At 69.2% G+C, this 56,231-nt stretch carries 52 protein-coding genes and 3 tRNA genes (2 of these 55 running past the window's edge); 34 read left to right on the top strand and 21 right to left on the bottom strand.

Going from position 1 to position 56,231, the window contains the following annotated elements; genetic code table 11:
- Window positions 1-59, bottom strand: partial view of an ABC transporter ATP-binding protein gene (locus tag ABD736_RS03400; protein ID WP_344790327.1) — the 5' portion only. Its footprint begins 853 nt before the window's first position; the window shows 59 of its 912 coding nt (coding positions 1-59); its start codon is at window positions 57-59; its stop codon lies beyond the left edge, outside the window.
- A gap of 95 nt (window positions 60-154) precedes the next feature.
- Window positions 155-2,716, bottom strand: a complete 2,562-nt coding sequence (pepN, locus tag ABD736_RS03395) for an aminopeptidase N (protein ID WP_344790326.1) — start codon at window positions 2,714-2,716, stop codon at window positions 155-157.
- Window positions 2,717-2,786: 70 nt separating this feature from the next.
- Between pepN and ABD736_RS03390 the strand changes: the two genes are divergently transcribed.
- The 6 genes from ABD736_RS03390 (at window position 2,787) to ABD736_RS03365 (ending at window position 8,560) form a co-directional block, all read left to right on the top strand.
- Complete coding sequence (locus tag ABD736_RS03390; RefSeq protein ID WP_344790324.1) at window positions 2,787-3,389, top strand: mycothiol-dependent nitroreductase Rv2466c family protein; 603 nt, start codon at window positions 2,787-2,789, stop codon at window positions 3,387-3,389.
- Between the two features lie 87 nt (window positions 3,390-3,476).
- The gene (locus ABD736_RS03385; RefSeq protein WP_344790323.1) at window positions 3,477-4,190 is read left to right on the top strand and encodes an ABC transporter ATP-binding protein; all 714 of its coding nucleotides are present in this window, start codon (window positions 3,477-3,479) and stop codon (window positions 4,188-4,190) included.
- A complete protein-coding gene (locus tag ABD736_RS03380; RefSeq protein ID WP_344790322.1) occupies window positions 4,187-5,533 on the top strand; it encodes an FtsX-like permease family protein in 1,347 nt (448 codons plus the stop codon). The genes ABD736_RS03385 and ABD736_RS03380 overlap by 4 nt, the downstream gene beginning before the upstream one ends.
- Before the next feature lie 9 nt (window positions 5,534-5,542).
- Window positions 5,543-6,031: a ribose-5-phosphate isomerase gene (locus ABD736_RS03375; RefSeq protein WP_344790321.1), complete on the top strand. Its 489-nt coding sequence runs from the start codon at window positions 5,543-5,545 to the stop codon at window positions 6,029-6,031.
- Window positions 6,032-6,046: 15 nt separating this feature from the next.
- Window positions 6,047-7,066, top strand: coding sequence for an Fpg/Nei family DNA glycosylase (locus ABD736_RS03370; protein ID WP_344790320.1), 1,020 nt, complete (start codon window positions 6,047-6,049; stop codon window positions 7,064-7,066).
- A gap of 15 nt (window positions 7,067-7,081) precedes the next feature.
- Window positions 7,082-8,560, top strand: coding sequence for an amidohydrolase (locus ABD736_RS03365; protein ID WP_344790319.1), 1,479 nt, complete (start codon window positions 7,082-7,084; stop codon window positions 8,558-8,560).
- Here ABD736_RS03365 and ABD736_RS03360 read toward each other — a convergent pair.
- Window positions 8,495-9,169, bottom strand: coding sequence for a Pr6Pr family membrane protein (locus tag ABD736_RS03360; protein WP_344790318.1), 675 nt, complete (start codon window positions 9,167-9,169; stop codon window positions 8,495-8,497). The genes ABD736_RS03365 and ABD736_RS03360 overlap by 66 nt on opposite strands.
- An 89-nt stretch (window positions 9,170-9,258) precedes the next feature.
- Here ABD736_RS03360 and ABD736_RS03355 point away from each other — a divergent pair.
- The 7 genes from ABD736_RS03355 (at window position 9,259) to ABD736_RS03325 (ending at window position 14,265) form a co-directional block, all read left to right on the top strand.
- Window positions 9,259-9,329, top strand: a tRNA-Gly gene (locus ABD736_RS03355).
- Window positions 9,330-9,359: 30 nt separating this feature from the next.
- Window positions 9,360-9,437 (top strand) — tRNA-Pro (locus ABD736_RS03350).
- A gap of 38 nt (window positions 9,438-9,475) precedes the next feature.
- Window positions 9,476-10,921, top strand: a complete 1,446-nt coding sequence (gene tig / locus ABD736_RS03345) for a trigger factor (protein ID WP_344790317.1) — start codon at window positions 9,476-9,478, stop codon at window positions 10,919-10,921.
- Between the two features lie 176 nt (window positions 10,922-11,097).
- Window positions 11,098-11,688, top strand: a complete 591-nt coding sequence (locus tag ABD736_RS03340; protein WP_344790316.1) for an ATP-dependent Clp protease proteolytic subunit — start codon at window positions 11,098-11,100, stop codon at window positions 11,686-11,688.
- A 30-nt stretch (window positions 11,689-11,718) separates the two neighbouring features.
- Window positions 11,719-12,387 (top strand): ATP-dependent Clp protease proteolytic subunit, encoded by a 669-nt coding sequence (locus ABD736_RS03335; protein ID WP_344790315.1) that lies wholly within the window; start codon window positions 11,719-11,721, stop codon window positions 12,385-12,387.
- A 127-nt stretch (window positions 12,388-12,514) separates the two neighbouring features.
- Window positions 12,515-13,795 carry an ATP-dependent Clp protease ATP-binding subunit ClpX gene (gene clpX / locus ABD736_RS03330; RefSeq protein WP_344790314.1) on the top strand — a complete coding sequence of 427 codons (1,281 nt, stop codon included), beginning with the start codon at window positions 12,515-12,517 and terminating at the stop codon, window positions 13,793-13,795.
- A 68-nt stretch (window positions 13,796-13,863) separates the two neighbouring features.
- Window positions 13,864-14,265 carry a GNAT family N-acetyltransferase gene (locus tag ABD736_RS03325; protein WP_344790313.1) on the top strand — a complete coding sequence of 134 codons (402 nt, stop codon included), beginning with the start codon at window positions 13,864-13,866 and terminating at the stop codon, window positions 14,263-14,265.
- 71 nt (window positions 14,266-14,336) lie between these two features.
- Here the strand turns inward: ABD736_RS03325 and ABD736_RS03320 are convergent, their stop codons facing one another.
- From ABD736_RS03320 to valS, 4 genes are read right to left on the bottom strand one after another with little or no spacing between them, the layout of a single operon-like run.
- Entirely contained in the window at window positions 14,337-16,382 is a 2,046-nt protein-coding gene (locus ABD736_RS03320) for a M3 family metallopeptidase (RefSeq protein WP_344790312.1), read from the bottom strand.
- Window positions 16,383-16,403: 21 nt separating this feature from the next.
- Window positions 16,404-16,673, bottom strand: a complete 270-nt coding sequence (locus ABD736_RS03315; protein ID WP_344790311.1) for a hypothetical protein — start codon at window positions 16,671-16,673, stop codon at window positions 16,404-16,406.
- Window positions 16,674-16,683: 10 nt separating this feature from the next.
- Complete coding sequence (locus ABD736_RS03310; protein ID WP_344790310.1) at window positions 16,684-17,133, bottom strand: GNAT family N-acetyltransferase; 450 nt, start codon at window positions 17,131-17,133, stop codon at window positions 16,684-16,686.
- A gap of 40 nt (window positions 17,134-17,173) precedes the next feature.
- Window positions 17,174-19,768 (bottom strand): valine--tRNA ligase, encoded by a 2,595-nt coding sequence (gene valS, locus ABD736_RS03305; protein WP_344790309.1) that lies wholly within the window; start codon window positions 19,766-19,768, stop codon window positions 17,174-17,176.
- A gap of 278 nt (window positions 19,769-20,046) precedes the next feature.
- Between valS and ileS the strand changes: the two genes are divergently transcribed.
- From ileS to ndk, 4 genes are read left to right on the top strand one after another with little or no spacing between them, the layout of a single operon-like run.
- Window positions 20,047-23,262 (top strand): isoleucine--tRNA ligase, encoded by a 3,216-nt coding sequence (gene ileS, locus ABD736_RS03300; RefSeq protein ID WP_344790308.1) that lies wholly within the window; start codon window positions 20,047-20,049, stop codon window positions 23,260-23,262.
- Window positions 23,259-24,629, top strand: coding sequence for a bifunctional folylpolyglutamate synthase/dihydrofolate synthase (locus ABD736_RS03295; protein ID WP_344790307.1), 1,371 nt, complete (start codon window positions 23,259-23,261; stop codon window positions 24,627-24,629). The genes ileS and ABD736_RS03295 overlap by 4 nt, the downstream gene beginning before the upstream one ends.
- Complete coding sequence (locus tag ABD736_RS03290) at window positions 24,626-25,009, top strand: DUF4233 domain-containing protein (RefSeq protein WP_344790306.1); 384 nt, start codon at window positions 24,626-24,628, stop codon at window positions 25,007-25,009. Before ABD736_RS03295 ends, ABD736_RS03290 begins: the two co-directional genes overlap by 4 nt.
- Complete coding sequence (gene ndk, locus ABD736_RS03285) at window positions 25,006-25,428, top strand: nucleoside-diphosphate kinase (protein ID WP_344790305.1); 423 nt, start codon at window positions 25,006-25,008, stop codon at window positions 25,426-25,428. The genes ABD736_RS03290 and ndk overlap by 4 nt, the downstream gene beginning before the upstream one ends.
- Window positions 25,429-25,440: 12 nt before the next feature.
- On the opposite strand, the gene ABD736_RS03280 is transcribed toward ndk, so the two are convergent.
- The 3 genes from ABD736_RS03280 to ABD736_RS03270 are packed head-to-tail and all read right to left on the bottom strand — an operon-like array spanning window position 25,441 to window position 27,622.
- On the bottom strand, window positions 25,441-25,806 hold the full coding sequence (locus ABD736_RS03280) for a VOC family protein (protein WP_344790304.1): 366 nt from the start codon (window positions 25,804-25,806) through the stop codon (window positions 25,441-25,443).
- A gap of 45 nt (window positions 25,807-25,851) precedes the next feature.
- Window positions 25,852-26,418, bottom strand: a complete 567-nt coding sequence (mobA, locus tag ABD736_RS03275) for a molybdenum cofactor guanylyltransferase (protein WP_344790303.1) — start codon at window positions 26,416-26,418, stop codon at window positions 25,852-25,854.
- Window positions 26,411-27,622 carry a molybdopterin molybdotransferase MoeA gene (locus ABD736_RS03270; protein WP_344790301.1) on the bottom strand — a complete coding sequence of 404 codons (1,212 nt, stop codon included), beginning with the start codon at window positions 27,620-27,622 and terminating at the stop codon, window positions 26,411-26,413. Before ABD736_RS03270 ends, mobA begins: the two co-directional genes overlap by 8 nt.
- A 24-nt stretch (window positions 27,623-27,646) precedes the next feature.
- Here ABD736_RS03270 and ABD736_RS03265 point away from each other — a divergent pair, with 24 nt between their 5' ends.
- Window positions 27,647-29,962, top strand: a complete 2,316-nt coding sequence (locus tag ABD736_RS03265; protein WP_344790300.1) for an FdhF/YdeP family oxidoreductase — start codon at window positions 27,647-27,649, stop codon at window positions 29,960-29,962.
- On the opposite strand, the gene ABD736_RS03260 is transcribed toward ABD736_RS03265, so the two are convergent.
- Window positions 29,959-30,237, bottom strand: coding sequence for a DUF6457 domain-containing protein (locus tag ABD736_RS03260; protein ID WP_344790299.1), 279 nt, complete (start codon window positions 30,235-30,237; stop codon window positions 29,959-29,961). The genes ABD736_RS03265 and ABD736_RS03260 overlap by 4 nt on opposite strands.
- Window positions 30,238-30,284: 47 nt before the next feature.
- Between ABD736_RS03260 and fdhD the strand changes: the two genes are divergently transcribed.
- Entirely contained in the window at window positions 30,285-31,142 is an 858-nt protein-coding gene (gene fdhD / locus ABD736_RS03255) for a formate dehydrogenase accessory sulfurtransferase FdhD (RefSeq protein ID WP_344790298.1), read from the top strand.
- Here fdhD and ABD736_RS03250 read toward each other — a convergent pair.
- Entirely contained in the window at window positions 31,123-31,734 is a 612-nt protein-coding gene (locus ABD736_RS03250; protein ID WP_344790297.1) for a vitamin K epoxide reductase family protein, read from the bottom strand. The genes fdhD and ABD736_RS03250 overlap by 20 nt on opposite strands.
- Before the next feature lie 259 nt (window positions 31,735-31,993).
- Here ABD736_RS03250 and ABD736_RS03245 point away from each other — a divergent pair, with 259 nt between their 5' ends.
- The gene (locus ABD736_RS03245) at window positions 31,994-34,444 is read left to right on the top strand and encodes an Rne/Rng family ribonuclease (protein WP_344790296.1); all 2,451 of its coding nucleotides are present in this window, start codon (window positions 31,994-31,996) and stop codon (window positions 34,442-34,444) included.
- On the opposite strand, the gene ABD736_RS03240 is transcribed toward ABD736_RS03245, so the two are convergent.
- On the bottom strand, window positions 34,415-34,681 hold the full coding sequence (locus ABD736_RS03240) for a DUF4031 domain-containing protein (protein ID WP_344790295.1): 267 nt from the start codon (window positions 34,679-34,681) through the stop codon (window positions 34,415-34,417). The two genes, ABD736_RS03245 and ABD736_RS03240, sit on opposite strands and share 30 nt — an antisense overlap.
- Before the next feature lie 203 nt (window positions 34,682-34,884).
- Here ABD736_RS03240 and rplU point away from each other — a divergent pair, with 203 nt between their 5' ends.
- The 11 genes from rplU (at window position 34,885) to ABD736_RS03185 (ending at window position 44,653) form a co-directional block, all read left to right on the top strand.
- Complete coding sequence (rplU, locus tag ABD736_RS03235) at window positions 34,885-35,193, top strand: 50S ribosomal protein L21 (protein WP_344790294.1); 309 nt, start codon at window positions 34,885-34,887, stop codon at window positions 35,191-35,193.
- Between the two features lie 33 nt (window positions 35,194-35,226).
- Window positions 35,227-35,484 (top strand): 50S ribosomal protein L27, encoded by a 258-nt coding sequence (gene rpmA / locus ABD736_RS03230; protein ID WP_344790293.1) that lies wholly within the window; start codon window positions 35,227-35,229, stop codon window positions 35,482-35,484.
- An 89-nt stretch (window positions 35,485-35,573) separates the two neighbouring features.
- Entirely contained in the window at window positions 35,574-37,106 is a 1,533-nt protein-coding gene (obgE, locus tag ABD736_RS03225; protein WP_344790292.1) for a GTPase ObgE, read from the top strand.
- Window positions 37,084-37,884: a glutamate 5-kinase gene (proB, locus tag ABD736_RS03220; protein WP_344790291.1), complete on the top strand. Its 801-nt coding sequence runs from the start codon at window positions 37,084-37,086 to the stop codon at window positions 37,882-37,884. The genes obgE and proB overlap by 23 nt, the downstream gene beginning before the upstream one ends.
- A gap of 10 nt (window positions 37,885-37,894) precedes the next feature.
- Window positions 37,895-39,190, top strand: coding sequence for a glutamate-5-semialdehyde dehydrogenase (locus ABD736_RS03215; protein ID WP_344790290.1), 1,296 nt, complete (start codon window positions 37,895-37,897; stop codon window positions 39,188-39,190).
- A gap of 40 nt (window positions 39,191-39,230) precedes the next feature.
- Complete coding sequence (locus tag ABD736_RS03210) at window positions 39,231-39,464, top strand: hypothetical protein (RefSeq protein ID WP_344790289.1); 234 nt, start codon at window positions 39,231-39,233, stop codon at window positions 39,462-39,464.
- A 25-nt stretch (window positions 39,465-39,489) separates the two neighbouring features.
- Window positions 39,490-40,092, top strand: coding sequence for a nicotinate-nucleotide adenylyltransferase (gene nadD / locus ABD736_RS03205; protein WP_344790288.1), 603 nt, complete (start codon window positions 39,490-39,492; stop codon window positions 40,090-40,092).
- Complete coding sequence (locus ABD736_RS03200; RefSeq protein ID WP_344790287.1) at window positions 40,089-41,099, top strand: hypothetical protein; 1,011 nt, start codon at window positions 40,089-40,091, stop codon at window positions 41,097-41,099. Before nadD ends, ABD736_RS03200 begins: the two co-directional genes overlap by 4 nt.
- A 17-nt stretch (window positions 41,100-41,116) precedes the next feature.
- The gene (gene rsfS, locus ABD736_RS03195) at window positions 41,117-41,500 is read left to right on the top strand and encodes a ribosome silencing factor (RefSeq protein ID WP_344790286.1); all 384 of its coding nucleotides are present in this window, start codon (window positions 41,117-41,119) and stop codon (window positions 41,498-41,500) included.
- Window positions 41,501-41,612: 112 nt separating this feature from the next.
- Window positions 41,613-41,685, top strand: a tRNA-Ala gene (locus ABD736_RS03190).
- Between the two features lie 232 nt (window positions 41,686-41,917).
- On the top strand, window positions 41,918-44,653 hold the full coding sequence (locus tag ABD736_RS03185; protein WP_344790285.1) for an ATP-binding protein: 2,736 nt from the start codon (window positions 41,918-41,920) through the stop codon (window positions 44,651-44,653).
- On the opposite strand, the gene ABD736_RS03180 is transcribed toward ABD736_RS03185, so the two are convergent.
- From ABD736_RS03180 to ABD736_RS03160, 5 genes are all read right to left on the bottom strand, one after another.
- Window positions 44,650-46,056, bottom strand: coding sequence for a glycoside-pentoside-hexuronide (GPH):cation symporter (locus ABD736_RS03180; RefSeq protein ID WP_344790284.1), 1,407 nt, complete (start codon window positions 46,054-46,056; stop codon window positions 44,650-44,652). The genes ABD736_RS03185 and ABD736_RS03180 overlap by 4 nt on opposite strands.
- Window positions 46,057-46,126: 70 nt before the next feature.
- Window positions 46,127-47,422: a sugar ABC transporter permease gene (locus ABD736_RS03175; protein ID WP_344790283.1), complete on the bottom strand. Its 1,296-nt coding sequence runs from the start codon at window positions 47,420-47,422 to the stop codon at window positions 46,127-46,129.
- The gene (locus ABD736_RS03170; protein ID WP_344790282.1) at window positions 47,419-48,177 is read right to left on the bottom strand and encodes an ATP-binding cassette domain-containing protein; all 759 of its coding nucleotides are present in this window, start codon (window positions 48,175-48,177) and stop codon (window positions 47,419-47,421) included. The genes ABD736_RS03175 and ABD736_RS03170 overlap by 4 nt, the downstream gene beginning before the upstream one ends.
- A gap of 101 nt (window positions 48,178-48,278) precedes the next feature.
- The gene (locus tag ABD736_RS03165; protein ID WP_344790281.1) at window positions 48,279-49,346 is read right to left on the bottom strand and encodes a sugar ABC transporter substrate-binding protein; all 1,068 of its coding nucleotides are present in this window, start codon (window positions 49,344-49,346) and stop codon (window positions 48,279-48,281) included.
- Window positions 49,347-49,470: 124 nt separating this feature from the next.
- Window positions 49,471-50,589 (bottom strand): coiled-coil domain-containing protein, encoded by a 1,119-nt coding sequence (locus ABD736_RS03160; RefSeq protein ID WP_344790280.1) that lies wholly within the window; start codon window positions 50,587-50,589, stop codon window positions 49,471-49,473.
- A 148-nt stretch (window positions 50,590-50,737) separates the two neighbouring features.
- On the opposite strand from ABD736_RS03160, the gene ABD736_RS03155 reads away from it, so the two are divergent.
- Window positions 50,738-52,102 (top strand): MFS transporter, encoded by a 1,365-nt coding sequence (locus tag ABD736_RS03155; RefSeq protein WP_344790279.1) that lies wholly within the window; start codon window positions 50,738-50,740, stop codon window positions 52,100-52,102.
- On the opposite strand, the gene ABD736_RS03150 is transcribed toward ABD736_RS03155, so the two are convergent.
- The 3 genes from ABD736_RS03150 to ABD736_RS03140 are packed head-to-tail and all read right to left on the bottom strand — an operon-like array spanning window position 52,080 to window position 55,239.
- Window positions 52,080-53,126, bottom strand: coding sequence for an FUSC family protein (locus tag ABD736_RS03150; protein WP_344790278.1), 1,047 nt, complete (start codon window positions 53,124-53,126; stop codon window positions 52,080-52,082). The genes ABD736_RS03155 and ABD736_RS03150 overlap by 23 nt on opposite strands.
- Window positions 53,127-53,135: 9 nt before the next feature.
- Window positions 53,136-54,191: a winged helix DNA-binding domain-containing protein gene (locus tag ABD736_RS03145; RefSeq protein ID WP_344790277.1), complete on the bottom strand. Its 1,056-nt coding sequence runs from the start codon at window positions 54,189-54,191 to the stop codon at window positions 53,136-53,138.
- Complete coding sequence (locus ABD736_RS03140; RefSeq protein ID WP_344790276.1) at window positions 54,169-55,239, bottom strand: App1 family protein phosphatidate phosphatase; 1,071 nt, start codon at window positions 55,237-55,239, stop codon at window positions 54,169-54,171. Before ABD736_RS03140 ends, ABD736_RS03145 begins: the two co-directional genes overlap by 23 nt.
- A 120-nt stretch (window positions 55,240-55,359) precedes the next feature.
- On the opposite strand from ABD736_RS03140, the gene ABD736_RS03135 reads away from it, so the two are divergent.
- Window positions 55,360-56,010: a TetR/AcrR family transcriptional regulator gene (locus ABD736_RS03135; protein WP_344790275.1), complete on the top strand. Its 651-nt coding sequence runs from the start codon at window positions 55,360-55,362 to the stop codon at window positions 56,008-56,010.
- A 73-nt stretch (window positions 56,011-56,083) separates the two neighbouring features.
- On the top strand, window positions 56,084-56,231 hold the 5' end (the start) of the coding sequence (locus ABD736_RS03130) for an ABC transporter ATP-binding protein (RefSeq protein WP_344790274.1). Its footprint extends 596 nt past the window's final position; only the first 148 of its 744 coding nucleotides appear in the window; its start codon is at window positions 56,084-56,086; its stop codon lies beyond the right edge, outside the window.

Below are 56,231 nucleotides of genomic sequence, written 5' to 3'. Positions count from 1 at the left end.
ATGTCGTCCACCGCAAGCTTGTCTCCGTACCTCTTGCTGAGGTTCTGGATTTCGATCATGGGCCAACCGTAATGAGCACGGGCCCCGCGGCACGTCAGCCGCGGGGCCCGTTTCGAGGCACGGATGCCTCAGACTCCGGTACTACGCAGGTCGCCTACGCGTCGGCCGCCTGCACCTTGAGCGCCCGCTCGACGCGGGCCAGGTTCTCGACCACGAGGCGGCGCAGAGCCGCAGGCTCCGGGTTCGCGTCGAGCCACGCACGGGTCGCGTCAGCGAGCTCCTGGTTCGCGAGCGTGAAGGGGTAGAGCCCGTTGATCAGCCCCGCTGCGATGGCGTAGCTGCGGGAATCCCAGATGCCGCGCAGGCTGTCGAAGTACTTCCCGACGAACGGCGCGAGCAGCTCGTGGTCGTGCGCGCGCTGGAACCCTGCGCCCGTCGCGCGGACGATCAGGTTGGGCGCGCCGTCCTGGTCGACGACGGATGCCCACGCCGCGGCCTTCCCCTCAGCGGTCGGCAGCGCCGCGCGGGCGTGCGCGGCCGACTGGCTGCCGCTGGCGGTATTGTCGCCGGCGAGCGCCGCGTCGATCTCGTCCGAGCCGGCCTTGCCGCCCACGACGAGCGACTGCAGCAGCTCCCACCCGAGGTCGGTGTCGACCTCGAGGCCGGGCAGGGTCACCGAGCCATCGCGCAGCCCGGCCACGGTGGCCAGCTGCTCGTCGGTGCTCGCGAGCTGCGCGAAGACCTTGACGAACTGGAACTGCGCGTCGCTGCCGGGCTCAGCCTGCTGCGCGAGCGCCCAGATGCCGTCGGCCGCAGCGATCGTCGCTGCCTCCCGCTTCGCGGGCGCGACATAGGCGCCCACCGAGAGCACCAGCTGGTTCAGCGCGGTGCGCATGGTGGTCGAACCGGTCTCGGCACCGACGTTGTTCAGCACCAGCTGCACGAAGTCGCTCGCCTTCGCCTCGGCGTCGCGCGTGGCATCCCACACAGCGCCCCAGACAATCGAGCGCGCGAGCTCGCTGTCGATCTTGCCGAGGTGTGCGACGGCGGTCTGCAGCGAGCGCTCGTCGAGGCGGATCTTCGCGTAGGCGAGGTCGTCGTCGTTCAGCAGAATCAGGTCGGGCTGCTCGAGGCCGACGAGCTCGGCGACCTCGGTGCGCTCACCGTCGACGTCGAGCTCGACGCGGTGGGTACGGCTCAGACGGTCGCCCTCGAGCGTGTAGAAGCCGATCGCGAGGCGGTGCGGGCGGATCGTCGGGTAGTCGGCCTCGGCGGTCTGCAGCACCGCGAACGAGGTGATCTTGCCCTCGGCATCCGTCTCGAACTCGGGGCGCAGCGTGTTGACGCCCGCGGTCTCGAGCCACTTCGCCGACCAGTCGGCGAGGTCGCGACCGCTCGTCTTCTCGAGCTCGACGAGCAGGTCGCGCAACTCGGTGTTGGAGTACTCATGCTTCACGAAGTACTCGTGCACTCCGGCGAGGAAGGCGTCCTGGCCGACCCACGCGACGAGCTGCTTGAGCACCGAGGCGCCCTTGGCGTACGTGATGCCGTCGAAGTTGACCTGCACGTCTTCCAGGTCGCGGATCGCGGCGACGATGGGGTGCGTCGACGGCAGCTGGTCCTGGTTGTAGGCCCACGACTTCTCGGTCGACGCGAAGGTCGCCCACGCCTCGGTCCACTCGGTGGCCTCTGCAGTCGCGAGCGTCGAGGCGTACTCGGCGAACGACTCGTTGAGCCACAGGTCGTTCCACCATTTCATGGTGACGAGGTCGCCGAACCACATGTGGGCGAGCTCGTGCAGCACGGTCACGACGCGGCGCTCGCGCACGGCATCCGTCACCTTCGAGCGGAAGACGTACGCCTCCGTGTGCGTGACGGCGCCCGCGTTCTCCATCGCCCCCGCGTTGAACTCGGGCACGAACACCTGGTCGTACTTCGCGAACGGGTAGGGGTAGCCGAATTTGGACTCGAAGAAGGCGAAGCCCTGCTTGGTCTTCTCGAAGATGTAGTCGGCGTCGAGGTAGGGCACGAGCGACTTGCGCGCGTAGACGCCGAGGGGGATCGTGCGGCCGTCCGCGCTCGTCAACTCGCTCGTCTCGCCCTGGTAGGGGCCGGCGATGATCGCCGTGATGTAGGAGGACAGCACGGGGGTCGGCTCGAAGACGTAGGTCACCGAGTCCTTCAAGGATTCACCGTCGATCGGCCCCGAGAAGATGGGCTCCGGAGTGGGGGAGTTGCTGATCACGATCCAATCGGACGGCGTCGTCACCGTGAACTGGAACGTGGCCTTGAGGTCGGGCTGCTCGAACACGGCGAACACGCGCCGCGAGTCGGGCACCTCGAACTGCGAGTAGAGGTAGACCTCGCCGTCGACCGGGTCGACGAAGCGGTGCAGCCCTTCGCCGGTGTTGGTGTAGAGCGCGTCGGCGACCACGACGAGCGTGTTCGACGCCTGCAGCTCGGGCAGCTGGATGCGCACCCCGTCGTTCACCGCCGCGACGTCGAGTTCGACGCCGTTGAGCTTCACCGAGTGCACCGTCTTCGAGATGAAGTCGATGAAGGTCGAGGCGCCGGGCGTCGCGGCGAAGGTCACCTTCGTCTCACTGCGGAACGTCTCCGGCCCCTGCGTGAGGTCGAGCTTGACCTCGTAGGCGTGGGTCTGAACGACCGCCTTGCGCTCGGCGGCTTCGATTCTGGTGAGGTTCTCTCCGGGCAACGGTGCTCCTTCGTCGGTGGGCGGCGGGACTCGTGGCCCCGACAAAACCCTATTGAGTAGAACTGGTGTCATGACGACGTCAGTTGATTTCTGGTTCGACCCCTCGTGCCCGTGGGCCTGGATGACCTCGCGCTGGGTCGACGAGGTGAGCGCGGCGCGCGACCTCGACGTGACCTGGCACATCATGAGCCTCGCGATCCTCAATGAGGACAAGGACGTGCCGGAGAGCTACCGGAAGAACTTCCCGCGGCTGCTGCGCTACGCCCGCCTCGTCACCGCCGTCGGCGAACTCGAGGGTCAGGCCAGCGTGAAACCTCTGTACGACGCGCTCGGGACCCGCATCCACCCCGGTGGCTCGAAAGACGCCGACGCGGTGATCGCCGGTGCCCTGGCTGACACCGGCCTTCCGGCCGACTACGCGCGCTTCGCCGACAGCGACGAGTACGACGCCCAGCTGCGAGCGAGCCACAACGACGGCATCGAGCGCGTCGGGCAGGAGGTCGGCACGCCGATCATCGCCGTGAACGGCACGGCGTTCTTCGGCCCGGTCATCTCGCCGACCCCGCGCGGCGAGCAGGCGCTCACGCTCTGGGACGGCATCGTCGCCGCCGCCTCGTACGACGGCTTCTTCGAGCTGAAGCGCACCCGCACGAGGGAACCGCAGTTCGACTGAGGTGGGCCCGCGGTATGACGGATGCCGCGCGCAGAACCCGCCTCGCGGGCGATGTGCGAGGCATCCGTCGCCCGAAAACATGGGGGCATGCACAACCTCATCGAGGCTCGCAGCCTCTTCAAGGACTTCGGGCCCACCCGCGCGCTGCGCGGCGTCGACCTCGCGGTCGCACCCGGCGAATCCGTCGCGATCATGGGCCCATCCGGCAGCGGCAAGACCACCCTGCTGCACTGCCTCGCCGGTATCGAGCGGCCGGGCGCCGGTGAGGTGCTGCTGCGCACCACCGCCGGCGTGGTCGAGGTCGCGGCACTCAGCGATCGCCGCCGCAGCGAGCTGCGCCGCACCACGTTCGGCTTCGTGTTCCAGCAGGGACTGCTGCTTCCCGAGCTGACGGCGGGCGAGAACGTCGCGCTTCCTTTGCTGCTGCTCGGGCAGGGGCGATCGGATGCCGAGGCGGAGGCGCTTCGTCTGCTGCAGCTCCTCGGCATCAGCGACAAGGCCACGGCTCGCATCGGCGAGCTCTCCGGTGGCCAGCAGCAGCGCGTCGCCATCGCCCGCGCCCAGGCGGCGCAACCTGCGGTCGTGTTCGCCGACGAGCCGACGGGCGCCCTCGACTCTGTGACTTCGACCGAGGTCATGACCGCGCTGCTCGCCTCGACGGTCGGGTCGGGGCGAGCGCTCATCGTCGTCACGCACGACGCCGGCGTCGCCGCGCGGTGCGATCGCACGCTGCACATGGCCGACGGTGTGATCGTCGAGACGAGTGGCGTCGCCGAACGCGCCCAGGCGGAGGCATCGTGACCACGCTCGCGCTCGCCCGGCTGTTCGCGCGCCGCGCCGGTGGCGACGCCTCTACCGTGGTGCTTCCGGCCGTCGCCTTCGCCGTCGTGACGCTCTGCACGACCGTCGTCACCGGTGGCGTGTTCGCTTTCTTCACCTTCGCCGGGCAGAACGGGTCGACGTATCGGATGCTGGCGCTGCTCGCCCTCGTGCTGCTCGTCATTCCGCTGGCGTCGCTCGGCGGCGCCGCAGCACGTCTCGCCGCTCGCCGGCGCGACGAGCGGCTCTCTAGCCTGCGCCTCCTCGGCGCGTCCACCGGGCTCGTCTCGGCGCTCACGGTGCTCGAATCGACGGTGGTCGCACTCGCCGGCGCGGTCATCGGGGCCATCGCCTCACTGGGCGCCCTGCCGTTGTTCGGCCTTCTGCACTTCGACGGGCGTGCTCTCGGTGGCGCGATCTGGCCGCCCGCGTGGGTGTTCTTCGCGGTGATCGGCGGCGTCGCGCTGCTCAGCGCAGTCAGCGCCGCGATCGGCCTGCGTGCCGTCGTCCTCACCCCGCTCGGCGTGCGCACCCGGGTCGTGAGCGCCGGGGTGAAGTGGCTGCGGGCCGGAATCGCCGCCGGGGTTCTCGTCATCGCGGTCGCCATCTCGAGCTCGCTCAATGCGTTCGCGCAGATCGGCGGGCTGATCCTCGTCATCGCCGTGCTGCTGTGCGGGTTCGGGGCGGTGCTGTCCATGCTCGGCCTGGTCGGCCCGCTGGTGCTGCGCGGCTTCGGCCGTCGCTGGCTGAAGCGCGCGAGCGGCCCTGCGCAGCTGATCGCGGCGCGCACCGTGCTCCACGACGTCAAGGGCGCGTGGCGGCAGGTCGGGGCGCTTGCCCTGGTCAGCTTCGTCGCCGTCTTCACCGGCATCGGCGTCGCTTTCACGCACGTGATGGGGTCAGAGGACGCCGCTTCGAGACTGCTCGCAGCAGACATCCGCACCGGTGTGATCTTGACCCTCGTGATGTCGTTCGCGATGGTCGCCTGCGCGATCGGCGTGAACCAGGCAGCAGGCATCCTCGATCGCCGCTCGCTCTATGTGAGCCTCGACCGCATCGGCATGCCGTTCACGGTGATGGACTCCGCGCGCCGCCGCGCCGTGCTCGCGCCTCTGCTCGTCGTCACCGTCGGCTCGGCCACCGCGGCGGCGCTCGTCCTGTTCCCGCTCACCGGGTACACGCTGCTGCTGCAGCCGCTCGGGCTCGCGGTCATCGCGGGCTGTCTCGCGCTCGGCATCGGGCTCGTCTGGGCGGGTCTCGCCGCGACGCGCCCGGTGCTGCGGCGGGTCGTCGGGGAGGCATCCGCGACCTTGCCTGATCGGTAATCTGAATCCATGCGCATCCACATCGCCACGGACCACGCCGGACTCGACCTCAGCCAGAAGATCCAGGCGCATCTGCGCGAGCAGGGTCACGAGGTCGTCGACCACGGCCCCACGGCGTACGACGCGCTCGACGACTACCCCGCGTTCTGCATCAACGCCGCCCAGGCGGTCGTGAACGACCAGCAGGCCGGCACCGAGTCGCTCGGCGTCGTGTTCGGCGGGTCGGGCAACGGCGAGCAGATCGCCGCGAACAAGGTGAAGGGCATCCGCGCAGCGCTGGTCTGGAACGACTCGACCGCGCTGCTGGCCCGCCAGCACAACGACGCGAACGTCATCTCGATCGGGGCCCGACAGCACACGGAAGACGAGGCGATCCGCTTCATCGACCTGTTCGTCGCCGAGCCGTTCAGTAATGAGGAGCGTCACGCGCGCCGCATCGCGCAGCTCGCGGAGTACGAGGCCACGGGCGACATCGCCGGCAAGGGCGTCGACCACTGATGCGGGTGTCGACCGATGCCTGAGGGGCATTCCGTCCACCGCATCGCCCGGCAGTTCGCCCGCAACTTCGTGGGGCACCGGGTGGCCGTCTCGAGCCCGCAGGGCCGCTTCGCCGCGGGCGCGAAGATGCTCGACGGCGCGACCATGACGCGTGCGACCGCGGTCGGCAAGCAGATGTTCCTCGAGTTCGACAACGGGCTCTGGCTGCGCGTGCACCTCGGCCTGTACGGCGCGTGGGATTTCGCCGGCGAGATCACGACGGATGCCACGATCAGGTCGGCCGGCGGCCGCATGGGTCAGACGAACCAGCGCGGCACGGACTTCGCGGAGGGCGAGCCCCTCGAGACCGACCGCGACTATCTGAACGACGCCGACGGCGAGGACTCGATCCACTCCATCGGTGCGCCGCGGAAGGCGCGGCTGCACATGGCCGAGTCCGAGAAGGAGAACGACGACGCCGACTTCGAGTTCCCGCCGCCGCCCGTCGGCCAGGTGCGCGTCCGCATTCTGACCGAGACGGCCTGCGCCGATCTGCGCGGGCCCACGGCGTGCGAGGCGATCAGCGCGTTCGAGGTGCAGCAGCACATCGACCGGCTCGGCCCCGACCCGCTCAACGACGATTCGCAGGAGGCCGAAGACCGCGTCGTCGCCGCCATCCGGAAGTCGAACCAGCCGATCGGGCAGCTGCTCATGGACCAGTCCGTCGTCAGCGGCATCGGCAACGTCTACCGCGCCGAACTGCTGTTCCGCGCCCGGCTCAACCCGTTCACACCGGGCAAGCAGGTTCCCGAGCAGACGGCACGTGAGCTGTGGCGCGACTGGGTGCACCTGCTCGACGTCGGCGTGCGCACCGGCCAGATGATGACGATGGACGGACTCACCGGCGAGGCCTATCGCCGCGCCATGGCCAAACGCGATGATCGGCACTGGGTGTACCACCGCACCGGCCTGCCGTGCCGCGTGTGCGGTACGCCGATCGCCATGCAGGACATGGCGAATCGCAAGCTCTACTGGTGCCCCAAGGACCAGGCCTAGGCGAAGGAGCCCGAAGTGACCGTCACCTTCAGCAACGCTCGGCTGCTCGACGGCCGGCTCGTGGACGTGACGGTGACCGGTGGGGTGATCTCGGCCGTCACCCCCGCCGGCGAGGTGCCGGCTCGCGGCGAGCACATCCAACTCGACGGGCACCTGCTGATCCCCGGCCTCTGGGACCAGCACACGCACTTCACCCAGTGGGCCCAGTCCTCGAGGCGCGTTCAGCTGGGCGAGGCGCAGTCGGCGGCGGATGCCGCGGCGATGCTGGCGTCGTATGCCGACGCGCACCCCGACGGCGACCTGGTCGGCGTCGGGTTCCGCGACGCTCTCTGGCCGGACGTTCCGCACTTCGAGCTGCTCGACGAAGCACTGAGCCACGGTGACATCGGCGACGACGGCCCCGAGCGCCGCGTCGTCGCGGTCAGCGCCGACCTGCACACGGTGTGGCTGAACTCGGCCGCGCTCAAGGCGCACGGCTTCCGCGAGCACCCGAGCGGCGTGCTGCGCGAGCAGGACGCCTTCGCCGTCATCGACGCGCTCGACGAGGTCTCCGTCGAAACCGTCGACCGCTGGGTGCACGAGGCGGCCGAGGCCGCCGCCGCCCGCGGCGTGGTCGGCATCGTCGACTTCGAGTGGGGCTATGCCCCCGGCGACTGGCTGCGCCGCTTCGCGGCGGGCTTCGACGAGCTGCGCGTCAGCGCCGCGTTCTACCCCGACCGCTTCGACGACGCGCTCTCGCTCGGCGTCGGCGGGGGAGAGCCGCTCGAGGAATCCGGCCTGCTCACCCTCGGCCCGCTCAAGGTGATCACCGACGGCTCGCTCAACACGCGAACGGCCTATCTGCGCGAGCCGTACCACGGCCACACCGGCGACGGTGCGCGCGGCCAGCTGACGGTGCCGCCCGACGAGCTCGTCGCGCTGCTGCGGCGCGCCGTGCGCGCAGACCTCGGCGCCGCCGTGCACGCGATCGGCGACCACGCGATCTCGCACGCGCTCGACGCCTTCGCGATCACCGGCGCGCGCGGCTCGATCGAGCACGCGCAGCTCGTGCTGCCCGAGGACCTGCCCCGCTTCGCGGCGCTCAGGGTGACCGCCAGCGTGCAGCCGGAGCACGCACTGGACGACCGCGACATCGCCGAGCGCTACTGGGGCGCTCGCTGTGCACACGCCTTTCCGCTGCGGGCGCTGACGGATGCCGGCGCCGAACTCGCCCTCGGGTCGGACGCCCCCGTCGCCCCGCTCGACCCGTGGGTCGCGATCGCGGCGGCGGTCTTCCGCACGCGAGGCGACCGCCCGGCCTGGCACGGGGAGCAGACTGTCTCCGTCGAGCGCGCGGTGCAGGCATCCGTGCGCTCATCGATCGCCGTCGGCCAGCCGGCCGACCTCGTCGTGCTCGGCGCGGACCCGCGCGAGGCGGACGTCGCGGCGCTACGCAGCCAGCCCGTCGTCGCGACGATGCTCGCGGGCCGGTTCAGCTTCGACGTGATCCGCTGAGTCGCGCAGCAGGATGCCTCTGAAGCGGCTCGCCGCCCAGAAGACGAGCGCCACGACGACCGCGATCACGACGATAGCTCCGCAGTACAGCGAGACGCTGCCGTAGCCGGTCGCCGGATCCATGAACGGATACGGCACCCAGTGGTCGGTCGCACCGCGGGTGAGCGTGACGCCGAGCCAGACCACGGCATAGGGGAAGATCACCCACAGCTTCCAGAAGCGCAGCGGCGCGCGGTCGCCGATGAGCAGCCAGTCGAGCAGGCAGTAGGCCGGTATCACGCCGTGGACGACGTTGTTGGTCCACGGGATCTCCGGCGGCATGCTCGCGGCGAGCAGCGTCCAGTAGACGGTGCCGACGATGAAGATGTAGACGGTGACGGCGCCGCGCGCGTATTCGAGCCAGCGCAGGCGCCGACCGGTGAGCAGCAGAATGCCCGCGAGGCTCAGCACGAAGCCCGCGGCGAGGTTGTTCTGATTGGTGAAGTAGCCGAACCAGTCCCACGGCCAGACGTCGCCGCCGTGGGTCGCGTCGTAGACGAACGAGCGGGTGACAGCGGCGAGCATGAGCGCGCTGAACGCGAATCGCAGCGCTGCGACGGTGAACTTCACGTCGCGAGCGTAATGCCCATGCTCGGAAACGCCCCCGGGCCATGCCGTATGCTGAACAGGCTGCCTTCGGGCGGCGAAGAAACCCTTCCGGGGGCGTAGCTCAATGGTAGAGCCTCAGTCTTCCAAACTGATTACGCGGGTTCGATTCCCGTCGCCCCCTCGCGGTACCACCGTGCGGATCGCATGCATCCGGGGCGTAGCTCAGCTTGGCTAGAGCGCCCGCTTTGGGGGCGGGAAGTCGCAGGTTCGAATCCTGTCGCCCCGACCACTACCGCAGATGTCCATCACCTCCTAGGAGAACCACCAGTGCCCACCACGGTCGAACAGCTGAGCCCGACGCGCGTCAAGCTCACCACCACGGTCACGCCGGAGCAGCTGAAGCCCAGCATCACGCACGCTTACGAGCACATCGCCGCCGACGTCACCATTCCCGGTTTCCGCAAGGGCAAGGTGCCGCCCGCCATCATCGACACGCGGGTCGGCAAGGGCGCCGTCCTCGAGCACGCGATCAACGACTCGCTCGACGGCGCGTACCGCGAGGCCGTCACCGAGACCAAGCTGCGCCCGCTCGGCCGCCCCGAGGCCGACATCGTGACGGTGCCCGACGTCAACACGTTCGAGGGCGACCTCGTGGTGACGTTCGAGGTCGACGTGCGCCCGCAGATCACGGTCCCGAACTACGACAAGCTCGCCGTCACCGTCGAGTCCTCCGCGGTCACCGACGCCGACGTCGAGGCCGAGCTCGACCGCCTGCGCAGCCGTTTCGGCACGCTCATCACGGTCGACCGCCCCGCCAAGAGCGGCGACTTCGTGCAGATCGACCTCGAGGCGAAGATCGGCGACGAGGTCGTCGACAGCGCCGAGAACATCTCCTACGAGCTCGGCTCCGGCGACCTGCTCGACGGTCTCGACGACGCGCTCGACTCGCTCACCGCCGGTGAGGCGACGACGTTCAAGTCGAACCTGCTCGGTGGCGACCACGAGGGCGAAGAGGCTGAGATCAGCGTCAAGGTCAACTCCGTCAAGGAGCGCGAGCTGCCCGAGGCCGACGACGACTTCGCTCAGATCTCGAGCGAGTACGACACCATCGCCGAGCTGCGCGAGGGCCTCAAGTCCGAGGCCGCCAAGTCGAAGACCTTCGCCCAGGGCAACGAGGCGCGCAACAAGCTCGTCGAGCTGCTGCTCGAGCAGGCCGAGATCCCCGTGCCCGAGGCCGTCATCGAGGACGAGGTGCACCGCCACCTCGAGGCCGAGAACCGCCTCGAAGACGACGAGCACCGTGCAGAGGTCAAGGAGGCGAGCGAGAAGGCTCTGCGCACGCAGATCCTGTTCGACGAGATCGCCGAGTCCGAGAAGGTCACGGTGAGCCAGAACGAGCTCACCTCGTACCTGGTGCAGGCCTCCGCCCAGTACGGCATGGACCCCAACGAGTTCATCAAGATCCTGGCTGACAACGGCCAGATCCCGCAGATGGTCGGCGAGGTCGCCCGTAGCAAGGCGATCTCGATCGTCCTCGGCAAGGCCGTCGTGACCGACGAGGACGGCAACGCGGTCGACCTCGGCGAGTTCGCCGCCGTGCAGAACGACGACGACGATTCCGACATCATCCTGCAGGCCGAGCCGCAGAGCGACGAAGAGGCGGCCGAGAGCGCCGGCGAGGCCATCGCCGAGGCGAACAAGCCCGCCAAGAAGGCGAAGAAGTCGACCAAGAAGGCAGACGCCGACGCCGAGGCCGAGGGCGACGCCGAGTAGGCGACACGCGAAGTACTGATACGGATGCCGGGGCCGATGCGCCCCGGCATCCGTCGTTAATGCGCGCATCGCCCCGCGAGGGCGACACGCATGCGCCGTGGGCGAACAGCCCCGGCCCCGTGCGTTGCCCACCGATAGATTCGATGCAGTTCTACTTCAGAAACGGAGCATCACACATGGCCGAACCGACACTGACTCCCAGTGTTTTCGATCGACTGCTGAGGGACCGGATCGTCTGGCTCGGCGAAGAGGTCCGCGATGACAACGCAAACGAGATCGCCGCGAAGCTCCTCCTCCTCGCCGCAGAGGACCCCAAGAAGGACATCTACCTCTACATCAACTCGCCCGGCGGCTCGATCACGGCCGGCATGGCGATCTACGACACCATGCAGTTCGTGCCGAACGACATCGTCACGGTCGGCATCGGCATGGCCGCCTCGATGGGTCAGCTGCTGCTGACCGCGGGCACCAAGGGCAAGCGCTACATCACGCCGAACGCCCGCGTGCTGCTGCACCAGCCGCACGGCGGCTTCGGCGGCACCGCGAGTGACATCCAGACCCAGGCCCAGCTGATCTCCGACATGAAGAAGCGCCTGTTCCAGATCACGGCAGAGGCCACCGGCAAGACCTTCGAGCAGGTCACCGCCGACGGTGACCGCGACCACTGGTTCAACGCGCAGGAGGCGCTGGAGTACGGCTTCGTCGACCACATCCGCGACACCGCGACCGACGTCACCGGTGGCGGCGGCACGGATCAGCAGGCGTAGGCGCGAGCGAGAAGAAGAGGAACGTCAATAATGGAGACCCCCACGTTCATGGCAGGCGGCAAGAGCCTGCAGATGCCGAGTTCGCGCTACATCCTGCCGAGCTTCGAAGAGCGCACGGCCTACGGCTACAAGCGCCAGGACCCGTACGCGAAGCTGTTCGAAGACCGCATCATCTTCCTCGGCGTGCAGGTCGACGACGCGAGCGCCGACGACATCATGGCCCAGCTGCTCGTGCTCGAGAGCCAGGACCCCGACCGCGACATCGTCATGTACATCAACTCGCCCGGCGGCTCCTTCACGGCCATGACGGCGATCTACGACACGATGCAGTACATCCGCCCGGAGATCATGACGGTCGTGTTGGGCCAGGCGGCTTCTGCGGCTGCCGTGCTGACGGCGGCCGGCACGCCGGGCAAGCGCCTCGCGCTTCCGAACGCCCGCATCCTGATCCACCAGCCGGCGATCGGCGAGGCAGGCCACGGCCAGGCATCCGACATCGAGATCCAGGCTGCTGAGATTCTGCGCATGCGCACCTGGCTGGAGGAGACGCTGGCGAAGCACTCGAACCGCAGCCAGGAAGAGGTCAACAAGGACATCGACCGCGACAAGATCCTGTCCGCGGCCGAGGCCCTCGACTACGGCCTCATCGACCAGGTCCTGACCAGCCGCAAGCAGGTTCAGGCCGCGCTCACCAAGTAGGGCGCCGAGTAACACTCCGGGGCCGACATCGCGCAGATCCCTGCCGATGTCGGCCCCTCGCGTTAGGCTCGACGCAAGGCAGCCCGCCCTGATCTGACGGGGCTGTGTTTCATGAAGGGGATTTCGAATGGCACGCATCGGAGAGAGCGCCGACCTGCTGAAGTGCTCCTTCTGTGGAAAGAGCCAGAAGCAGGTCGTGCAGCTGATCGCCGGTCCCGGCGTGTACATCTGCGATGAGTGCGTCGAGCTCTGCAACGAGATCATCGAAGAGCGCATGGCCGACGCCGAGGCGGGCAGCTCCGGCGAGTTCGAGCTTCCGAAGCCCAAAGAGATCTACAGCTTCCTCGAGGAATACGTCATCGGCCAAGACGCCGCGAAGAAGGCTCTCGCCGTCGCCGTCTACAACCACTACAAGCGTGTGCGCGCACGCAACGCCATCGGGCCGGCCGACGTCAAGGCCGACGAGGTCGAGATCGCGAAGTCCAACATCCTGCTGATCGGGCCCACCGGCTGCGGCAAGACGTATCTGGCGCAGACGCTCGCGAAGCGGCTGAACGTGCCGTTCGCGGTCGCCGACGCTACCGCGCTCACCGAGGCGGGCTACGTCGGCGAAGACGTCGAGAACATCCTCCTCAAGCTGATCCAGGCCGCCGACTACGACGTCAAGCGCGCAGAGACCGGCATCATCTACATCGACGAGGTCGACAAGATCGCGCGCAAGGCCGAGAACCCGTCGATCACGAGGGATGTCTCGGGCGAAGGCGTGCAGCAGGCGCTCCTGAAGATCCTCGAGGGCACGGTGGCTTCCGTTCCGCCGCAGGGCGGCCGCAAGCATCCGCACCAGGAATTCATCCAGATCGACACGACGAACGTGCTGTTCATCGTGGCCGGCGCGTTCGCCGGGCTCGAAGAGATCATCTCGGCCCGCGCGGGCAAGAAGGGCATCGGCTTCGGCGCCCCGCTGCACTCGAAGGGCGACGACCTCAACCTCTTCAGCGAGGTCCTTCCCGAAGACCTGCATAAGTTCGGCCTCATCCCCGAATTCATCGGGCGCCTTCCGGTCGTCACCACCGTGACGCCGCTCGACCGCGAGGCGCTGATCCAGATCCTCACCGTGCCGAAGAACGCGCTCGTCAAGCAGTACCAGCGCATGTTCGAGCTCGACGGCGTCGAGCTGGCCTTCGAGCAGGGCGCACTCGAGGCGATCGCCGATCTGGCCGTGCTGCGGCAGACGGGTGCTCGCGGCCTGCGCGCCATCATGGAAGAGGTGCTCGGGCCGGTCATGTTCGAGGTGCCGTCGACCGACGAGGTCGCGCGGGTCGTCATCACCCGAGAGGCCGTCGAGTCCAACGCGGCCCCGACGATCGTCCCTCACCGCAGTTCGCGGCGCGAAGAGAAGACCGCCTGAGCGCGGTCTCTCCTCAGCTCGTCGTGCGCCGCCGGCGCGCGGCGGACTGCCCAGTGATCGTCAGCTGGGTGCCCGACGCGCACGCGCTGTATCTCTTCGCCGGTCCGCAGCCGACGTGGCCGTTCACCGTCGAGCAGCTGCGCGCCTACGAACAGCGCGACGGCCACGGTGCCTGGGTGGTCGTCGACGACGGCGGCCGCGTGATCGGCCAGTTCGAGCTGACCATCACCGGCACGTCGGCGTGGCTCAGTCGCGTCATCATCGATCCGGCGCAGCGGCGCAGAGGTCTCGCGCGCGTCCTTGTTGGCCGCGCGATCGAGGGGGCGCGCTCGCGCGGCGCGACGGAAATCGGCCTTAAGGTGATCGCCGGCAACGACGCGGCCATCCGAAGCTACGTCGCTGCCGGGTTCCACGACACCGGGGACGCCGAGCGCCTGGACGTGGTCGCCATGCGCCTTCAACTGCGCTGAACGGTCACCACTGCGCTGCGCGCCATGCCGCCTGGAGCAGCAGTGACCGTTCGAAGCAGATGCGAAGCGGGTCAGTCAAGGAGGCCGCGGCGCTTCAGCAGCGGCTCGAGCTCAGCAGGGCGGCCGCGAAAGTCGACGTAAGCCTCGATCGGGTCCTTCGTTCCGCCGACGCCGAGCAGGCGCGCGCGGAAGCGATCGCCGTTCTCGCGGGTGAGGCCGCCGTTCTCTTTGAACCACTCGACCGTGTCGGCGTCGAGCACCTCGCTCCAGATGTACGAGTAGTACTGCGCGTCGTAGCCGCCCGAGAAGGTGTGGGCGAAATACGTGCTCTGATAGCGCGGAGGAACCGGCGCGAAGTCGAGCCCGACGCCGGCGAGGGCGGATGCCTCGAACGACGCGACGTCGATGACGGCATCCGCCTGCTCGGGCGTCAGCACGTGCCAGGCCTGGTCGAGCAGCGCGGCGCCGAGGTACTCGCTCGTCGCGAAGCCCTCGTTGAAGGTCTCTGAGGCGGTGATGCGGTCGACGACGTCCTGGGGGATGGGCTCGCCGGTCTGGTAGTGCTTGGCGTAGTTGGCCAGCACCTCAGGCCACAGCATCCACATCTCGTTCACCTGCGACGGGAACTCGACGAAGTCGCGGTGCACGCTCGTGCCTGCGAAGCGCGGGTAGACGGCGTGGCCGAACAGCCCGTGCAGCGCGTGCCCGAACTCGTGGAACAGCGTGTGCACCTCGTCGAAGGTCAGCAGCGTCGGCTCGCCGGGGGCCGGCTTCGGCACATTGTGGTTGTTCACGACGACGGTGGTCGGCTCGCCCAGCAGCTCTGACTGGTCGACGAGGCTGTTCATCCATGCCCCACCGCGCTTCGAGTCGCGCGTGTAGAGGTCGTAGAGGAACAGGCCGAGCTTCGACCCGTCTTCGTTGAAGACCTCGAAGACGCGCACGTCGGGGTGGTAGCCGACCAGGTCCGGGCGCTCGGTGAAGCTCAGGCCGTAGAGCTTGTTCGCGGCAAAGAACACGCCGTCATGCAGCACGCGCTCCGCCTCGAAGTACGGGCGCAGTGCGGTCGTGTCGACGTCGTACTCGGCGACACGCACCTTCTCGGTCCAGAAGTCCCAGTCGGCGGCCGCGACCGGCGCACCCGCGGTCGCCTCGAGCGCTTCGTGCTCGCGCCGCGCGTTGCGGGCGGCGGCGGGCGCGAGCTTGCCGAGCATCTCGGCGACGTTGGCAGCGCTGCCGGCGGTCTGGGCGGCCGTGACGAAGTCCGCGTGGCTGGCGAAACCGAGCAGCTGCGCGCGGCGCGCACGCAGGCGCACGAGCTCGAGGATGAGCGGCCGGTTGTCGTTCGCGCCGTCACGCGCGCCCCGCGAGCGCGAGGCCGTCATGATGCGGTCGCGCACCTCGGGCCGCGTGAGCGAGGCGAGCCAGGGATGCCCGGTCGGCAGCACCAGCGTGACGAGGTACTTCCCCTCGAGCCCGCGCTCCTTGGCGGCTTCCGCGGCGGCAGACAGCTCGCCGTCACCGAGCCCCTCAAGCTCGGCGGCATCGTCGAAGACGACCGCGAGCTCATTGGTGTCGGCGAGCAGCTGCTTCTCGAACTTGGCCTGGAGGCCGGAGATGCGCTGGTTGAGCTTCGAGAGCTCCGCCTTGGCCTCGTCGTCGAGGCCGGCGCCGGCCAGGGTGAAGTCGGTGTAGTAGCGCTCGACGAGATAGCGCGCCTCCGCGTCGAGATCCGTTCGCGCGTCGAGCCCGTCGCGAACGGCTCGGATGCGCTCGTACAGCGCGGAGTTCAGCTTGATGGCGTCCTCGTGCGCGGCGAGCTCTGGCGCGAGCTCCTCATCGAGGGCGTTGGTGGCGTCCGTCGAGTCGGCGGACGACTTGTTGAAGAAGACGTAGGCGACGCGGCGCAGCGTCTGCCCCGAGCGCTCCAGCGCAACCAGCGTGTTCTCGAACGTCGGCTCGTCGGGGTTCGACGTGATCGCCTCGATCTCGGCGAGCTGCTCGGCGAAGCCGGCGTCGAACGCGGGGCGATAGTGCTCATCGGTGATCTGCGCGAACGGCGGAAGCCGGTAGTCGAGCGTGCTTGCGGTCAGGAGCGGGTTCGAGGCATCCGTCATGTCTCTCACCCTATCCAGGCGCTAGGCCTCGGCCCCGCCATCCGCCCGTGCTTCGAAATCGTTCGAGCTGATCGTGGCGGTCTCGCTGCCCGCGTTGTAGCGGATCACGGTGCCGTCGTCGAGCTCGACGACGGGTTTGCCCTCAAGCCAGGTCAGCGTCCAGCGCCAGGTCGAAGCGTCCACGCCGTCGGCGTCCAGTTCCTCTTCGACGGCCTTGATCGCCCCGAGGACGACTTCGGGCAGAGATGTCGGCGCAGAGGCGCCGACCGGCCAGCGGGTTCCGAGCTGCACTGCGGCCCGCTCAGGCCGGCTGCGGGGTGGTCTGCAACTCGACGTAGGCCGACGACGCTGCCGCACCACCGGCTTCGGCGAGCACGCGGGGCAGTGTCTCACCGTCGGCCTGCGTCCACCTGATCACCGCGGCTCCCTGAGCCGCCGCGGTGTCGCGCACCGCGCGGAAGAGCTCCTGCGCGACCGTGTCCTCTCTCGCGTGAATGGCGTCGATGAACACGCCGGTCTCGCCGAGCAGAGGCCGCGGGAAGGTGTGGAAGTGCACAAGTCCTGTCACGTCGCCGTCCTCATCGAGGGCGATGAGCGACGTCTCAGGGTGGTGCGGATCCGAAAGCCACGTCCACAGCTGCAGGGCTCGCTGCTCCGTCAGCTCGACACCGCGCTCCGACGCGTACCCCTCATACAGACTGAGCCAAGGGAAGAAATCGCTGTCGCGAGCTTCCCGGATTGAAACGGTCATAGCACCCCTCCCGTGGTGACCATAGCGCGAATAGTCCTGATCAGGACAGGTCTCCGAGCTCGGCATCGCGCACGGCGACGGCCTCGCCCTCCGCGTACTCGATGACGCCGATGCGCCCGACCGCCTTCAGGTCGTCCTCGGCCAGACGCAGTGCGGCGAGCTGCTCAGCGGTGCCGGTCAGCGTCACGCGTGTGATCGGCGTCTTCTGCGACACCTTCGCGTCGGTCTTCGTCCGGCGGATTCCGACGAGCGCCTGGCTCGCGACGGCGAGCACCGCAGGGCCGGATTCCGAAACGCCGAGCTCTGCGCTCTTCGGCCACGCGGCGGTGTGCACCGAGCCCTCGTTGAACCAGCTCCAGGTCTCTTCCGTCGCGAACGGGATGAACGGCGCGAACAAGCGGATGAGAGCGCTCAGAGCGAGGCGCAGCGCCGCGACGGCGGATGCCCGGCCTGCAGCGTCCCCGGCACCGTGCGCGCGCTCCTTGACCAGCTCGAGGTAGTCGTCGCAGAACGTCCAGAAGAACGTCTCGGTGACCTCGAGCGCGCGGGCGTGGTCGTATGCCTCGAACGCGGCGGTCGCGTCGGCGATGACCTTGGCGAGTTCGCGCAGCATCGCGGCGTCGAGGTCTGCGGTCACTTCGGCGCCGGTCGTCGCCTCGAAGCCGAGCACGAACTTGGCCGCGTTCAGCACCTTGATCGCGAGCCGGCGGCCGATCTTGATCTGCGTCGGGTTGTTGATGTCGAACGCGGCGTCGGCGCCGAGGCGGCTCGACGCGGCCCAGTAGCGCGTGGCATCCGACCCGTGCTGCTCGAGGATCGCCGCGGGCGTGACCACGTTGCCCTTCGACTTCGACATCTTCTTGCGGTCGGGATCGACGATGAAGCCGGAGATGGCGGCGTGGCGCCACGGCAGCGAGTCGTGCTGCTGCACCGAGCGCAGCAGCGTCGAGAACAGCCAGGTGCGGATGATGTCCTGACCCTGCGGGCGCAGGTCGAACGGGAAGAGCGCCTCGAACAGCTCGGGGTCGCGCTCCCACCCGGCGGCGATCTGCGGGGTCAGCGACGACGTCATCCAGGTGTCCATGATGTCGACCTCGCCGACGAAGCCGCCGGGCACGCCGCGCTGCGACTCGTCGAAGCCGGTGGGCGCGTCGGACGAGGGGTCGACGGGCAGCTGCTCGGCCTCGGGCAGGATCACCTGGTCGAACTGCGTCTCGCCGCTCTCGTCGACGCGGTACCAGACGGGGATCGGCACGCCGAAGAAGCGCTGGCGCGAGATCAGCCAGTCGCCGGCGAGTCCGTTCACCCAGTTCTCGTAGCGCACGCGCATGAAGTCGGGGTGCCAGTCGAGGCTCTTCCCGGCCTCGAGCAGGCGGGCGCGCAGAGCGTCGTCCTTCCCGCCGTTCTTCACGTACCACTGGCGCGTCGAGACGATCTCGAGCGGGCGGTCGCCCTTCTCGTAAAACTTCACCGGGTGCTGGATCGGCTTCACGTCGCCGATCAGCTCGCCCGACTCGGTGAGCAGCTCGACCATGGTCTTCTTCGCGCTGAACACAGTCAGCCCGGCGAGCTTGGCGAACGCCTCGCGGCCCGCATCAGAGGTGATCGCCTCCGGCGCGTCGGCCACGATGCGGCCGTCGAAGCCGATGATCGCGCGGGTCGGCAGCTGCAGCTCGCGCCACCACGTGACGTCGGTGATGTCGCCGAAGGTACAGACCATCGCGATGCCCGTGCCCTTGTCGGGCTGCGCGAGGTGGTGGGCGACGACGGGCACCTCGACGTCGAAGATCGGGGTGCGCACGGTCTTGCCGAAGAGCGGCTGATAGCGCGCGTCGTCGGGGTGCGCCACGAGCGCGACACACGCGGCCAGCAGCTCGGGGCGCGTCGTCTCGATGAACACGTCGCCGCCATTGCCGTCGAGGTCGGGGCCGTGGAAGGCGAGCCGGTGGTAGGCGCCCGGCTGGTCGCGGTCTTCGAGTTCGGCCTGCGCGACGGCCGAGCGGAACGTCACGTCCCACAGCGTGGGCGCCCAGTCCTGATAGGCCTCGCCGCGCTCGACGTTCTTCAGGAAGGCGAGCTGCGAGGCGCGGATCGACTCCGCACCGATGGTGCGGTAGGTCTGCGCCCAGTCGACCGACAGACCCAGCATCCGCCACAGCGCCTCGAACTGCTTCTCGTCCTCTTCGGTGAGGCGCTCGCACAGCTCGATGAAGTCGCGGCGAGAGATCGGCACCTGGTCTGCTGCCTTGCTCGACTTGTTGTCGCCGCCCTCGAACGGCGGCTGGAAGTCGGGCTGGTAGGGCAGCGACGGGTCGCAGCGCACGCCGTAGTAGTTCTGCACGCGGCGCTCGGTCGGCAGGCCGTTGTCGTCCCACCCGATCGGGTAGAAGACGGTCTTGCCCTGCATGCGCTGGTATCGGGCGACGACGTCGGTGTGCGTGTAGCTGAACACGTGGCCGATGTGCAGCGAGCCCGACGCGGTCGGAGGCGGCGTGTCGATCGAGTAGATGCAGGTGCGATCGGATGCCTCAAGCGCGGCCTTGCGGTCGAAGGAGTACGTGCCCGACCGCTGCCAGATCTCACCCCACTTGGACTCGAGGCCTTCCAGGGCGGGCTTGTCAGGGATCGCAGTCATGTCAGGGCCTCGTTCGTCGGTATGTGCGGCACCGCGTCAGAGGGTGCCTGAGTGTGGGATGTAACCGGCAGTCTATCGGTAGACTTGGGGCATCGACTTTGATCCGGCCATCACCGGGGAGTCTTCGGAAGAACGGCTGCACGCCAAGTAGAACCGAACGGGTCGGGCCCGTCATCGCCTAAGAACGAGTGGTTGAGACATCCGTTCTCAACAATCGAGGTGGTACCGCGCGACGTGAGCCGCGTCCTCGTCTGCAGAAGAGACATCGAGGAGCCCCGTTGCCGTACCCCAAGTCCGATGAGCCGGAAGTCGTCTCGAGCCCGCGCTTTCCGGAGATCGAGCAGAAGGTGCTTGCGTTCTGGAAGCAGGACGAGACCTTCAAGGCATCCGTCGATCGGCGCGAGGGCTGCGACGAGTGGGTCTTCTACGACGGCCCGCCCTTCGCCAACGGCCTGCCGCACTATGGCCACCTGCTGACCGGCTACGCCAAGGACCTGTTCCCGCGGTACCAGACGATGCGCGGCAAGCAGGTCAAGCGCGTCTTCGGCTGGGACACGCACGGGCTTCCCGCCGAGCTCGAGGCCGAGCGCCAGCTCGGCATCAACGGCAAGGCCGACATCGAGAAGATGGGCCTCGCCGCGTTCAACCGCGCGGCGCGCGAGTCCGTGCTGCGCTACACCGAGGAGTGGCAGGACTACGTCACCCGCCAGGCGCGCTGGGTCGACTTCGACGGCGGCTACAAGACCCTCGACCTCACCTTCATGGAGAGCGTGCTGTGGGCGTTCAAGCAGCTGCACGAGAAGGGCCTCGCCTATGAGGGCTACCGTGTGCTGCCGTACTGCTGGCGCGACGAGACTCCGCTGTCGAACCACGAGCTGCGCATGGACGACGACGTCTACAAGATGCGCCAGGACCAGACGGTGACGGTCACCTTCCCGCTCGTCGGTGAGAAGGCCGAGTCGCTCGGCCTGACCGCGGTGCGTGCACTCGCCTGGACGACGACGCCGTGGACGCTGCCGACCAACATGGCGCTCGCCGTCGGCCCCGACATCGAGTACGCCGTCGTGCCGGCCGGCCCGAACGGCGCGGCCGACACGCCGGAGGAGGCGGGGGAGTACCTGCTCGCCCGCGAGCTCGTCGGGAACTACGCGAAGGACCTCGGCTACGACGACGCAGCCGCCGCGCTGGCATCCGTCACCCGCACGATCGCGGGCGCACAGCTGGCGGGCGTCCAGTACGACCGGCTGTGGGACTTCTACGCGGATGCCGAGACGTGGGGCACCGGGAACGCGTGGCGCATCCTCGTCGACGACTACGTGACGACCGCCGACGGCACCGGCATCGTGCATCAGGCGCCCGCCTACGGTGAAGACGACCAGCGCGTCTGCGAGGCGAACGGCATCCCCGTCATCGTCTCGGTCGACGACGGCGGCAAGTTCCTCGCCAACGTGACGCCCGTCGCGGGCCTTCAGGTGTTCGATGCCAACAAGCCGCTCACCCAGCTGCTGCGCAGCGAGAACCGCCTGCTGCGCCAGGCCAGCTACGAGCACTCGTACCCGCACTGCTGGCGCTGCCGGAACCCGCTGATCTACAAGGCGGTCTCGAGCTGGTTCGTGAGCGTCACCGAGTTCAAGGACCGGATGATCGAGCTCAACCAGGAGATCACCTGGGTGCCCGAGAACGTGAAAGACGGCCAGTTCGGCAAGTGGCTCGAGGGTGCGCGCGACTGGTCGATCAGCCGCAACCGCTACTGGGGCTCGCCGATCCCCGTGTGGAAGAGCGACGACGCGAACTACCCGCGCATCGACGTCTACGGGTCTCTCGAGGAACTCGAGCGCGACTTCGGCACGCTGCCGCGCAACACCGAGGGCCAGGTCGATCTGCACCGCCCGTTCATCGACGAGCTCACCCGGCCGAACCCCGACGACCCGACCGGCAAGTCGACAATGCGACGCATCAGCGACGTGTTCGACGTGTGGTTCGACTCCGGCTCGATGCCGTTCGCGCAGGTGCACTACCCGTTCGAGAACCGCGACTGGTTCGACACGCACAACCCGGCCGACTACATCGTCGAGTACATCGGGCAGACGCGCGGCTGGTTCTACGTGCAGCACGTGCTGGCGACGGCGCTGTTCGACCGTCCCGCCTTCCGCGCGGCGCTCAGCCACGGCATCGTGCTCGGCTCCGATGGCCAGAAGATGTCGAAGAGCCTGCGCAACTATCCCGACGTCGCTGAGGTGTTCGACCGAGACGGCTCGGACGCGATGCGGTGGTTCCTGATGTCGTCGTCGGTGATCCGCGGCGGCAACCTGATCGTGACGGAAGAGGGGATCCGCTCGGGCGTGCGCGAGCTGCTGCTGCCGCTGTGGAGCTCGTACTACTTCTTCACGATCTACGCGAACGCGAGCGGCTACGAGGCGAAGCGGTCGACGGCGTCGACGAACGAGCTCGACCGCTACATCCTCGCCAAGCTGCGTGAGACGGTCGAGGCCGTCACCGAGCACTTCGACGACCTCGACAGCCCCTTCGCCGCGGCGGCCCTGCGTGACTTCGCCGACGTGCTCACGAACTGGTACGTGCGCCGCTCGCGCGACCGCTTCTGGGAAGGCGGCGCCGAGAACGAGAGCGCATTCGACACGCTGTTCACCGTGCTGGAGACGCTCTGCCGCCTCGCCGCGCCGCTGCTGCCGCTCGTCACCGAGCACGTCTGGCAGGGGCTCACCGGTGGCCGCAGCGTGCACCTCGAGGACTGGCCGAGCGCCGCCGAGTTCCCGGCCGACCACGAGCTGGTCGCAGCCATGGATTCCGTCCGCCAGATCGCCTCGACGGGCCTGTCGCTGCGCAAGGCCAACGGACTGCGCGTGCGGCTTCCGCTTGCGAAGCTCACCGTGGTGGTGCCGGATGCCTCGTCCCTCGGCGCCTTCGAGGGAATCCTGCGTGACGAGCTGAACGTGAAGTCGGTCGAGCTGATCGCCGAGACGGCCACGAGCGCCGACGACTACGGCATCACCCGCCGCCTGTCGGTGAACGCCCGCGCCGCCGGCCCGCGTCTCGGCAAGCAGGTGCAGGAGGCCATCAAGGCCGCCCGCTCCGGCGACTGGAGCGAGCACGACGGCGTCGTGACCGCGGGCGGCATCGCGCTCGAGGCGGGGGAGTACGACCTCGTGCTCGAAGTCGCCCAGAAGGACGACGCCTCGGAAGCGCTCGCGCTGCTTCCCGGCGGCGGCTTCGTGCTGCTCGACACCCACGTGACGCCGGAGCTCGCCGCCGAGGGCACCGCCCGCGACCTGATCCGCAGTGTGCAGGACGCTCGCAAGGCGGCCGGCCTCGAGGTGAGCGACCGCATCAGCCTTCGGCTCGTTCTCGACCGCGAGACGGCCGGCGCCGCTCGCACCCACGCCGAGCTGATCGCCGCCGAGACGCTGGCCGTGCAGTACACGGTCACCGAGGGCGAGCAGGCCATCGAAGTCGAGAAGGTCGAGGTGCCGGCATGACCGACTCCTATCGAGAGGCCGCAGACGCGGCGTACGCCGAACTGCTCGAGCGCGTCGGCGAGGCGAAGCCCGAGCGCCGCCTCGACGCGACCCGGCGCGCCGTCGAGGTGCTCGGCGACCCGCAGAAGGCCTACCCGATCATCCACATCACCGGCACGAACGGGAAGACCTCGACGAGCCGCATCGCCGAGAGCATCCTGCGCGCCTACGGTCTGCGCACCGGCCTGCTCACGAGCCCCCACCTCGAGCGCTTCAACGAGCGCATCCTGATCGACGGCGAGCCGATCAGCGATGAGGCGCTCGCCCGCAACTGGAGCGAGATCAAGCCGTATCTCGAACTGGTCGACCAAGAGCTCGAGGCAGCCGGCCGCCCGCGCCTCACCTTCTTCGAGGCGGTCACCGCGCTCGGCTTCGCCTGCTTCGCCGACGCCCCGGTGGACGTCGCGGTCGTCGAAGTCGGCATGGGCGGCGAATGGGATTCCACGAACGTCGGCGACGGCACCGTGGCGGTCTTCACGCCGATCTCGCTCGACCACATGGCGCAGCTCGGCGGCACGATCGCCGAGATCGCGCACACGAAGGCCGGAATCATCAAGGACGGCGCCACAGTCGTAACCGCGCGGCAGACACCAGAGGCCATGCGCGAGATCGAGGCGGCGGCGGCGAAGCACGGGGCATCCGTCATCGCTCAACCGGCCGAGTTCGATGTGACCGCGACCTCCGTGGCGGTCGGCGGGCAGCTCATCGACGTGCGCGGAACGGCGGGCGCCTACGACGGGCTCACGCTGCCGCTCTACGGCGATCACCAGGCGCAGAACGCGGCGGTCGCGATCGCGGCGGTCGAGGCGTTCATCGGCGGCGGCGAGCACCGGCTCACCTACGAGCTCGTCGAAGAGGGCATCGCGGGGGCGAGCTCGCCCGGCCGCCTGCAGCTCATCGGCACCGAGCCGACCGTGATCGTCGACGCCGCGCACAACCCCGCGGGCGCCGTCACGCTGCGCGCCGCGCTCGAGCGCTACTTCGACTTCGACGAGATCGCCTTCGTGCTCGGGGTGCTCAAAGACAAGGACGCGCACGGCATCGTCGACGCGCTCGGCCCGGTGGCGACCACGGTCATCGTGACGCAGTCGCACTCCGACCGAGCCCGCTCAAGCGAGGACCTCGCCGAGGACATCTACGAGTGGACGCACGAGCACGTCGACGAGGTCGAGGACCTCGGCGAGGCGATCGAGGCCGCCCGTGCCTGGGCGCTCGAGGGCGAGAAGCGCGCGGTCGTCGTCACCGGTTCGATCACGCTCGTCGGCGAGGCGATGGTGCTCGCGGAGCAGCGCGGCTGGAAGGCGGCGCGGCCGGAGGACGTCGAATGAGGCGCGAGCGCGGCATCCGCGAATCGCTCGGCTCGATCGTGCTCGGCTTCGAGCTCATCGTGCTGTTCCTCGGCACGCTCGTCGCCTGGGGCCTGCACAGCGCACCGGCGGCGATCGTCATCGGCGGTGGCGCGTTCCTCATCGTGCTCGCCATCATCGCGATGCTGACGCTGCGCTACCGCTACGGCACCTGGATCGGCTTCGCGGTGCAGGTGCTCGCGATCGTCGCCGGCATCTGGGTGCACATGATGTTCATCGTCGGCGCCCTCTTCCTCGCCATCTGGATCTACGCCATGTACTCGGCCGATAAGGTCGAGCGACTGAAGGCGTCCCGCGCCCAGAACGACCCGCAGCTCAACGAAACGGAGAACCCGCAGTGACCACCCCTGTCGAAGAGACCCTCGTCCTCGTCAAGCCCGACGGCGTCGCCCGCAACCTGACCGGCGAGATCCTGCGCCGCATCGAGGCGAAGGGCTACCAGCTGGTCGACATCCGCCTGGTCGAGGCGGACCTCGAGCTGCTCACCGAGCACTACGCGGAGCACCAGGGGAAGCCGTTCTTCGAGCCGCTGCTCGAGTTCATGCAGTCGGGGCCGATCGTCGCGATCCGCATCGCTGGGCACCGCGTCATCGAGGGCTTCCGTGCGCTCGCCGGCACCACCGACCCGACGACCGCGGCGCCCGGCACCATCCGCGGCGACCTCGGCCGCGATTGGGGCCTCAAGGTGCAGCAGAACCTCGTGCACGGCTCGGACTCGCCCGAGTCGGCCGCGCGCGAGCTCGCGCTCTGGTTCAAGTAACGGGGCCGCGGCTCACCACTCGCTGAGCACGCAGAACTCGTTTCCCTCGACGTCGGCCAGCACGACGAACGATCGACCGTCGCCCTGGCCGACGTCGACGCGTCTTGCGCCGAGGGTCTCGAGTCGCGTCACCTCGGCCCCCTGATCGTCGGCGTACAGATCGAGGTGCACACGGTTCTTGACGCTCTTCGGCTCGGGAACCGGCTGGAACACGATGCTCGGCGGCCCATACCGTGTCTCGCCCTCGGCGGGCTCGATGATCACCTCGCCTCGCTCGCCCGATGAACGCCCTGACCAGCCGAGCGCGGCTGCCCAGAAGTCGGCGACCCGCGCCGGGTCAGCGCTGTCGACGACAACGCCTGTGAATGTCAATGCCATGCGCACATGCTGGCCCAGACCGCCGACATCGGTAAGCGGCACCGGTCAGTCGGGCAGCTCAATACCGGCGTCGTCGACGTCGGCCGGCGTATCGATGTCCCCGACGACCTCAGAGCCGACCGGATGCCTCGCGAGCCGCAACCCGCCGAGCAGCGCCCTCATCGACGCGCCGACCGGGTCGCCGAGCGCGGCCAGCGCCTCACTCAGCGCGGCCGTGCGGTAGATGCCGCAGAGCCACTGCGGGCGGCCATCGGGGTCGACGAGCAGACATCCGTCATCGCCTGAATCGGCCGTGATGAGCACGGCCACGACAGCGTCGGGCGAGCGCAGATCGGCGGCGAGCACGAGCACCCATTCGGCATCGATGCGGGGGAGCGCGGCTGCGATTGCGGCCACCGGGCCGCCGAACGGCGGCTCCTCCCGCACCCATTCGACGCCGAACCCCGGTCGCTCGGGCCCCACGACGACGGAGCGGGCGCCCACCGCGTGGGCTGCCGCCACGGCGCGGCTGAGCAAGGGCACACCGTCAAGCTCAAGCGCAGCCTTGTCCACGCCGCCGAGCCGCGTGGCGCGGCCGCCCGCCAGCACGATCGCGCCCAGACCCTCAGCCATCGCCGGTCGCCTTCAGCACGGTCACCGCGTCGCCGGCTCGCACGTCGCCGATCCCGGGCGGCACGACGGCATAGGCATCGGCCTGAGCGAGCCGCGCCACGAAGTGCGACCGCCCCGCACCGGCAGGCCGCACGAGGCGGCCGTCGACGATCACGGGAAGATACTGCTGCCGATCCGCACGGACCCGCCAGCCCTCCGCCGCCGTCGCCGTGAACGTGCGCGTTTCGCCCGTCAGGCCCCGCAGGCGCGCGATCGCCGGCCTCACGAACACCTCGAACGACACGGCGGCCGCCACCGGGTTCCCCGGCAGCCCGAACATCGGCGGACCGCCGCCGACGCGCCCGAACGCCTGGGGCCTGCCGGGCTGCATCGCCACCTCGCGGAAGTCGAGCACGTCGCCGAACGCCTGCCGCACGACGTCGTACGCGCCGGCGCCGACGCCGCCCGTGATCACGATGAGGTCGACGGATGCCTGAACCGTCGCGACCCGCGCGCGCAGGGCCTCGCGCTCGTCTCTCGCGAGTTCGACGTGCGTGACGGAACCGCCGGCAGCCGTGACCAGCTCGGTGAGCAGCAGCGAATTGGACTCCCACAGCTGCCCACGCGCGAGCGGAGCGCCCGGCGTGACCAGCTCGTCACCGGTGGCGAACACGGCGACTCGCGGCGCCGGGTGAACAGTGACCTCGCTGCTCCCGGCCGCCGCCGCTGCCGCCAGCTGCCGCGGCCCGAGCGGCACTCCGGCGTCGAGCACGACCGCGCCGGCCTGCGCTTCCTCGCCCGCGCGCCGCACATGGGCACCTTCGCGCGCCGCTCGCATGACGTCGACACAGCCCCTCGCCGGGAAGGCGGAGCCCGAGGTCGTCTCTTCGAGGGGAACGACGGTGTCGGCATCCGTCGGCATCGGCGCGCCCGTCATGATGCGCGCCGCCTCACCGGGCGCAAGCGGCGGGTCGGCTGCGCTGCCGGCCGCAACGTCCGCGACCACCTGCACACTCACCGCCGCATCAGGCGCAGCCGACGCGACGTCCGCGAAGCGCAGCGCGTAGCCGTCCATGGCGGCGTTGTCGAACGGCGGCAGTGCGTGCGCCGCCACGACAGGCGAAGCAAGAACCAGCCCCCTGGCGGCCGTCAACGGCGCTGTCACGGGCGCGAGCGGAGCGCACTGCGCGAGAACGAGATCGAGGTGCTGCGCGACCGAGAACATAAGGATGCGACTTAGCATACGGTCATGGCGAAGAAGGCCCCGAAGACCGGAATCGACGAGTCGGAACTGCGCACGGGGCATCGGAAGCGGGTGGCCGTCGGCGTCCCCGCCATCGTCAGGTCGATGCGCATGTCGGTCGATCAGATGGGCGTGGTGCGCAGCGCAGAGACGCTGCTGCGGGTCAATCAGAAGGACGGCTTCGACTGCCCGGGCTGCGCGTGGCCAGAGAATGAGCGCCGCCACATCGCCGAGTTCTGCGAGAACGGCGCGAAGGCCGTCGCCGAAGAGGCGACGCTGCGCCGGGTCGGCCCCGCGTTCTTCGCGCAGCACTCGGTCGCAGAGCTGCTCGAGCGGGACAACTACTGGCTGGGCCAGCAGGGGCGGCTCACGCATCCGATGATCCTCGACGAGGGCGCGACCCACTACCGCCCGATCTCGTGGGACGACGCGCTGAGCGAGGTCGCCACAGCGCTGCGCACGCTGCCCGATCCGAACGAGGCGGTGTTCTACACCTCGGGTCGCACCTCGAACGAGGCGGCCTTCCTCTATCAGCTGCTGGTGCGCGGGCTCGGCACGAACAACCTGCCCGATTGCTCCAACATGTGCCACGAATCCAGCGGCACGGCGCTGACCGAGACGCTCGGCGTCGGCAAGGGCACGGTGTCGATCGTCGACGTGCAGAACGCCGAGCTGCTCATCGTCGCCGGTCAGAACCCGGGCACGAATCACCCGCGCATGCTGAGTGCCCTTGAGAAGGCCAAGCAGAACGGCGCGACGATCATCGCGATCAACCCGCTGCCCGAGGCCGGACTGTTGCGATTCGAGAACCCCCAGACCCCGCGCGGGGTGCTGCTCGGCGGCACCAAGCTCGCCGACCGCTACCTGCAGATCAAGCTCGGCGGCGACCAGGCGCTGTTCCAGGCGGTCGGCAAGCGGCTGCTCGAGCTCGAGGCGCAGCGCGGCGACGTGCTCGACCACGAGTTCATCGCGCAGTGCACGAGCGGATTCGACGACTACCGCGCCGCGCTCGAGGCGGCCGACTGGGCTGAGCTCGTCGAGGCGAGCGGCATCCCCGAAAGCGAGATCAGGGCGGTCGCCGACGCGATCGCACGGTCGAACTCGACGATCGTGTGCTGGGCCATGGGCCTCACGCAGCACGCGCACGCGGTGCCGACGCTGCGCGACATCGTCAACGTGCTGCTCCTGACCGGCAACATCGGGAAGCCGGGCGCCGGCGTCTGCCCGGTGCGCGGCCACTCGAACGTGCAGGGCGACCGCACCATGGGCATCTGGGAGAAGCCGGGCGAGGCGTTCCTGGCCGCACTCGACCGCGAGTTCGCCTTCACCGCGCCGCGCGAGCACGGCTACGACACCGTGGCCGCGATCGAGGCGATGCGCGATGGCAAGGTGAAGGTCTTCATGGCCGTCGGCGGCAACTTCGCCTCGGCGACGCCCGACACCGAGGTCACCGAGGCCGCCCTGCGCACTACCGAGCTCACGGTGCAGGTGTCGACGAAGCTCAACCGCTCGCACCTGGTCACGGGGCGACGCGCGATCATCCTGCCGACCCTCGGCCGCACCGACCGCGATCGGCGCGACGCCGGTCTGCAGAAGGTCACCGTCGAGGACTCGATGAGCGCCGTGCACGGGTCGCACGGCCGCCTCGCGCCGCCCGCCGAGGACCTGCTCAGCGAAGTCGCGATCCTCGCGCGTCTGGGCGCACTCATTTTCACGGGGCCGGATGCCCGGTCGAATGCACCCCAGGCGGATTGGCGCGCGCTCGAGGGCGATTATCGACGCATCCGCGCGCACATCTCGCGCGTCGTTCCGGGCTTCGACGATTTCGAGACCCGCATCGACGGCGGCCGCAGCTTCGTGCTGCCGAACGGGGCGCGCGACTCGCGCACCTTCGCCACGGCGACCGGCAAGGCGATGTTCACGGCGAACGAGCTGCAGTACCCGCGCATCCCGAAGGGCCGGCTGCTGCTCCAGACGATCCGCTCGCACGATCAGTACAACACGACGATCTACGGCTCGGACGACCGCTATCGCGGCATCTACAACGGCCGCCGCGTCGTGCTCGTCAACGCGCACGACCTGCGTGAGCTGGGCTTCGAGAACGGCGAGCTCGTCGACCTCGTCTCAGAGTGGCGCGACGGCGTCAAGCGCAGGGCGGAGAAGTTCCGACTGGTGACCTACAGCACGCCGCGCGGCAACGCGGCCGCGTACTACCCGGAGACGAACGTCCTCGTGCCGCTCGACTCCTACGCGCAGGGCAGCCGCACGCCCACGTCGAAGTCGATCATCGTCCGTCTCGAGAAGCGGGCGGACGAGGCCTAGTGTTCCGGCGCCCAGCCGGCCGCCAATTCTGTGACGGATGCCACCGCCGCGGCGATGTCGTCGGGAGTGGCGCCTGCGCGCCCCGCCACGAGCCCCGCGGCGAAGGCGCTGAAGGGCGCTGCGGGCCGGGCGACGCTTCGCGCGACATCGCCCGCGAGGTCCAGAATCAGGGCGATCGGCAACTGCTCGGCGTCAAGGCCGAAGCGCTCGCGCAGCGCAGCAGCCCACTCGTCGAGGGCTTCGGGCGGAAGCGAACGGGACGAGCTCTCTGACATGGGTTCCTCCTCGATCAGCGCAGGCCGGGGCGACTTAGCATGGCCGCATGGGACGCATCACGGCGCATCGGCCCGTCACCAGGATCACGCTAGGCCACGAGCCGCACCGGCGGCCAGACACGCTCGTGGTCGAGGAGCCGCTCGAGATCAGGGTCGGCGGCCTGCCGCTCGCCGTGACGATGCGCACACCGGGCAACGACGTCGAGCTGGCCGCCGGGTTCCTCGTCTCGGAAGGCGTGATCGCCCACGCGGCGCAGTTCGGCTCGGCGATCCACTGCGGCGGGCCGGGAACCGGGGGCGTCGAGAATACGTACAACGTGCTCGACGTGACTCTCGCGCCGGGCGTTCCCGCCCCGACCCCCGACCTCGCGCGCTCGGTGTACACCAGCAGCTCGTGCGGGCTGTGCGGCAAGGCATCCATCGAAGCGGTCGAAACCGTGTCGAACTACGACGTGGCCGCCGACGCGGCCGCGCTCGACGCGACGCTCCTCGCGACGTTTCCCGACCGGCTGCGCGCAGCGCAGGCGGTCTTCCAGAAGACCGGAGGCCTGCACGCCGCAGGCCTCTTCGATGCGGGCACGGGCGAGCTGCTCGTCGTGCGCGAGGACGTCGGTCGGCACAACGCCGTCGACAAAGTGGTCGGCTGGGCCGTGCTGCACGGCCGGCTGCCGCTTTCCGGCACGGTGCTCATGGTGTCCGGCCGTGCCGGTTTCGAGCTCGCGCAGAAGGCCGTGATGGCCGGCATCCCGATCCTCGCCGCGGTCTCTGCGCCGTCTTCGCTGGCGGTCGAGCTCGCCGCGGCGTCCGGCCTGACCCTCGTCGGATTCCTGCGCGGCCAGTCGATGAACGTTTACGCGGGTGCCGAGCGGCTGCGCGTTCCCGCGCTCAGTGGAACAGCTGGCTGATGAGGTCGAGTCGCAGCTGCGCCTCGAGCGCGATCACGACATAGAGGGCGAGCGACAGCAGCGGAACCCACGAGATGAGGCCGCTTCCGACGGAGATGAACGCCCTGCCGTACCGCCCGGTCGCCATGTTGTGCAGGGTGACCGCAAGCCACATCGGAATCACGACGGCGTAGACGAGCGCGCACCACGGGCACAGCGTGCCGATGTTGTAGATGCTCTCGGTCGACAGCCACGCGATGAAGCCGATCGCGAACCAGTGGCCGAGATTGAACAGCAGCCAGAACCAGTTCGGGAAACGCACGCGGCCCAGCAGTGCGACGCCGACGATGACCGGTGCAGGGAACATCATGAGCCCGAGCAGTGGGTTCGGGAAGCCGAACACCCGGCCCTGCCACGACAGGATGTTCTGACCGCATTGCAGCGACGCAGAGATCGTGCAGCCGAGCTGGGCGTCCGGGTGCGCGAGCAGCGTGAAGTCGTCCTGCGTGAGCGAGAACGAGGCGAGGAGCCCGAGCGCGCCACCGACGATCAGCAGAATGGCGAGTGCGAGGTGGCGGGGGCGCTCGGCGGTTTCGGGCAGGGTCTGCGACACGAGGTGAGTATCGCATGCCGCGTTAGGCATGAACCTGCGGAAGACACGCCGTGCGATAATGAGATGCAGGCCATCCCGCGAGGCGGACGATGGCCGTGACGAAGACAAGGTTTTCGTGTTCCCACAGCGAACACGAGCAGGCGGCCCGACACGGCCCGCCGAGTGAAGGATTTGCGGCAGCTGCAGAAGCTGCCCCGTGAGAGTTCCCGTGGCGACGGGGCCCAGGCTCCGCCCGCACGGTACGAGGAGTGCACCAGTGATGGTGGAAAAAGATGAATACAACGGTTCGGCTGACGCAGGAAAGCGTCGTGGGCGATTTTTCGGCGGGCGTCGCCGCAAGGCAGACGAGGGTGAAGCGGTCGCGCAGCCGGTGACGCCGGAGCCCGAGCCCCAGCCCCAGCCGCAGCCCGAAGCTCCCGCAGCGCCCTCCGCCGAGACGTCGATCGACGAGGAAGCGGTCGCCGCCGATCAGGACCACCCGCTTGCGCCGGCGCTTCCTCAGCCGCTCACCACGCCGGTTCCCGTCGTCGGAACCCAGCAGGTGCCGCTGACCGGCCCCGCACCGACGACGATGCTGCTCTTCCAGGCGCCGCCCGCCCTCGCGCTTCCGCCCTTCGATGACGACGAAGAGACCGGGGATGCCGATTCCGGCGGCACCGGCACGCGTCGTCGCCGTCGCCGCGGCGGCTCGGGCGGGGCATCCGATGACCAGCCGCGCGAGCGCGAGAAGCCGGCCAAGCGCGAGCCCGAGCTCATCACCGAACCGCAGAAGGTCAAGGGCTCTACCCGGCTCGAGGCCAAGAAGCAGCGCCGCCGCGACGGCCGCGACGCCGGCCGCCGCCGCGCCGTCATCACCGAGGCGGAGTTCCTCGCCCGCCGCGAGGCCGTCGACCGGACCATGGTCGTGCGCTCGAAGGGCGGCCGCATCCAGATCGGCGTCCTCGAAGACAAGGTGCTCGTCGAGCACTACGTCGCCAAGAGCCAGGAAGCCTCGCTCATCGGCAACGTCTACCTCGGCAAGGTGCAGAACGTGCTTCCCAGCATGGAGGCCGCCTTCGTCGACATCGGCCGCGGCCGCAACGCCGTGCTCTACTCGGGCGAGGTCGACTGGGAAGCCGCGCAGGCCGAGTCCGGCGAGAAGAACCAGCCGCGCCGCATCGAGCTCGCGCTCAAGCCCGGCGACAAGGTGCTGGTGCAGGTCACGAAGGACCCCGTGGGCCACAAGGGCGCCCGCCTCACGAGCCAGGTCTCGCTGCCGGGCCGGTACCTGGTCTACGTGCCGAACGGCTCCATGAACGGCATCAGCCGCAAGCTGCCTGACACCGAACGCGCCCGCCTCAAGAAGATCCTGAAAGAGGTCCTTCCCGACAACGTCGGCGTCATCGTGCGCACCGCGGCGGAGGGCGCGACCGAGGAGCAGCTGACGCTCGACGTCAACCGCCTCACCGCGCAGTGGGCTTCGATCCGTGAGGCCGTCGAGAAGGTGCAGGCGCCGGCGCTGCTGCACAGCGAGCCCGACCTGCTCATCAAGATCGTCCGCGACGTCTTCAACGAGGACTTCCAGAAGATGGTCATCCAGGGTGACGACGCCCGCGAGACGATCGAGCGCTACCTCGGCCACGTCGCCCCCGACCTGCTCGACCGCGTCGAGCCGTACAGCGGCACGAAGGACGACGCCTTCGACGAGTTCCGCATCTCCGAGCAGATCGAGAAGGCGCTCGACCGCAAGGTGTGGCTGCCTTCCGGTGGCTCGCTGATCATCGACCGCACCGAGGCCATGACCGTCATCGACGTCAACACCGGCAAGTTCGTCGGCTCAGGCGGCAACCTCGAAGAGACCGTCACGAAGAACAACCTCGAGGCCGCTGAAGAGATCGTCCGGCAGCTTCGTCTGCGCGACATCGGCGGCATCGTCGTCGTCGACTTCATCGACATGGTGCTCGAGTCGAACCGCGACCTCGTGCTGCGCCGCCTCGTCGAGTGCCTGAGCCGCGACCGCACCAAGCACCAGGTGGCGGAGGTCACCTCGCTCGGCCTCGTTCAGATGACCCGCAAGAAGCTCGGACTCGGGCTGCTCGAGACCTTCAGCGAGCCGTGCGAGGTGTGCGCCGGCCGCGGCATCATCGTCCACCACGACCCCGTCGTGAAGCACCGTGCGCAGCAGCCCGAGCGCGGCAGCGAGCGGCGCCGCGGCCGCGGTGAGCGCGGCGGCAACGGCAACGGCGGCTCGTCGAACGGCAACGGCAATGGCGCGCACGCCCACGAGGGCACGCACCAGCTGACGGAGGAGGCGCGCAACAGCCTGGCCCGCATCGCGGCCTCGACGCTCGGCCACCCGGTCACCGCGCCCGTGCAGGTCGTCGAGGCCGAGGCCCCGGTTGAACAGGAGGCTGCCGCGGAGGAGGCACCCCGCAGCCGTCGATCGCGTTCGCGCCGCGCGCGCAGCGGGGGAGGGGCGGGGGATGCCACGCCGCAGGCCCCTGCGCACGAGGAGCCGCAGCATGAGGCATCCGTCATCGAATTGCCCACGCCGCAGCCCCAGGCCAAGGCCGAACCGCGTCCCGTCAACGCGCAGGCGACCGAGCAGCTGCTCGACTCCGTGCTGGACTCGCTGCCCGCGAAGCAGCCGCGCCGCAGCCGCCGGGTCTCGACGGGTGCGCTGACGACGCAGAGCGGTCAGTCAGCGGCGGTCGACGGCGCGGACGCGTAGCCCGCTGTCGCGCAGCCGCTCGACGAGCTGACGCATCGACACCGGCTGAGCGCCGAGGGCGACGAGCTCGTCGTAGCGCTCGGCCGGCACGTCGTAGTGGTCCAGATCGAACGCACGGCGTGGCACTCCGGCTTTCCCAGCGAAGGCATGCAACTCTTGAAGAGACGCATCACTGACCAGGTGCGACCACAGCGTGCCGTGAGCCGGCCATGCAGGTTGGTCGATCAGCACGGTCATAGGCGTCGAGCCTAGCTGAGTGCCCCGTGCGCGAGGCTGGCCTCGGTTTGACCGAGCATGCCGCATCAAGTACCCTTGATTGTTGGCGTGCGCTGGCTTTCGCCGCGCTCAAGCCCAGGTTTCCCGAGCCGTCACCGGCCGGTGATCAACCCCAATTTTCAAGCATCGGAGCGAGTTCGCTCCCCGGAGAAGTAGGTACTGAAGTGGTTTTCGCAGTTGTGCGCGCCGGCGGTCGGCAGGAGAAGGTCGAGGTCGGCACCATCGTGACGCTCGACCGCATCAAGGCTGACGAGAACGGCAACGTCTCGCTCGCGCCGGTGCTGCTCGTCGACGGCGACAAGATCACCTCCGACGCCAAGGCCCTGGCCAAGGTGACGGTGACCGCTGAGGTCCTCGGCGACCTCCGCGGCCCGAAGATCGTGATCCAGAAGTTCAAGAACAAGACCGGCTACAAGAAGCGCCAGGGCCACCGCCAGGAGCTCACGCGCGTCAAGGTCACCGGCATCAAGTAGTCCCCAGGGCTCGAGAGACATAGAGGCACAGAGATGGCACACAAGAAGGGCGCAAGCTCCACTCGCAACGGCCGCGACTCGAACGCGCAGCGCCTCGGCGTGAAGCGCTTCGGCGGCGAGCAGGTCAACGCCGGCGAGATCATCGTCCGCCAGCGCGGCACCCACTTCCACCCCGGCGCCAACGTGGGCCGCGGCGGCGACGACACGCTGTTCGCGCTGTCGGCCGGTGCCGTGCAGTTCGGCGTCAAGGGCCGTCGCAAGGTCGTCAACATCGTGGCGGCTGAGGCGTAATCGTCGAATCCTTGAGATTCAATGAAGGGGCGGGCTTCGGCCCGCCCCTTCGCTATTCCTGAACAACCCCGCTCCCTGAGGAGACTTTCATGGCGACGTTCGTCGACCACGTGACCCTGCATCTGCGGGCCGGTCACGGCGGAAACGGCTGCGTGAGCGTGCGCCGCGAGAAGTTCAAGCCACTCGCCGGCCCTGACGGCGGCAACGGCGGCCACGGCGGCGACATCGTGCTGGTCGCCGACCCGCAGGTGACCACCCTGCTCGGGTATCACCGCCGCCCGCACCAGTCGAGCGAGAACGGCGGCTTCGGCATGGGCGACATGCGCCACGGCGCGCGGGGAGCAGACCTCGAGCTGCCCGTGCCGGTCGGCACCGTCGTGAAGACGCCGGAGGGCGAGGAACTCGTCGACCTGAACGAGCCCGGCATGCGCTTCGTCGTGGCCGCAGGCGGCGTCGGCGGCCTCGGAAACGCGGCGCTCTCGAACCCCAAGCGCAAGGCACCTGGTTTCGCGCTGCTGGGCACGCCCGGGTGGGAGGGCGACGTCGAGCTCGAGCTGAAGACGATGGCGGATGTCGCGCTCGTCGGCTACCCCTCGGCGGGCAAGTCGTCTCTCGTGGCCGCGCTGTCGGCTGCGAAGCCGAAGATCGCCGACTATCCCTTCACCACGCTGACGCCGAACCTCGGGGTCGTGCAGGCCGGCGACGTCCGGTACACGGTCGCCGACGTGCCCGGCCTCATCGAGGGCGCGAGTGAGGGCAAGGGCCTCGGCCTCGAGTTCCTGCGCCACGTCGAGCGCTGCAGCGCGCTGCTGCACGTGCTCGACTGCGCCACGCTCGAGCCCGGCCGCGACCCGATCTCCGACCTCGAGGTCATTCAGGCAGAGCTCGCGGCGTATCCCGTGCCGGCCGGCCAGGTGCCCCTGCTCGAGCGCCCGCAGCTCGTCGCGCTGAACAAGATCGACGTGCCCGACGGCAAGGACCTGGCCGACTTCGTGCGGCCCGAGCTCGAGTCGCGCGGCTTCCGGGTCTTCGAGATCTCGACCGTGAGCCACGAGGGCCTCCGGCAGCTGTCGTTCGCGCTGGCGGAGGTCGTCGAGGCCGAGCGCACCCGCCTTGCGGCCGAGCAGGAGGAGCGCCCGCGCATCGTCATGCGCCCGCAGGCGGTCAACGCCGCGCCGTTCACCATCAAGGTCGAGGGCGGCAGCGACGGCACGTACTATCGCGTGCTGGGCCAGAAGCCCGAGATGTGGGTCGCGCAGACCGACTTCCAGAACGACGAGGCGGTCGGATTCCTCGCAGACCGCCTGGCCAAGCTGGGTGTCGAAGACGGCCTGTTCGAGGCGGGCGCGGTCGCCGGCGACACCGTCGTGATCGGCCCGGGCGGCGGCATCGTGTTCGACTGGGAGCCCACCCTGACCTCGACCGCCGAACTCGTCACCGCTCCGCGCGGCACCGACGAGCGACTCAGCCAGAGTTCGCGGGCCACGCGCCGCGAGCGCCGCGAGCAGTACTACGACCGCATGGACGGCAAGGCCGCCGCCCGCGCCGAGCTGGACGCAGAGCGCGAGGCGGGCATCTGGACCGATGCCGACGGGGAAGATGTCGAAAGGAACGACGATTAGCACTCGGAACGTCGTCACAGCAGCCACGCGGATCGTCGTCAAGGTCGGCTCGTCGTCGATCAGCGGCGAGAACTCGTGGCAGATCGCGCCCCTGGTGCTCGCGCTCGCGGCAGCGCACCGTCGCGGCGTCGAGATCGTGCTGGTCTCGTCCGGCGCGATCGCGACGGGCATGCCGTTCCTCGAGCTCGAGTCGCGCCCAGATGACCTCGCGACCCAGCAGGCCGCGGCCGCCGTCGGCCAGAACGTGCTCGTGCATCGCTATCAGGCCGCCCTCGACCCCTATGGCATCGTCGCCGGCCAGGTGCTGCTCACGGCCAACGACATGGAGGACCTGACCCACCGCGAGAACGCGCAGCGCGCGATGGAACGGCTGCTGCAGCTGCGCATCCTGCCGATCGTCAACGAGAACGACACGGTCGCGACCCACGAGATCCGCTTCGGTGACAACGACCGGCTCGCGGCGCTCGTCGCGCGGCTGATCGGGGCGCAGGTGCTCGTGCTGCTCTCTGACGTCGACGCGCTGTATACGAAGCCGCCGCAGGAGCCCGGTGCCGAGGTCATTCCGTATGTCGGCATCGACGACGAGCTGGCCGGTGTTGAGATCGGCGCGACCACGGTCAACGGGGTCGGCACCGGGGGAGCGGTCACCAAAGTCTCTGCGGCGCGCCACGCCGCCGAAGCCGGCATCGCGGTGGTGCTGACGTCGACGGATCTCGTCGCAGACGCTCTGGACGGGGCATCCGTCGGCACCTACTTCGAGCCCGCGCGCAAAAACTAGACTGACCTGCATGTCCCTGCTCGAGAACGCAACGGCGCCCACAACCGGCGACTTCGACTCAGCCGCCTTCTACGCGAAGCTCGACGAGTCGAAGCTCGCGGCGCGCGCACTGGCGACCGCAAACACCGCCGCGAAGGACGCGGCGCTGGAGGCCATCGCGCAGGACCTGCTCGCGCACGTCGACGAGATCGTCGCCGCGAACGCCGACGACCTTGCCCGCGGCCAAGCCGACGGGCTGAGCACGGGCCTGCTCGACCGGCTGACGCTGACCCCCCAGCGTGTGCAGGGTCTCGCTGACGCGGTGCTCGACATCGTCGCCATCGCCGACCCCGTGGGGGAGTCCGTGCGCGGCAAGACCCTGCCGAACGGCGTGCACCTCGAGCAGGTGCGTGTGCCGTTCGGTGTGGTCGGCGCCATCTATGAGGCGCGCCCGAACGTCACGGTCGACATCGCGGCGCTCGCGCTCAAGAGCGGCAATGCCGCGGTGCTGCGCGGCGGGTCGGCCGCCGAGAGCACCAACCGCGTGCTCGTCGCAGTGATCCAGGGTGCACTCGCGCGCACAGGGCTTCCCGGGACATCCGTTCACACCATCGACGAGTTCGGCCGCCGCGGCGCCGCCGAGCTCATGCGCGCGCGCGGCTGGGTCGATCTGCTTGTGCCACGCGGCAGCGCGCAGCTGATCCAGACCGTCGTCACCGAGTCGACGGTGCCCGTCATCGAGACCGGCGCAGGAGTCGTGCACATCGTGCTCGACGCGAGCGCGCGCGAGGACTGGGCCGTCGACATCGTGCGCAACGCGAAGGTGCAGCGCCCGAGCGTCTGCAACGCGGTCGAAACGCTGCTCGTGCATGCGGATGCCGCGGCGAGGCTCCTTCCCCCCGTGCTCGGCGCGTTGCGGGAGTCCGGGGTCACCATCCGTGCCGACGAGCGCGCGCGGGCGGTCTTCCCCGACGCGGTGCCCGCGACCGACGAGGACTGGGCGACCGAGTACATGAGCCTGGACCTCGCCGTGCGCGTCGTCGACGACCTCGACGAGGCCATCGACCACATCCGGCGGTACTCGACGAGCCACACCGAATCCATCATCACCAATGACCTCGGCAACGCCGACCGCTTCCTCGCCGAGGTCGACTCTGCGGTCGTCATGGTCAACGCGTCGACGCGGTTCACCGACGGCGGCGAGTTCGGCTTCGGCGCAGAGGTCGGCATCTCGACGCAGAAGCTGCACGCCCGCGGCCCGATGGGTCTGCCAGAGCTCACGAGCACGAAGTGGCTGGTGCGCGGCTCCGGGCAGATCCGCCGATAGACTGAGCCTGACGCCCCACGTCGAAAGGAACCGATCCGCAATGCTGCACACCGCCGTCCTCGCCGCGTTCGAGTACCAGGAGCACGAGCTGCCCATCCCGGCGATCGTCTACGGCATCATCGGCGCGGTCGTGTTCATCTTCCTCGGCGCCGTCACGTGGAGCTACAAGGATGTCTCGCTGCGCCACCGCGCGTCCGGCGACCCTGACGCCGCGCAGCACATGACCTCGACCGGCTCCGAGTCGCACGGCTCGGGCCACCCGGGCCACCACTAGGCTTCAGCGGCAGCCGCCTACACAGATGGTCGTGCCTCAGCTCGGTCGACGACGGGTCGGCGTGATGGGCGGCACCTTCGACCCGATCCACCACGGCCACCTGGTCGCGGCGAGCGAGGTCGCCCAGTCGTTCGGCCTCGACGAGGTGGTCTTCGTGCCGACCGGCCAGCCGTGGCAGAAGGGGCCGGTGAGCCCGGCGGAGCATCGCTATCTGATGACCGTCATCGCGACGGCATCCAACCCGCGCTTCACCGTGAGCCGCGTCGACATCGATCGCCCCGGCCCGACCTACACGATCGACACGCTGCGCGACCTGAAGGCGGAACGGCCGGACGATGAGCTCTACTTCATCTCAGGCGCCGATGCGATCGCCCAGATCCTCACCTGGCACGACGTCGAGCAGCTCTGGGAGCTGGCCCACTTCGTCGCTGTGAGTCGTCCGGGACATGAACTGAGCATTACAGGTTTGCCGAAGGGCGACGTAAGCTTGTTGGAAGTTCCGGCACTGGCGATCTCCTCCACGGATTGCCGCAGCCGGGTGAGCAGGGGCTTCCCCGTCTGGTACCTGGTTCCTGACGGCGTTGTCCAGTACATCTCCAAGCATCATCTGTATCGGAGCGTGGCATGACGTTGAGGCAGGATCAGCAGCCGCCGCTGACGCGCCGTCAGCTCCGCGAGATGGAGCGGGCTGCACAGATGGAAGCGACCGGCGAGCAGCAGGTTCCCGCCGTCGCGCTTCCCTTCTCCGCTTCGCCCGCACCAGAGCCTGCGGATCTGCGGCCGGTGATTTCCACGGATGCCCCGGCACCGCCGCCTGCGCAAGAATCCGAGCCCGCTGCTCCGGCCGCCGCCGTGGTGCCATTGACGCGCCGTCAGCTGCGTGCCTTGCAGCATGCAGAAGAGATCCAGTCGGCACCGATCTCCGAGCCGCAGGAAGAGAAGCCGGCCGCTCCCGCCGCCGAGCCCATCACCGAGGCTCCTGTCGCGTCGCTTCCCATCGCGTCTCTACCGTTGCCGCAGCCGTCGCTTCCGACCCCGCCAGTCATCTCGGAGGCTCCGAAGCCGGCCATCCCTGCCGCGTTCACCGCTGCAGAGCCCGAGGTCATCGACGATGCTCCCGTCGGGCCGACGACGGGCGAGGTGCGCGCCTACCAGCCGCCGACCGGCCACTGGTCGCTCGGCGCGAACGAGACCTTCGACGACGTGATCGCGTCGGGTGTGGCGGATGCCTCAGGGGCCACCACCACCTCGAACGCGCTGATCCTGCCGGTCATCCCCTCTGCCGCGGACATGACCGGGCCGCTGAACGCGACCGGCGAGATCCTGCTCACGGGCTCGATCGACCTGCCCCGGGGCCTCGGCTCGACGGGTCAGATCCAGGGCCACTTCGACGGCCCTGATATCGACCACCTGCTGGATCAGCACGACCGCGATGCGGCGCCGAACTCGAGCGTCGAGCCGGTAGCGGCGACCCGTGCGATCTCGACGCACGTCCCGACGGTCAGCACCAACATCGTTCCGCCGAAGAAGACGAGTCACAAAGTCGGCGCGATCGTCGGCGTCTCCGCGGGCGGAGTCGCGGCGCTCGGGGTCGTCGGCGCGATCATCGCCGGCTTCGTCTTCCACGTCTTCTGAACCAGAGAGATCACTGCATGACGGCATCCGCCCAGGCCCGAGAGCTTCTGCAACTGGCTGCGGTCGCAGCCGACTCGAAGGCCGGCGAAGACCTCGTCGCGCTCGACGTCAGCGGCCCGCTTCCCCTGACCGACATCTTCCTGCTGGCGTCGGGCAACTCCGAGCGGAACGTCGTCGCGATCTCTGACGCCGTCGAAGACGCGCTGAACGACGCCGGCGTCAAGACGCTGCGTCGCGAGGGCAAAGAAGGCGGTCGCTGGGTGCTGCTCGATTTCGGGGACCTCGTGGTGCACGTCTTCCACCAGGAAGACCGGCAGTACTACGCGCTCGAGCGACTGTGGCGCGACTGCCCGGTGGTGCCGTTCGAACTGCCGCACTCGGCGGTGGCGGGGCAGGGCTGAGGTCGCCTCGATTTCATGGCACGCCCTCGGCTGTAGTAAGCTGAACGAGTTGCCGCGAGAGCGAAAACACCTCCACTGGGTTGGTTTCAACACTGTGTTGGTCCAGCAACATGGGTCTGTGGCGCAGCTGGTAGCGCACCTGCATGGCATGCAGGGGGTCAGGGGTTCGAGTCCCCTCAGATCCACTCCAGATACACGGAAGCCCCGGTCAGATTCGCTGACCGGGGCTTTTCCGTACCGGGTTGAACCCCCTTCCCGGCCCAGTTGATGTGTGATTGGGGGTTGGGAGAATCTCGGGTTCATCTCCTGGGCCGGGAAATCGGGTTACCCACCTATATTCGCGGTGCAGTCATCGGCCGGCATCCGTGCTGACCACGGAATCACCACGGATGCGTCCACTGTCGGTAGATTCGAACGATGACTGGGCCGACCCCCGCAGCCATCTCCGCTCGAGAAGCGGAGGTGCTCAGCGCGCTCCGTGAGCACCTGTCGAACGCTGAGATCGCCGCCCGTCTGAGCCTTTCGGTGCGCACGGTCGAGAGCCATGTGTCTTCGCTGCTGCGGAAGCTGAACGCCGCCGACAGGCGGGAGCTCGCGGCGCGGTCGATGCCGGGCTCCACGCCACCGCCGCGGCTGGTGAGGCCGCCCGTGCAATGGACCAGTTTCGTCGGTCGTGAACGTGACCGCGCGGAGCTCATCGACGCCCTCGAGCGCTCCCGTGTCGTGACCGTGCTCGGACCGGGCGGCATGGGGAAGACCCGGCTCGCGGCCGCCGTGGCCACCGAAATGGCCCCCGACCTGCCGGGCGGCGCGGTGTGGGTGGATCTGGTCTCATCGCAGCCGGAGTCGGCTCTGCAGGCCGTGGCAGCTGCTCTCGAGGTTCGCGAAGAACCGGACAGGGCGCTGCGCGAGCTCGTGCTCGATCGGCTGGGTGCGCAGCCCTTGCTCCTGGTGCTCGACAACTGCGAGCAGCTCATCGACGCCGTCGCGGAATTCGTCTCAGCCGCCCTCGCGGCCTGCCCCTGGGTGACGGTGCTGGCGACGAGCCGCCGCCGTCTCGACATCCGCGGCGAGCGGGTGGTCGCCCTGCCCCCGCTCGCGCCCGACGACGCCGTCCGGCTGTTCCTCGAGCGAGCGGGAAGCGACGAGATGATCGAGCGGCCGGCGGTCGAGGAGATCTGCCGCCGACTCGAGGCGATGCCACTGCCGATCGAGCTCGCGGCAGCCCGGGTCGCGTCGCTCGGCGTGCCGGCCGTGCTCGCCGCGCTCGATGACTCCCTGGACTTCCTGTCACGCGGGCAAAGCGTGGACGGCCGGCACAGCTCCGTGCGCGGTGTGCTCGACTGGAGCTTCCGCCTCCTGCGCGACGACGAGCGTGCCGTCTTCGTTCGGCTCGGCGCCTTCGCCGACCAGTTCGACCTGGAAGCCGTCGCCGAGGTGGCGGGCGTTGAGGCCGCGGCAGCGGCGGGTCTGCTCGGCCGCCTCGTCGACCACAGCCTGGTCGTGCGCGTGCACACGGCGGCCGGGACCCGCTGGCGGATGCTCGAGCTCGTGCGGGCCTATGCCGCCGAGCAGCTGGAGCTGACCGGCGAGACGGGCGAGGCGCAACTCCGTCACGCCAGATGGGCCGCGGCATCCGCGGTGGCGCTGGAGCGGCGGCTAGCTGCCGACGACCCTGCATGGCGAGCGGAACTCGACGTCCTGGTGGACGAACTGCGCGCCGTGCGCGACCGCCCGGCCGCGAGCGACGAATGGCATGTGCTTGTGCCGGCCCTGGCGCATCTGCTGTACGCGAGCGGATTCCTCGCCGAAGCGCGCGAGACCTACCTGAGCGCGGCAGAGCACGCGCCGGCGGATCGCGAGGCGATCGACGCTCTCATGGCCGCGGCGGATATCGCACTGGCGGAGTTCCACGTCGGCGGGGCATTCGACGACTTCCTTCGCGCCGCCGATGTCGCCGAGCGAGCCGGCGACGGTGTCGCGCAGGCCGAGAGCCTGGCCCGCGCGGTGATCACGGCGACCCGTCTCGCTGCGGGCATGCCGCGCAGGATCGGCGACGAGCGGCTGGCGGAGCTTGTGGATGCCGCGCAGCGCGCCCTGCCGCCGGGGGAGCAGGCCGCAGCCGCCGTCGTCGCACAGGCGCGGGCGAGCATGCTGATCCGCACTCGTCGTGCCGCAGAGGAGGGATTCGAGGAGAGCGCTCTCGCGGCCGCCCGACGCAGCGGCGACCCCCTCCTGATCAGCGGTGTGCTCGACATCCTGGCCATGCGCGACCTCGGCCGCGGTGCCCTGCGCTCGGCGTATGAGCACACCGCCGCGCGGGTTGAGGTCCTGCGGGCCGTGGAACGGCATGATCCGCGCGGAGCGTTCGAGCTCACCGACCTCTTCCGCATGCTCACCGAGGTGGGGCTCGCCGTAGGTGTGCTGGCGGAGACCCTCCGCGAGCTCGAGGGCTTCCGCAGGGACGCCGCCGTGATCACGCCTCGGCAGCGCACCGCCGAGTCGGCTCTGCCGCTCGCGCTGGCGGGGCGGTTCGATCAGGCGCTCGACGCCGCCGCGCACGCCTGGGCGGAGTGGAAGAACGGCATCGGCCGGCCCCCTCGTGGGCTCGAGGAAGTCGCCTACGGTGCGGCGCTCGTTCACGGCCTGCGTGGGGACGACGGGCTGAGCTCTGAGTGGTTCGAGCGCGGCGATCGTGTGGAGCGGGCGATCGGCCACGACCCCGAGGCGAGCGACGTGCGGCGGTACTGCGCGGCGCGCATCGCCCTTGCCCGCGACGACGCACCTCGGGCCGTCGCGATTCTCGGCGACGTCCTCTCGGACCCGGCCGGCTGGCACCACCCGCGCCCGGACTTCACCGTCGACCGCGTGTACGTCTGGTCGCTCGCTGCGGAGGCCGCGGTCCTCGCGGCGCGGCCCTCGGCCGCAGCCGAGCTCGAGGTCGCGGCGCAGGCCGCTCACGAGAGCGACTGGACGGCCGGCTATGTGGCGCGGGCGAGGGGGAGGCTCACCGGCGATCGGAGTGCGCTTGAGGCATCCGTTGCCATCTGGGAACGCATGGGGGCGCGCTACGAACGCGCCTGCACGCTGCTTCTGCTGCCGTCCCGCGCCGACGAAGGGCGGCGCGAGCTCGCGGCGCTCGGATGCGGTTAGTCGCCTCCACCGGCGCTGCGGTGGCGTGCCTCGATCTCACGATTGATCTCGACCAGCTGCTCGTCCGTCAGGTTGTAGCGGCTGATGATGACGATGGCGAGGATCAGCAGGATGCCGGGGATCACGGAGACCAGCCAGAGGATTCCCTCTTTCGCGCCGTTCGTCTGAGTCTCGGTGCCCGCGACGTAGCCGGTGGCAGCGAGGACGATCCCGGGAACGACGCCCCCGAGCGCGAAGCCCGCCTTGAAGAAGATGCCGGTCAGGGCGTTCACGATGCCCGAGATGCGCCGCCCGGTCTTCCATTCTCCGAATGAGATCACTTCGGGCACGAGCGCCCACATGTACCCGGTCGCCACGATGATGCCGATCGACCGCACGACCTGCGCCACGAGCACCCAGGCGACGTTGTGGGCGGGATCCGGGATGAAATAGAGCATCGCGAGGCCGACGATGCCCACGAGCAGGAACGAGATGAAGAGGGCGCGCTTGCCGATCGCCCGGCGGATGGCTGGGACGATCGGCAGGAAGACGAATGCCGGAAGCACTCCGAGCGCGTTGAACCACCCGGCGAGCTCCTCGTGATGCACGACCTCTGTCATGTAGTAGGCGGCACCCGAGTTGCCGACGGCCATCATCGCGAAGGCCGTGACGAAGAAGAATGCGAGGGTGCGCAGGTGCCGGTTCCGGCGGAACTCGACGACGAGGTCCGTGAGCTTCACCTCCTCCTGATGTGCGGCATCCATGACCACGCGCTCGCGGGTCTGGCTGAAGCAGAAGATGAGCACGGCGAGGCCGACGGCGGCGAACACGGTCATCGTCGTCTGCCACGCGCCGGCGGCGGCCGCCGTTCCCCAGTCTCCGGTGGGCGAGATCGCCTGCACGATCACGGGAACACCGAACGCGACCGCGAGGCCGCCGATGTTCGCCATGAACATGCGCGTCGTGGTCAGGACGGAGATCTCCTCGTTGTCTCGCGTCAGTGATGCGTTCAGCGCGCCGTACGGCACGTTGAGCAGCGTGTAGAGCATCGACAGCCCGACGTAGGTGACGTAGGCGTAGAGCAGTGAGCCCGAGAACCCGTTCCAGAACACCAGGACGGCGAATACCGAGAGGGGGATGCCGGCGAGGATGAGGTAGCCGCGATATCGACCCCACGGCGTCGTGTGCTTGTCGACGAAGGTGCCGACGAGGGGGTCCCACACCACGTCGACGAGGCGAACCACGAGGAACATCGTCGCGGCGACGCCCGCCCCGAGGCCGAAGACCTGCGTGTAGAAGAACAGCAGGTAGGTGGCGACGGTGTTGTAGATCAGATTCTGGGCGAGATCGCCCGCGCCGAAGCCGATGCGCTGCAGCCAGCTGAGCCGATAGAAGCCGGCCGCCGTGCTCTCGGAGGACGCCACACCCGGATCATATGACGACGGCGCCCCGGGCAGAACCCGGGACGCCGTCTTCGCTCGTGAGCGCTGAGCGTCAGCGCCGCAGCAGGCTTCCGCCCGCGCGCAGGCGCGAGAGCGCATCGATCGTCGCCGCGAGCACCAGGACGGCGCCGGCGATGACGTTGTTGATGCCGGAGGGGAGGTTGAGCAGCCCCAGGCCGTTCGTGATCACGGCGATCACGAGTGCACCGACCGCGGCGTGCACGAGCCGGCCACGGCCGCCGAAGAGGCTGACGCCGCCGACGACCGCAGCCGCGACACCCGAGAGGACGATGTCCTTGCCGGCCGTGGCGTCGATCGACCCGACGCGCGCCGCGGTGAAGAGGCCGGAGCCGACCGCGAGGAACGAGCAGATCACGAACACGAGGAAGCGGATCAGCACGACGTTGACGCCCGAGCGGCGCGCGGCCTCTGCATTGCCACCGACCGCGTAGATGTAGCGACCGAACTTCGTCCGGTCGAGCACGAAGGTGCCGATCCACAGCACGGCGAGCACGATCGGAACGACGATCGGGACACCGCGGATCGAGATGATCGACGACGACCGGTCCTGGCTGAGCAGGAAGACGGCGAGGCCGCCGAGCACCAGCAGTGCCCCGGACTTGATCCACACGAGCGAGAGCGGGCCGTTCGGAACGTTCGCCGCGGTGCGGCGGCTGCGGTCCCAGAATGCCGTCGCGAGCGACAGTGCAACGAACACCGCGAGCATCAGCCAGCCTGCCCAGACGGGCAGATTGTTGTTCATGATCGCGACGATCGCCGGCGTCTGCACCTGGTAGTTGCCGCCCGTGCCGATGATGATCAGCTCGAGGCCCTGGAAGCCGAGGAACAGGCCCAGAGTGACGACGAACGAGGGAATCCCGATCCGTGCCACGAAGAAGCCGATGAACGACCCGACTGCGAGGCCGACGACGAAGGCGATCAGCAGCGCGAGCAACCAGTTCAGCTTCGTCACGTCGACCAGCACGACCCACACGCACATCGCGAGGCCGCCGGTGACGCCGGCGGACAGGTCGATCTCGCCGAGCAGGATGACGAAGACCAGCGCCATGCCCAGCATGACGAGCTCGGCGGCCTGGGTGAGGAAGTTGGCGAAGTTGCGCTCGGTCAGGAAGTACGGGCTCAGGAACGAGAACAGCACGGCGAGCACGATGAAGCCGCCAACGGCGGGCAGTGCGCCCATCTCGCCCCCGCGCACGCGCGACCACCAGGCGCGGACCTGGTCGCCGACGCCGCCTTCCTGGCCGCTGCCGATCAGGCTGTCGACGGACTCGGGCAGGAGCGTCGTGGTGTTCGTGGTCGCGGTGTCATTGCTACTGGAGGCGCTCATGCGCGTGCTCCGCTCGGGTCGTAGGTCTTGCTGCCGGTGATGTAGCCGACGACGTCGTCATAGGTGGTCTCGGCGGTGGCGACCTCGGCGACCATCGTGCCGAGGTACAGCACGCTGATGTAGTCGGCGACCTTGAAGACGTCGGCGAGGTTGTGGCTGATGATGATGACGGCCACGCCCTGTGCGGCGAGCCGCTGCACGGTGTTGAGCACCTGCTCGGTCTGCGCGACGCCGAGGGCGGCGGTCGGCTCGTCGAGGATGACGACCTTGGCCTTCTTGAGCACCGCGCGTGCGATGGCGACGGTCTGGCGCTGGCCGCCGGAGAGCGAGGCGACCTTCTGGCGCACTGACTTCACCGTGCGCACGTTCAGCGCGCGCAGCGCCTCGGAGCTCTGGCGCTCCATCTTGCCCTCGTCGAGCGTGCCGCCGACCAGCTCTTCGCGGCCGAGGAACATGTTCTGAACGATGTCGAGGTTGTCGCAGAGCGCGAGGTCCTGGTAGACGACCTCGATGCCGAGAGCGGATGCATCACGCGGGTGGGTCAGCGACACGGGCTGCCCTTCGAACCGCACCTCGCCCTCGTCGTAGGGCTGCACGCCGGCGAGGCCCTTGATGAGGGTCGACTTGCCCGCGCCGTTGTCGCCGACGAGGGCCGTGACCTTGCCCGGGTAGGCGCGCAGCTCGACGCCGCGCAGCACATTCACCGGACCGAAGCTCTTGACGACACCCGTCAACTCGATGATGGGAGTGTCCATGTGGGGAATCCTCAATCTCTTGAATTGATGCCAGAAAAGTAGGGGCCGGCCCGGGAAGATGACCTGGGCCGACCCCTGCTTGTGGACTGCTCAGGCGCCTACTACTGGACGCCGTTGGCCGCGCAGGCCGCCTTGACGGCACCGGTGCAGATGTCGGAGACCGTGGCGTCACCGGCCTGGACGACCTTCTCGACGTCCTTCGGGCCGACGAGCACGGGCGTGACCGCCACATACGGCGTGCCGTCGTCGAGCTTCTTGTCGACGTTCGGCTTCTTGCCCTTCAGCAGCTCGATCGCGAGGTCGCTCGCGGCCTTCGCCTCGTCGGGGACGTGCTTCCACACGGTGCCCGTCTGCTTGCCGAGAAGGACGTTCTGCAGACCGGCGGTCGACGCGTCCTGGCCGGAGACGGGAACCTTCAGGTGGTTCTTGTCGAGGACCGAGATGACGCCCGCGGCGTTGGTGTCGTTGGCGACCCACACCGCGTCGACCTTGCCGCCGAGCGCGGTCAGCGCCTGCTCGAAGTTGGTCGCCGACTTGGCGCCGTCCCAGACCCCCGGCGGCTCCTTCGCCGGCTTGATGCCCGCCTCGGACATCACCTTGTCGGCGCCGTCGTGGAACATCTTCGCGTTGCCGTCGGTCGGGTCGCCGCCCATGTAAACGACGGTGGCCGTCTTCGGGTCCTTGTTCTCGGCCTTGAGTCCGTCGACGATCGCCTGGCCCTCGAGCTCGCCGACCTTCTCGTTGTCGAACGAGACGTAGTAGTCAGCACCCGAGATCGGGCGGTCGTAGGCGATGACCGGAATGCCCTGGGCCTTGGCCTTCTTGGCCACGGCGGCGCCCGCGCCGTTGTAGTCGACGAGCAGCATCACGCCGCAGCCCTGCGAGAGCTCCTGGTCTGCGATGGTGGCGTACTTGCTGGTGTCGCCCTGGGCGTTCTGGATGTCGGTCTTGAAGCCGGCGCCCTCGAGGGCCTTCTTGAGGTCGGGCCGGTCCATGTTCTCCCAGCGGGGCGAGGACGCCGCGTCGGGGAGGATCACGCAGGCGGTCTTCGAAGAGGCCTTGCCTGCCGAATTCGACTTGCTGTTGTCGCCGTTGCCTGAACAGCCGGCCAGCACCAATGCTGCCGCGGATGCCAGAACAGCGAGCGAAACCAATGAGCTGCGCTTCACGTCGCGCTCTCCTTCGTTTGCTGTGAGCGAGAACACTCTCGCTGCCCCCTCATCCTTGAGTGGGGCATTCGCATCATGCCTGAAACTGAGCGTTATTGCACGACAGGACGAACGCGTTTTTGTATCAATACCAGTTCGGCGTGTGCGACATCTCGAAAGACCACGCGGCGCACGGCGTGCCGTAGGAGCTCTTGATGTAGGCGAGGCCCCAGTTGATCTGGGTGACGTAGTTCGTCGTCCAGTCCGCGCCGTAGCTCGCCATCTTCGACCCGGGCCACGCCTGGGGGATGCCGTAGGCGGCGCTCGAGGGGTTGTACGCGTTGACGCGCCAGCCGGACTCATGGGTCCACAGGTCGAGCAGGCAGCCCCACTGACTGGAGCCCCAGCCGTGGTTGCCGAGCTGCGACCGCGCATACGCCTTGGCGGCGGCCGGGTCGGGCGTGATACTGCGCGAGATCGCATACAGCGAAGACGCGCTGCCCTGGGCGGCGCGCTGCCGGGCGAGCGCGGCGAGGTACGCCTGGTGCTCCGCGTACTTCTTCTGCAGTGCGGCGCTCTGCGACTTGAGCTCGCCCATCTCCTTGAAGGCGACGGCGCTCTGCTTCTGAGAGCTGGAGAGTGCGGAGTCGGCCGCCTGCTGGGCGGCTTTCGCCGTCGCGAGAGCCTGCTGCGCCTGCTCGTCGAGCTTCTTTCGGGTCTGCTCGGCTGCCGCGGCCTGCGCAGACAGTGCGGCGGCGACGTTGGACTGCTGGGATGCCTGATCGCGCAACCCCGAGGCGAGGCCGGTGAGCCGGCTCATCGCGCTCAGCCGGTCGAGCAGCTGCGACTCCTTCCCGTGCTGCAGCAGCAGCTGGGTGGTCATTCCGCTGTTGCCGCCCGCGAGATACAGCTGCGAGGCGATCGAACCGAAGCGGCGGTCGGCCGACGCAGCCTTCTCTTTGGCGGCATCCGCCTGCGCCTTCAATCCGTCGGCCTTCTTGCTCGCCTGCTGGTACGCCTGCTCGGCCTTGGCGTAGTCGTTCTGCTTCTCGAGCGCGGTGGCCGCTGCGGCGACGGCGACGGCCTGCTGCTTCTTGACGAGGCTCTGCAGCTTGTTGTACTCGGCGGTCGAGGCGGCTGCGTTGCGCTTGGCGGCCTGCACCTCGGCCTCCGTCGGCCAGTGCTCCGCGGCAGACGCGGGGGCTACGGCACCGAGGCCGGTCACAAGCGCCGCCGCGGCCGCGACGGCAATGGCCAGAGTCACTCTCGTCCTACGCATACGCTCGAAACCATATAGAGCGGGGATGGCCGCCGCAGGGCGGAACACGCGGTCAAGCGGAAATCTCTGTCGACCCCCGCATGGGGGACGCGTGCGGGCGATGTCTGCAGCCGGTGCTTGACTGAGCCGTGTGATGCAGCGCACGGTCCTGCTCGTGGCGATCCTCGCCTCGTTCGTGGCGTTCCTCGATGGCAGCGTCGTGAACGTCGCCCTGCCGGCGATCGCGCGCGAGCTCGGCGGCGGCCTCGCGCTGCAGCAGTGGGTCGTCGACGCCTATCTCGTGACGCTCGGTGCGCTGATCCTCGTCGCGGGCTCGCTGAGCGATCTGTTCAGCCGCACCCGAGTGCTGTTCGGCGGCCTGATCGGGTTCGGCGCGGCATCGGTGCTGTGCGCGGTTGCTCCGACGGCCGGTGTGCTGATCGCCGCCCGCGCCGTGCAGGGGGTTGCCGGCGCGCTGCTCGTGCCGAGCTCGCTCGCGCTCATCATCTCGGCGTTCGAGGGCCCGGCGCAGTCGAAGGCGATCGGGCGGTGGACGGCGTGGACCGGCATCGCGATGCTGATCGGGCCGTTCCTCGGCGGCCTGTTCGTCGACACGCTCTCGTGGCGGTGGGTGTTCGCGATCAACGTGGTTCCGATCGCCGCGACCCTGCTGCTGCTCGCTCGCCTGCCCAAAGCCGAGGGGCGGCCGAACGCGCGCGTCGACGTGCCGGGCGCGGTGCTCGGCGCGGTGGCGCTCGGCGGCATCGTGTTCGCGCTCATCGAGCAGGGCCAGCGCGGCTGGGTGGATGCGGTCGTCATCGCCTCCGCTGCCATCGGCGTCCTCGCCGCCATCGGGTTCGTTCTCGTCGAGCGGCGGGTGCGCCAGCCGATGCTGCCGATGTCGATCTTCAGGGCCCATGACTTCGCGGTGGGGAACGTCGCGACCTTCGCGATCTACGCGGCGTTCTCGCTCGGGCCGCTGATGGTCGGCCTCTATCTTCAGCAGGTGGCGCGCGTGCCCGCCGCACTCGCCGGCCTCGCGCTGGTGCCGAGCACGCTCGCGGCGCTGCTGCTGGCGAGCCGCTTCGGCGTTCTCGCCGGGAAGTACGGCGCGAGGTGGTTCATGACGGCCGGCCCGCTGGTCGTCGCGGCCGGCTTCCTGTCGATGCTGCTGATCAGGCATCCGTTCGACTACTGGACCCAGCTGCTGCCCGGCACTGTGATCGTCGGGCTCGGCATCTCGATCACCGTGGCTCCGCTGACGTCGGCGATCCTCGGGTCGATCCCCGAAACGCAGGCCGGCATCGCGTCGGCGATCAACAACGCGGTTGCGCGGGTCGCAGGGCTCGTGGCGGTGGCCTGCGCCGGGTTCATCGTGGGGGAGCACCTCGACCTCGCCGGCCTGCAGCGCACGATTATCGTGCTGGCGGTGCTGCTGGCGGCGGGCGCGGCGGTGTCGGGCATCGGCATCCGCGACGAGTTCCTCGCGGAGCGGCCTACACCAGCTCCTCGCCCGTGATCTCCTCACGGATCCGGCGCAGGTCCTCGAGCAGCGACCCGACCAGGATCCAGTGCGTCGGGTCGGGGCGGCTGACCGTCAGCGGCGCCGTCAGGGCGGGCGGTTCCTGGGCCGCCTGGGAGGCCTCGGCCGGGGCATCGGCGGGCGTGAGGCGCAGCAGCCGCAGGTCGTGCGCAGCGCGACGGGTCTCTTCGGCCAGGGCCGCGATGGTCGGCTCGTCGAGCAGTTCGTCCGCGTAGCGGTCGTGCAGAGTGCGGGTCATCGCGGTCGTGCGGTTGACCAGGTTGCTGAGGCGGTCGCGCAGCGCCTCGGCCTCCGCGAGTCCCGGCTGATGCCGGTTGCGCTGCGGGTTGATCGAGAGCGATTCGTCGGCTGCGGTGATCGCGGCGTTCGCCTTGTCGACCATCGGCCTCAGCAGGCGGGCGAGCACGAGCAGCTCGTCGAGCTTCTGCGGCGACTGCGGCACGGTGAGCGCGGTGGCGATCGCGTCGATGCGGTTCGCGATCTCATCGAGCAGGGCGTCGACGGAGTCGCGCGCCGGAGCGATCGCGACGGGCGGGACCACGAAGATGTTGACCATGAGGCCGATGGCCGCGCCGATCACCGTCTCGATGATGCGGTCGAGTGCGTACCCCGGCGTCGACGAGCCCACCGAGAGCACGAGCATCGCGCTGATGGGCACCTGCACGGACGTCGTGGGCGTGAGCCGCAGCAGCCACGTGACCGCGATCGCCGCGACGATCGACAGCAGCACGACCCAGTACCCGCCGCCGAACACGATGCCGACGATGTACGCGACCAGCACTCCGGCGATCACGCCGAGGCTGCGCTCGATCGCCCGCGAGAGTGATTGGTTGAGGCTCGGCTGGACGACCAGCAAAGCCGCGATGGCGGCGAAGGCGGGCAGCTGTCCGTGGATCAGCAGTCCCGCGATGACCCAGGCGGCGATCGTCGCGAGCGCGGTCTTCGCAGCCTGCAGCAGCGGCACGCGAGCCGAGGCGCGCAGCGATTCGAGGTAGCGCACGCCCTTAAGCTACCCAGCCGCGGCGCGGAAGAGACGGTAGCGTTCTGCGCTGCGCGCGACGCTCGCCGCAGAGAGGGGGGATGCCTCGTCGAACGGCCGGGCCCTGACGGTATCGCCTTCGTCGCTCCACGTTCCGACGATTCGCCCCGCGCTTACGACGATCGGCAGGAACCGCCCGTTGCGCTGTGGCGCGACCCTGTCGCGGTACCGGGGCGGCAGCACGAGATCGCGTTGCTGATAGCCGAGCAGGTACTCGTCGAACGCCGGCAGCAGCAGCGCGCCGCGCGGCGCCGGCGGGGGAGCGGACGCCTGGTCGATCAGGTACGAGGTCCCGTCGACCTCGAGCAGGCCGACGCGGGCGGCATCCGCCCCGCGCCTCACCCAGCTGACCGGGATGCCGGCCCACCAGACGAGGTCGGCGGCGGTCGCCGGGCCGTGGCCGGCGAGATAGCGGGTCACGAGCCGCTCGAGCGCCTCGTCGCGGTCGACCGCGGGTGCGGCGGGCACCCACTCGTCGAGCAAAGCAAGGCGCTGCGTCGAGCCGCTGCTCGCGGCCCACACCAGCGTGCCGGTGATTGCGAGCGCAGAGATCACCTGGTAGCCGCGGCCGCCGCCCATGGCGACGCCGGCCGTCTCCAGCACCGTGCTGAGTTCGGCTCGCGTGAGTGCGCGGCCGCCTTCGAGCGCGGCGACGGATGCCTGACGCGCGGTCGCTAGCAGATCGACGGTCACGCCCCACGACTCGCGGATGCGCGCAGCCGCACGCCATTGCCGCTCGGCCGTGAGCTCGAGCAGCCAGCGCAGGTCCTCGCGCGTGACGAGCTGCAGAGTGCCGCGCAGGGGCCAGTGACGCACGAGCGCGCCGGAGTCGATGGCATCCGTCACGTCCTGGTCGACGGAGTCCGGAACGCGCGCGCCCAGCGCCCAGCGCGCGGCCGGGAGATCCTGCGCCTGGACGGCGAGCAACCGCCGAGCGGCATCCGTCACGCTCGACGGGCGCTCGGCTGCGAGCCCCTGCGCTGCCAGACGCAGGCGCCGCAGCTCAGACGCGCTTGCCTTCGTCATGATGACCCCCGACGAAGCCGAGGTCGCGCAGCTGACGGTAGAGGCTCATGCCGTCAGGGCCGTAGACCCAGGGAACGCCGCCTGCCTCGCTGTGCACCTCCGCCTTCGACCGGCCGCCGGCGAGCATCGCCTCTGTGACGTAGAGCTGGCGGATGGCGACGGCGGCGACGGAGTCGGGGTGCTGCTGGATGAAGTTGCTGTAGATGGCCTCGTCGTGCTGTCCGTCGTCGCCGAAGAGCAGCCACTTCACGTGGGGGAACTCGGAGGCGAGCCTCTCCAGGTTCTGCTCCTTGTGCACGCGCCCGCTGCGGAAGAAGCGGTCGTGCGTCGGGCCCCAGTCGGTGAGCAGCAGAGGGCCGGAGGGGAAGAGGTTCCTGGTGAGGAAGCGGCGCAGCGTGGGGGCGACGTTCCAGGGGCCCGTCGAGAGATAGACGAAGGGGGAGCCCCGGTGCTCGGAGCGGATGCGCTCGTAGAGCACCGCCATGCCCGGTGTGGGCACGCGGGCGTGCTCGTCGAGGACGAACGTGTTCCAGCCGGCCAGCAGCGGGCGGGGAAGCCAGGTCACCATGACCGTGTCGTCGATGTCGCTCACGACGCCGAACCGCGTCTCGGGGCCGACGATCAGCAGGGTCGCGATGCTCGCCGTCTCGATGCCGAGCGGGCGCAGGCGGATCTCGTGCCTGCCAGGCGTCAGCTCGACCGGCACGACCTGATCGATCACGCCGCCGCGGTCGGGCTGCAGCACATGCTCGACGCCGGCGATCTCGGCGATGACCGGCACGTCGCTGATCGGCACGCTCGTGAAGCTGCGCCAGCCCCGCACGCTCTCTTCCCGCTTCCGGTAGCGACCGCCCAGGCGCGTTCCCGGCCGCGGGTCCTTCGCGAGCATGACCCGGCCGAGCACTCGCGCCCACTGCGGAGTGCCGTAGCCGGCATACGGCACCACCGTCGGCAGGAAGCCCTTGGCCCGCGCGCGCTTGGCGCGGTAGTGGTTCACCGCGTCGTCGAATTGAGCAGCGCGGTGCTGGCGGGCACCTGGCGTGGACATTGCAGAAGAGTCTGGCATGCCGTCGCGACGCGCCGACTCAGGAATGAGTGATGTGCGGCCCCGTCAAAACCTGACGGTCTACACTCGACCGCAGGAGCAACCGAAGGGACTCTCACTTCCGTGCCTATTCACGATCTCGCCAAGGATCCGTCAGCTTCCCTCGCGGCCCTTGTGCGCACAGAGCCGATCCAGGAGCGCAGCGCCGCGCGGGTGGATGCTCTTCTCGATGCCGCCGCCGCCGTCGTCGACGAGATCGGCTTCGACCGCCTGACGACCGCGATGGTCGCCGAGCGCGCCGACGCCTCGATCGGAACGGTCTACCGGTACTTCCCGGACCGCATCGCGCTGCTGCAGGGGCTGCGCGAGCGAGCCATCGGCCGCTTCCGCCTCGCCGTGGTGCAGCGCATCGAAGAGGTGAAGCCCGCCACCTGGCTCGAGGCCGTCGACTGCTCGATCGACGCGACCGTGCGCATGTACCGCGATGAGCCCGGCTTCCGCATCATCCGCTTCGCCGACGACGAGCGCGGCAACGAGGCGACCGGTGAGTTCGCGGGCGAGACGGTGCCGTTCTCGCACGGTCTCGCCGAGGTGCTCTCCGAGAACTTCGGCCTTCCCGCCGGCGAGGAGCTCGAGTTCCGCCTGGGCATCGCCGTCGAGATCGGCGACGCCCTGGTCGGGCGGGCCTTCATCGCCTCGAGCGACGGCGACGAGCGCTACATCACCGAGGCGCGGGCCGTCATCGGCGCCTATCTGAGCCGCTATTACAGCTGACGCGGGTCGCGGGGCGTGTACCCGTATTGCGGCGGACGTTGCCAGTGTCGGTGGTGCGTGGTCGTATTGAGCGGTGATCGAATTCCGCGCCGTCACGAAGCGCTTCCCTGACGGCACCCTCGCGGTCGACGAGCTCGACCTGGTGATCCCCCCGCGGCAGGTGACCGTGTTCGTCGGCTCGTCCGGCAGCGGCAAGACGACCGTGCTGCGCATGATCAACC

Origin of the sequence: Gryllotalpicola daejeonensis, assembly GCF_039538145.1 — a bacterium.
GTDB lineage: Bacteria > Actinomycetota > Actinomycetes > Actinomycetales > Microbacteriaceae > Gryllotalpicola > Gryllotalpicola daejeonensis.
Note: the sequence above shows the minus strand (reverse complement) of the source record. Positions and strands in the feature narration are given on the sequence as shown.

Excerpts from the sequence above, each read along its gene's own strand:
- ABD736_RS03270 (WP_344790301.1), bottom strand. The coding sequence starts at position 27,622 with ATGTTCTCGGTCGCGCAGCACCTCGATCTCGTTCTCGCGCAGTGCGCT.
- ABD736_RS03215 (WP_344790290.1), top strand. The coding sequence starts at position 37,895 with ATGTCCCTGCTCGAGAACGCAACGGCGCCCACAACCGGCGACTTCGAC.
- ABD736_RS03390 (WP_344790324.1), top strand. The coding sequence starts at position 2,787 with ATGACGACGTCAGTTGATTTCTGGTTCGACCCCTCGTGCCCGTGGGCC.
- ABD736_RS03340 (WP_344790316.1), top strand. The coding sequence starts at position 11,098 with ATGGCCGAACCGACACTGACTCCCAGTGTTTTCGATCGACTGCTGAGG.
- ABD736_RS03260 (WP_344790299.1), bottom strand. The coding sequence starts at position 30,237 with ATGTCAGAGAGCTCGTCCCGTTCGCTTCCGCCCGAAGCCCTCGACGAG.
- ABD736_RS03140 (WP_344790276.1), bottom strand. The coding sequence starts at position 55,239 with ATGTCCACGCCAGGTGCCCGCCAGCACCGCGCTGCTCAATTCGACGAC.
- rsfS (WP_344790286.1), top strand. The coding sequence starts at position 41,117 with ATGACGGCATCCGCCCAGGCCCGAGAGCTTCTGCAACTGGCTGCGGTC.
- proB (WP_344790291.1), top strand. The coding sequence starts at position 37,084 with ATGTCGAAAGGAACGACGATTAGCACTCGGAACGTCGTCACAGCAGCC.
- fdhD (WP_344790298.1), top strand. The coding sequence starts at position 30,285 with ATGGGACGCATCACGGCGCATCGGCCCGTCACCAGGATCACGCTAGGC.
- ABD736_RS03170 (WP_344790282.1), bottom strand. The coding sequence starts at position 48,177 with ATGGACACTCCCATCATCGAGTTGACGGGTGTCGTCAAGAGCTTCGGT.
- clpX (WP_344790314.1), top strand. The coding sequence starts at position 12,515 with ATGGCACGCATCGGAGAGAGCGCCGACCTGCTGAAGTGCTCCTTCTGT.
- valS (WP_344790309.1), bottom strand. The coding sequence starts at position 19,768 with ATGACTGCGATCCCTGACAAGCCCGCCCTGGAAGGCCTCGAGTCCAAG.
- mobA (WP_344790303.1), bottom strand. The coding sequence starts at position 26,418 with ATGGCTGAGGGTCTGGGCGCGATCGTGCTGGCGGGCGGCCGCGCCACG.
- ABD736_RS03185 (WP_344790285.1), top strand. The coding sequence starts at position 41,918 with ATGACTGGGCCGACCCCCGCAGCCATCTCCGCTCGAGAAGCGGAGGTG.
- rpmA (WP_344790293.1), top strand. The coding sequence starts at position 35,227 with ATGGCACACAAGAAGGGCGCAAGCTCCACTCGCAACGGCCGCGACTCG.
- ABD736_RS03370 (WP_344790320.1), top strand. The coding sequence starts at position 6,047 with ATGCCTGAGGGGCATTCCGTCCACCGCATCGCCCGGCAGTTCGCCCGC.
- nadD (WP_344790288.1), top strand. The coding sequence starts at position 39,490 with ATGGTCGTGCCTCAGCTCGGTCGACGACGGGTCGGCGTGATGGGCGGC.
- ABD736_RS03245 (WP_344790296.1), top strand. The coding sequence starts at position 31,994 with ATGGTGGAAAAAGATGAATACAACGGTTCGGCTGACGCAGGAAAGCGT.
- ABD736_RS03385 (WP_344790323.1), top strand. The coding sequence starts at position 3,477 with ATGCACAACCTCATCGAGGCTCGCAGCCTCTTCAAGGACTTCGGGCCC.
- ABD736_RS03155 (WP_344790279.1), top strand. The coding sequence starts at position 50,738 with ATGCAGCGCACGGTCCTGCTCGTGGCGATCCTCGCCTCGTTCGTGGCG.
- ABD736_RS03240 (WP_344790295.1), bottom strand. The coding sequence starts at position 34,681 with ATGACCGTGCTGATCGACCAACCTGCATGGCCGGCTCACGGCACGCTG.
- ABD736_RS03200 (WP_344790287.1), top strand. The coding sequence starts at position 40,089 with ATGACGTTGAGGCAGGATCAGCAGCCGCCGCTGACGCGCCGTCAGCTC.
- ABD736_RS03335 (WP_344790315.1), top strand. The coding sequence starts at position 11,719 with ATGGAGACCCCCACGTTCATGGCAGGCGGCAAGAGCCTGCAGATGCCG.
- ABD736_RS03145 (WP_344790277.1), bottom strand. The coding sequence starts at position 54,191 with ATGACGAAGGCAAGCGCGTCTGAGCTGCGGCGCCTGCGTCTGGCAGCG.
- ABD736_RS03265 (WP_344790300.1), top strand. The coding sequence starts at position 27,647 with ATGGCGAAGAAGGCCCCGAAGACCGGAATCGACGAGTCGGAACTGCGC.
- ABD736_RS03210 (WP_344790289.1), top strand. The coding sequence starts at position 39,231 with ATGCTGCACACCGCCGTCCTCGCCGCGTTCGAGTACCAGGAGCACGAG.
- ABD736_RS03310 (WP_344790310.1), bottom strand. The coding sequence starts at position 17,133 with ATGACCGTTTCAATCCGGGAAGCTCGCGACAGCGATTTCTTCCCTTGG.
- ABD736_RS03175 (WP_344790283.1), bottom strand. The coding sequence starts at position 47,422 with ATGAGCGCCTCCAGTAGCAATGACACCGCGACCACGAACACCACGACG.
- ABD736_RS03320 (WP_344790312.1), bottom strand. The coding sequence starts at position 16,382 with ATGACGGATGCCTCGAACCCGCTCCTGACCGCAAGCACGCTCGACTAC.
- ABD736_RS03290 (WP_344790306.1), top strand. The coding sequence starts at position 24,626 with ATGAGGCGCGAGCGCGGCATCCGCGAATCGCTCGGCTCGATCGTGCTC.
- ABD736_RS03295 (WP_344790307.1), top strand. The coding sequence starts at position 23,259 with ATGACCGACTCCTATCGAGAGGCCGCAGACGCGGCGTACGCCGAACTG.
- ABD736_RS03280 (WP_344790304.1), bottom strand. The coding sequence starts at position 25,806 with ATGGCATTGACATTCACAGGCGTTGTCGTCGACAGCGCTGACCCGGCG.
- obgE (WP_344790292.1), top strand. The coding sequence starts at position 35,574 with ATGGCGACGTTCGTCGACCACGTGACCCTGCATCTGCGGGCCGGTCAC.
- ABD736_RS03375 (WP_344790321.1), top strand. The coding sequence starts at position 5,543 with ATGCGCATCCACATCGCCACGGACCACGCCGGACTCGACCTCAGCCAG.